Source organism: Arthrobacter rhizophilus, from assembly GCF_026241105.1.
Taxonomy (GTDB): domain Bacteria; phylum Actinomycetota; class Actinomycetes; order Actinomycetales; family Micrococcaceae; genus Arthrobacter.
Genome location: NZ_JAPFFT010000031.1, coordinates 1 through 42,061, shown reverse-complemented (window position 1 = coordinate 42,061; position 42,061 = coordinate 1). Strand labels below are relative to the sequence as shown.

The following is a 42,061-nucleotide window of genomic DNA, read 5'->3' as shown; positions in this document are numbered from 1 at the left end:
TCTACATCTTCCGACCGAAAGAAGGCCTCCTGCCCGGAAACTCAACGAATCCAGACAAGAGGCCGACGTAACTTCGGGCTAGTCGTCCGAATCAGGGTATTCGTCCTGCTCGTACCGGGATTCCTCGGTTTCCGCTTCCAGGATCTTCAGTAACGCCGTGTCCGGATTGAGCATGATGGCTGCCTCGTCGCGCCGGTGGCGCAGCACGGTGTCCAAGTAGGACTGCACGGCTTCGGCCAAGGGGATGTGGCTGTCCTGCTTCTGGCTCATGTACCAGCGGTGCTCAAGGACTTCGTGGACTACTTCTGCCGGTTCCAGCTTGCCTGCGAGGTCGCGCGGGATGGACCGGACTATGGGCTCGAAGATCTGGCTGACCCAGGTGTGGGCGCTGATTTCTTCGTCCATGTCCGGATTGTTGTCCGCCCGGAATGAATCCATGTCATTGAGCAGCCGGCGGGCCTGGTTCTCCTGGGCGTCCAAGCCGGTGAGGCGGAGCAGCCGCCTCTGGTGGTGCCCGGCGTCGACGACCTTGGGTTGAAGCTGGATGGTGGAGCCGTCCGCGGTGGTCTTGATGACATATTCTTCGACGTCGAAGCCGAGTTCGTTGAGGCGGCGGATGCGCGCGCCCACGCGCCAACGTTCGCCGAGCTCAAACGATTCCTTTTCGGTGAGTTCGGCCCATAGCCGGCGGTAGGAGTCCATGATGAGCTCCGACGTCGCTACCGGATCCACCTTCTCCTCGATGAGGCCGCCTTCCAGCAGGTCCATGAGTTCACCGGCAATGTTGACGCGGGCAATCTCGAGATCGTACTCGCGCTGGCCCACCGAAAGATCGGGGTACAGCTCGCCGGTTTCGGCGTCCACCAGGTACGCGGCGAACGCGCCGGCGTCCCGACGGAAGAGGGTATTGGACAAGGAAACGTCGCCCCAATAGAAACCGATCAGGTGCAGGCGCACCAGCAGCAGCGCTTGGGCGTCAATAAGCCTGGTGAGGGTGTCCCGGCGCAGCATCTGTGAGAAGAGCGCGCGGTACGGCATGGAGAACTTGAGGTGCCGGGTGACCAGTACGGGGTTGAGCGGCTTGCCGTCAACGGTGGTCCGGCCGGTGATGACTGCAACCGGCTCGACGCAGGGTACGTCCATCCGGGCCAGCTTGCGGAGCATGTGGTACTCGTGCCGGGCAACGTGCTCGGAGGTTTCCTTGATGGCGATGACCGAACCGCCCAAATGCGCGAAACGCACGATGTGGCGGGAAATACCGCGGGGCAGGGCAGCGAGGTTCTTGGTAGGCCAGTCCTCGAGCGCGATGTGCCACGGCAGGTCCAGGAGCTCGGGATCCGCCGCTGCAGCGGTGATGTTGAGGGAGCCGATCACACCCGCCGGTGGCGCGACGTCATTGGCGCTCGCGGCCTCGGTGCGCGGGAGTTTGCCGATCTGCGCGTAGTCGGTGGGTTCGTCATGCCACTTGGCACCGCTTTGCTCGCTCATGGTGTCAATTCTTCCGTATGGAGGCTGCTGTTAACGACGACGGCGGCCCGTCCACTTCGGAAGGGCCGCCGTCGTTAGTGCGGTGCGGGTGTTAGTCGCCCAGGCGCAGGCCAGTCTTGGTGTCGAACAGGTGCACGTGGCCCGACTGCGGACGAACGAAGATGGACTCGCCCTTCATCGGGGGACGGCGGCCGTCGACACGGGCCACGATGTCGTGGCTCTTGCCATCAAGCGTGGTGTGGCCGTAGACGTAGGCGTCGGCGCCGAGCTCTTCGACAACGTCAACCTCAACTTCAAGGCCTTCGCCGGCACCGACGGTCTCAAGGTCTTCCGGACGGGAACCGAGCGTGACGGTCTTGCCGTGGGCCTCTTCGAGAACGTTGTGCGGAACCGGGTAAACCGTTCCACCGAACTGGACGCCGCCGTCGACGACCGGCAGTTCCAGCAGGTTCATGGCGGGGGAGCCGATGAAGCCGGCCACGAAGACGTTCTTCGGGCGGTCGTACAGGTTGCGCGGGGTGTCTACCTGCTGCAGCAGCCCGTCCTTGAGGACGGCAACCCGGTCACCCATGGTCATGGCCTCGACCTGGTCGTGGGTCACGTAGACCGTGGTGACGCCGAGGCGGCGGGTCAGGGAAGCGATCTGGGTGCGGGTCTGGACACGGAGCTTGGCGTCCAGGTTGGAAAGCGGCTCATCCATGAGGAAGACCTGCGGGTTACGGACGATTGCGCGGCCCATGGCAACGCGCTGACGCTGGCCACCGGAGAGCGCCTTCGGCTTGCGGTCCAGGTAGAGCTCGAGGTCAAGAAGCTTGGCTGCTTCACGGACGCGCTCGGCACGCTCTTCTTTGGAGACGCCGGCGATCTTGAGTGCGAAGCCCATGTTGTCCGCAACGGTCATGTGCGGGTACAGGGCGTAGTTCTGGAAGACCATGGCGATGTCGCGGTCCTTCGGCGGGACGTCCGTGACGTCGCGGTCGCCGATCAGAATGCGGCCGGAGTTCACATCCTCAAGGCCTGCGAGCATGCGCAGCGAGGTGGACTTACCGCAACCGGAGGGTCCAACGAGGACCAGGAATTCGCCATCGGCGATGTCGATGTTGAGCTTATCGACGGCGGGCTTATCTGTGCCCGGGTACAGACGCGTAGCGTTATCAAAAGTAACTGTAGCCACAGTTATCAATCCCTTCACCGGCAGGTACGTGCCGGACGATCCGTTGTGAATGGTTCATGTTTATTCAGTTGGACTCCCCGCCCTGGGCTGAGCCCGGGCAAGGGAGACTGAGTGACGCCGCACGGTAGTTGTGCGTCACATCACAACCAAGAGTATGGCAGTAGCTCGGGGTAATCGCCCAAATGTTACGAATGTCACATGTGAGATGAGTCTCTCGAGACTTCGCGGCGCCGTTCGCGAAGGACCGCTTCCAAGAGTTCGGCGACATGAACCGGGGCTTCGATCCGGAACTCGGCCTGGGTGAAATCCAGCCCGACTTTCACGCCGACATCCCCGGCAACCAGCCTGGCAATCGCGTCTTCATCAGTGACGTCGTCGCCCGCAAAAAGGACACCGGTGGCGCCAGTCACCTGGCGCAGGAAATCGACAGCCTCGCCTTTGGACGAATGCACCACAGACGTTTCGAGGACGCGCTTGCCGTTCTTGAGGAAGACTCCCGGACGGCCTTCAAGGACCGTCCGCGCCGCGGCCACAGCGTCCTCCGCCACGTCGTCTGCTGCACGCCGAGTGTGGAGTACGACGCCGGCCGGTTTGTCTTCGAGGACTGTCCCCGGAGCTTCCTGCGAGATTCCCGCCAAGACCTCGCGGACTTCGGCGAGGAGCTCCCGTTGAGCATCGTCGAGCTGGAGTTCCGCCGAACCGGCGCCCAGCCACGCCTCCGCGCCGTGGCTGCCAATCAGCAGCGTGGCCTCGGGGGGCGAGGCGACCGCCCGCAGGCTGGCCAATGCGCGCCCGGAGATGAGCGCCGTCGTCGTCCTCGGAAGTTCGGCGAGCTCAGCGAAAGCGGTCGCTGACCGCTGGAGCGGGCGCGCGGCGTCGGCGTGGTCCACGATCGGGGAGATGGTGCCGTCAAAGTCCATCGCCACCAAAAGGTGATCTGTTCCGGCGATCCGGCGGACGGCGTCGAGCAATTCAGGGGACAAGCTCAGAGGGGGAGTGCCCGCTGTTTCACGTGTCATCGCGTACCACGGTTTCTGCTAGGGCCGAGAGGAATTCGGCGGACCAATGATCGACGTCGTGGTCGAGGATTTGTTTGCGCATGGACTTCATCCGGCGGCGGGATTCATTCGGGGGCAGGTGCACGGCCCTCATGATGGTGTTCTTGAGCCCGTCGATGTCATGCGGATTCATCAGGAGTGCTTGCTTGAGTTGATCTGCGGCGCCCGTGAATTCGCTGAGGACCAAGGCTCCCGTGTTGTTGGTCCGGGCGGTGACATACTCCTTGGCCACGAGGTTCATGCCGTCGCGCAATGCCGTGACCAGCATGACGTCGGCGGCAAGGTAAAGGGCCACCATTTCCTCGATCGGGTAGCTGTGGTGGAGGTACCGGACGGCGGTGTTCTGCATGGTGTCGTAGCTGCCGTTGATGTGGCCCACGGTGCCTTCGATTTCCTCGCGCAGGAGCCTGTATTGCCGCACGCGCTCGCGGCTGGGGCTCGCCACCTGGATCAGCGTGGCGTCCTCCACTGTGAGCCGACCTTCCTTGAGGAGTTCCTCGAACGCCTTCAAGCGGTGCGGGATGCCCTTTGTGTAGTCCAGGCGGTCTACGCCCAGGAGGATGGTTTTGGGGTTGCCGAGGTCTTGGCGGATCTGCCGGGCGCGTTCGATGATGTCCGGGCGCTCGGCGAGTTCGCTGATCTGGTCCACTGCGATTGAGATCGGGAAGGCCTGTGCGCGGGCAATATGCGAAATCCGGCCGTCCGGACTTTTGACATGGATCTGCTGCTGCTTGACGCTGGCGCCGATGAAGCGGCGCGCCGAGCGCATGAAGTTCGCCGCGTCACTGGGGCGCTGGAAGCCCACCAGGTCAGCGCCCAGCAGTCCTTCGATGATGGCCTGGCGCCACGGTAGCTGGGCGAAGATTTCCGGCGGTGGGAACGGGATGTGGTTAAAGAAACCGATCCGTAGGTCCGGGCGCGCCTGGCGGAGCATGCTCGGCACGAGCTGGAGTTGGTAGTCCTGTACCCACACGGTGGCTCCGTGGTCCGCGTGCTGGATGACGGCGTCGGCGAACCGGCGGTTGACCCGGCGGTAGCTGTCCCACCATGTGCGGTGGAACTCCGGCGGAGCAATGACGTCGTGGTAAAGCGGCCAGAGGGTGGCGTTGGAGAAACCTTCGTAATAGAGCTCAACATCGTCGGTGCTGAGGTCGACGGGAACCAAGTCCATCCCGCTGTGGCTGAAAGGCTCAAGGGGCTCGTCCGGGGCGCCGTGCCAGCCCACCCACGCGCCGTCGGTCTTTGTCATAATCGGGGCGAGGGCCGTAACCAGGCCACCGGGAGAGCGGCGCCATCCCTCGGCCGCGTTATCCCCGCCGTCGCTAGGGAAACGGTCCACCGGAAGGCGGTTGGAGACCACCATGAAATCGTACTTCGTGGACTTTTGCGCCTGTCTGCCCTCGGGTGCGATGTCGATTATTTCGCTTGCCGGTACTTGCATTGCTGCCCCCTGGGGTTGCTTGTGACTCATCTCCCACCCTACCGGCGGGAATCATCAAGGACACTTGCTCGTTCCTCGGACTGGAGTCCAAGACCCCAGCATGGCTGTCAGTCTTCTCCCGTAAACTGGCCCCGTTGCCATAGCTAGACCAACGCCGTCGATCAATCACGAGGAACTGATGAGCCCCGCAAACGAACCACGTCTGTCCAAGGCAGAGCGCACCGCCCAGGCCCGCGAAAAGGCCCGCGAGATCCGCGAAGCTCAGCTGAAGAAGGACAAGCGCAACAAGTTGCTCATCGGGTGGGGCATTGTGGTTGCCGTCGTGGCGATCCTCGCAGTGGTTGCCCTGATAGTCAGCCAGAACATTACCAACAACGCCCCCATCGCCGATCAAGGCCCGACGCCGGCCAACTCCAACGTGCACGGCGGCGTCACCCTCCTCAAGGGCACCGACGTGACGAAGGCCGCGGCAGCCACGGTCGACCTGGCGTCCTTGCCGTCAGCCCCCGCCACCCCGCCCGCCACGGTGACCGCTCCCGGTGCCGAGGCCGAGGCCGGCAAGCCGGTCAAGGTAGTGGCCTACATCGACTTCATCTGCCCGGTCTGCAAGAACTTCGAAGCCACGTACAACCAGCAGCTGACCCAGCTGCGCAACGATGGCAAGATCAGCCTGGAGTACCGTCCGCTCGGCTTCCTTGACGCCAGCTCCAGCACCAACTACTCCTCCCGTGCCGCCAATGCCGCGGCTTGCGTTGTGAACTCTTCGCCGGACAAGTACTCGGCCTTCGTTGACCTGCTGTTCGCACGCCAGCCCGCTGAGGGTAGCGCAGGCCTTTCGGACAACGACCTCAAGAAGATGGCCACCGAAGCAGGCGCAGCCAACATTGACTCCTGCGTGGACAGCAAGACCTACCGCCCGTTCGTCAAGGTTGTCACAAAGGAGGCCGCGGTCATCGGAGTCACCGGTACGCCCACGGTCTTCGTCGAAGGCAAGCAGTGGGACGGCAAGACGGACCTCGTCGCCGACCTGAACGCCGCTGCGGCCGCGAAGAAGTAGATCGTCCTGCGGGAATCTTGACGCCGGCCCGGGCGGTGCTCGCGGCGCGGGACTGAGGGCCCGACGGCGGGTGGGGCCGCCGGGCGCTCGCTTTGGAGCCTCGCCCGCGAGGAATTTCCGTGGGCGGGAGGTCTTGGGCTACCCTTATCTAGCGCTGATGCGCACCAGCTCCGGCTTGCCGGGGCATCTGTCCCGGTCCGCCGGGGCGCGCCTCCTTAGCTCAGTTGGCCAGAGCACCGCTCTTGTAAAGCGGGGGTCGTCGGTTCGAATCCGACAGGGGGCTCTTAGTTTGGCTTTGACGTGCAGGTTTGTTGATTCTGGTCAGAGCTATTTGAACTTTTTGGCGCCGGACTCACCTTTAACTCACCTAGATCAGATTTGGAGACCGGTCTTGCCAGGCGCTCCTGGTCCCCCGTTGGCTGCGTCGAAGGCGCCGAGTACGGCCCGTGTGTCGATCGCTTCTTTGTATTCCTCGACGTAGTGCTTTCGGGTCATTGACACCTTGGAGTGCCCGGCCTGGTACGCGGCCGTTTCGGCGCCCATGGTCCGTGCAATGAGGGTCGCGTTGGCCTTGCGGAACGTTTTGAACGTCACCCACGAGTATCCGATGTCGTCTGCCGCTTTGCGCCAGGTCTTGCCGATATTGTTCGGATCGCACACCGTTCCTGTAGATGAGGGGAAGACCAAGTCCAAGGGATTCGCAGCGGCGCTGGTGCTTTGCCTGAGGTGTCGCCTTCGAAGCGACTCGGCGAGGTTTGGCGGTATGGTCACGTAGCGGAATCCGTGCTCGGATTTTGGGTGGTCTTGAATGGTGACGCTGCCGGTGGAAGTACGGATGACTGTGGCGTGGACATGCACGGTTGGCGGGTCTGCGTCGAGGTCGACGTCGGCCCAGAACAGTGCGAATAGCTCGCCGGGCCGTAAGCCTGTGGTGATGAGGACGTCGGCGATTTGGTGGAGTTCCTGGGATCTCGTGCGGCCAAGCATCGATCCCTGCTCCCAAGCAATGAGCTTGGTCCTCAGATCCAGAAACTGTTCCGGATCCAGGGCTTGAGGCTTTGCCGCCCGACTTCTCGGGATGGAGATTCCTAGGACCGGATTGATGCTCACAGCGTCGTGGCGCAGCGCAATTTTGAACATCGACGACAACACGGCCCCGCATGTGCGGGCCGTAGCGGGGCCGGCCGCGTCGACAACATTTCGGGTGAAGTGATCCACGACGCCTGGCGTGGTCTCTCCAATGCGGACAGAGCCGATTCCAGGCAGAATGTACTTCTTGACGCTGAATGCGTACTTGTCCTTGGTCCGTGATGCCTTGTCCGAGCGTTGCAGTTCTGCCAGGTAGACCTCCGAGAGGTCGCGGATCTGGTCTGTTGCGCTGATGAAGGCGTTGCCTTGGGTCTGCCTTTTTTGCAGTTTGATCTGGAGATTTCGCCGTGCCGCTGCGGCGGACGGCCCTCGGGCTTCGATTTTTCGCGTTTGCCCGTCGAGGTCCCGGTATCTGGCCCGTGCACGCCAGCTTCTTGCTGTTGCCCGGTCGGTGCGGATGAGACCCCATGTTCCGAGGGGCAGTGGGTACCTGCTCATTTATCGCGTGCAGGTTTTGGGCCGGTTACGGTTCTGCGTGCAGCGACAGCCAGGCAACGAAGTCGCTCTGGCGGATGCGCAGGTGCCTGCCGATACGGTATGCGTGTGGCCCGACGTGCTTGGCTCGCCACTGGTAGAAGGTCTGTTCGGGGATCTGTAGCTGTGCGCAGATCTCTTTTGGGGTTAGCCACTGTTGGTCAGCCTCGACGGGCTGGTTGCGATTTGGCGTCGTCGTCATTGGAGTCTCCGTGGTCTTGGTCACCTGACATACGGCCAGGCGCTGTTCCTACTTCATGGGAGACAACGGTGCAGGCGGCATGACCGTGCGGAGGAGCATCGTGATTTTGATGTCAGAGCTGCCAACCGACAGTAATGGGGCTGATCTGTCGGGAGATCGAATCTTCCAGCCGTTGGCCGGGTTGTTGTTGCCGGTTGGCTTGGGACGAAGCCCGGTCAGCAACGCGCTTGAGGTGTTCATACTGCGATGACTGTTCCCAATCATGGTCTGCCGGTGCAGGTCCCAGAGGGAGGGGTGAGTCGTCGATACCCCAGCGGTCCCTGTAGATGGCAACCATGGCGACCAGGCGGGCGGTATTTGTCGCGGTCACGTTCGGCGGGAGGGTTTCGACGAGTTTTCGTTTCCATTCAGCGTCCTCCGTCAAAGCGGCCGACGCGACTTGCTTGGCCCGCTGCCTGATCTCATGGGTTACTTGGTTGATCATGTCAGCAAGGTCGGGCCGGTTGGTATGAATTGGTTCGGGGATGACGGCACGGTCGCTGGCTGGCATGCGGGATGAGAAGGTGACGAGCCGGGCGTGCAGAACGGCTGCGACGTCCTTTGCATCGCCGCTTGTTTCCAAAGCGGCGGTGACAGTCCGCTGAGCCCCGGGCCGGCTGGCCGCGGTCGCTCGGCGCCAGGCTGCGACGGCCGCGCCCCACGAGGGGGATTGCTGCAACACCTCATCAATCTCTAGAGTGCGCGCCTTGATGAACCTTCTCAGGTCTTCGGCGGCAGCAATTTGGGCGAGGTAGTCGTATTCGGCGCTGAGCCGGTCGAGCGTGTCGGCGCTGGACTGTTCGGCGTCGCGGACTTCGTGAGCGGTTCGTTCGGCGCCTTCTGCCGCGAGCACTTCGGCGAGGATCTCCTGCCATTGCGGCTGCAAGGAGGGGTCCAGCGGTTCGTGGTCGATGGGGTCGTTTTCGCTGACGTAGGCGAAGTTACCGCCGCGTCCGCGCGTCATGCTGACGTAGAGAAGCTCACGTGTGAGACGTCCTTGGGTGACGACGGTGTGACCGGTGTCGACCGTGATCCCCTGGGAGCGGTGGGCCGTCGTCGCATATCCCAGCTCCACCGCCGACTCGACATACTCGCGGTGTAGGGTGACGATGGCGCCGGTGTCCCTCCGGACCGCTACCAGGGAGCCGTCGCGCTTGCCGGCACGCACGACGTCGAGCAGAGTGCCGTTGCGGATGAAATCACCGTTGCTGTCGGTAACGGTGCGGTCATTGCGGCGAGCGATGACCGTGTCACCACGGCCGACACGCATCCCGTCGCCCAGAAGGACCGCCTGTTCGGCATCCACAAGACCCTGTATCACGCGGTCTGCCTGCGCTCGTTCGTTGAGCATGCCGACGGTGTCGTTATCCGCGGCGATGAGGATGGACGACCTTCCGGACAGCATGTCGGCTTGCCAATTCAAGTAGGCATGGTCGAGCACGTCCAGATAAGGGCCGTGGCGGAGCCGTTGGTGCGTGTCGTAGGCGGTGATGGCCGCGACGTCCCCGGCGCGAAGCTTCAGAGAGGCATCCCGTTCCCAGGCATGTTCAAACCGCCAGATGGTGCTCAACCGGCTGGTTTTGCCTTGCCGGTCCAACCAGCCCAGGACGCCGCCGGCATCGATGGCATCCAGCTGCCCGGGATCGCCCACCAACAGCACTTTGGCTCCGGCGTCCCGGGCCTGATGCACCAGCGCCGAGAGCTGAAGGGTGGAAACCATCGAGGCTTCATCTAGGACAATTAGCTGGTTCGGGTGGAACCGCCATCTGTTTTGCTCTGCGGCCAGCCGGATGGCTTCCTGCCCCAGACGGGTATTCGCCACAGAGTTGCCCAGGCGCTGCTCGACGGCGAAGAACCGCTCCGCCCGGTGGCCTGCTCCTTGACCGACGGACTCGTACAACCATTTGCTGACGTTCTCGGTGACCATGGCGAGTTCCCGCCCCAGGACCTCGGCGCTCGCCGCCGCGGGTGCGAGCCCGACCACGGTGCCGGGACCGAACTCTGCTTCCCAAGCTGTCTTGATTGCCCCGAGGGTGGTGGTTTTGCCGGTGCCGGCGGGACCAACGACGGCGTCGAGCCGGTTCCCGCTCACGAGCACCTCCGCTGCCGCGGCCCTCTGGTCCTCATGCAGCCCGAATTTGCCGTGATGTTTGTAGCCGACGAGTACCTCCATGGCGACGCCTGGGCGGATAGCCGGGCCGCCGTCGTCGTTCCTTGCCGCCATGACGGCCTCCTCGCAGGCGAGGGTGGTGGCATCGGTGTAGAGGCGGGCGCCGTGGAAGTCGAAGACACTCCGGGTGCCGAGGTGCAGATCGGGCCGCGCGTCCGCGGGGACGCTGTACCGGTAGTCGTTCAGGGGCACCGATTGGGTTTCGGCGGCGGTGGCGACGGCGTCGATCAGGGTGTTGCGGTCTTCCGGTGTGTGGCAGCGGATCGCGGCGCAGACCCGTTCGGCCTCGGCCAGCAGGTTCCAACGGTTCCAAGTGGCGCGCTTGGTGGCGACCCGCTCCCGGGTGAGCGACGCAACGGCGTCCACCCACTCGGCGGTGAAGTCTGACGAGCGGAAGGGAGTGGTCCGTGAACGCCGGATGGTGTTGGCCAGCACGAGTCGGGGGTCGAAGCCCTTGGCTTCGGCGCGTGCCCGCCACTGTTCGGAGAGTTGGTGCAGCGGCGCGATGGTGTTGGCCTTTGCGGTGCGGGTGGAGAGGGTTGCCTGCTGGCGGAGCTTGATGGTGGTTGTTGCCGTTGGAGGAGTGCCGTGGGTTGTGGTCCATGCGGCGACGAGACGGTCGGTTTCCGCCTCGATGAGGCGCGAGCGGTGGGAGAATTCGCGGATCAGGCTGTCATCGACGCCGGTGAGCTGCGCACTCGGGTTATGCGTGGTGGCTGCGGGCTCGCGGATGTCGGTGTCGGTCCCGAGGTGGCGGTGGAGCGCATCGAAGAGCAGTCCGTTGTAGTGTTCGCTCGCGGCAACCGCGGCCTTGTAGAGGGTCCGGGAGTCGAGGGTGACCCAGGCGCCGTCGGTGATCCGTTGGACGCGGTTGGCGATGACCAGGTGGGTGTGCAGCTGCGGGTCCCCGGCGCGCGACTCCCAATGATCAAAGGCGGCGGCGATGGCTCCCGTGGTGCCGATGCGGGCAACGCCATTGCGTCCGGATCTTGTGTGGATGACGGACTCTTCCAACCATTCCAGTGTGGCGGTGACGGCGTCGTGGTGGGTTTGAAGGATCTGGTCTTGGAAGGTCCGCGGGCTCAGCGCCCAGAGCACGGAGACTGATTTGGGGACGCTGAACGTCAGATCGAATCCGGCGACAGCGCGGCGCGTGCTGGCTTGTCCCTGGCTGTTTTGGACGAGTGTGGGTTGGCCGTGCGGGCGGCCCAGGGGAGCGCCGGTGTCCGGATGGACGGTTTCGTCGAAGATGGCTTTGGCGTCGGCTTCGGTGACTGGGTCGCCGCGGGCTCGGGTGATGCCGTCCAGGCCGCTACCGAGCCAGCGCCCCTGCGGTGTCCCGGCCTTCATGTAGTAGCTGGTTGCGTCCGGGGAAGCGGGCGAGACGTCGTCCATCATCGTGGTCTTGAACAGGTACCTCAGGCCCGACTGCGCGGAGAGCCTGGCGATGGACACGGTCATGGCCGTCTCCGTGTCCGCCGTCGACGGTCACGCTGCCTATTGTCACAGCGTGTAGCGCAGAATCTCTGCGAGGTGCGAGACTGTTCGAAGTCTTGACCACATTCACCGCAAGTCTTCCCATTCACGATTCTTCATCGGGGTGGCATGACGTCGCGACATGACGTGCCGTGAGACGGTGCTCACGGCGACGACCTTTGGTGCCAGAGGTGTAAACGGATAGGAAGTTCCTCCGGCGTGCAGAGGGATGAGAATTGTGGTGCCGCTTGGCCGACCTCTCGTTACGTTGGTGCGGGTGAGCCCGCAGGAGTGTATGACGCTGGGCGGAGCACGACGGCCTAGAGAGCTGGATGCTCGCCGCGCCAGATGCGCGGCCCCTTTCGCAGGCAACTCTTAGGGACATTGTGGCCGATTACCTCGCCAGTCACGGTCCTTTCCCAGACGACACACACCAGATGTGCGGGGCCGGGGCGCCGCGGGAACTTCACCTGGGAACGGGCCGCCTTCTCAGGCGCTCAGGGGGCTACCGCCGGGGTCACGGGCGGCGATCACCACCGTCACCACCGGCGGGGTGGTCCAGAATAGAAGCTTGAATTATCGCGCGGGGGACGCGCATGCCGTTCTTGAAAACCATTTCCGCCCGGGTCCGGGCCGCGCATCTGCTCGCACAGTCCGCCGAAGAGTGGAACGCACTGTCCAAGGACCTGTTCCCACAGGCTTCGTGCAATTCTTTTCACTTCCTTGAACGGGCCGAGTTAGGACACTCGAGGGACCCCGTCGCAGTCGCCCACGGTTCTCTCTTGCTCGTCGTTGGATGGCCGTTCCGACCTGCGACCTGTCCGGGGGTCCTTGACTAACGGTGCGTGTCCACGGGCCTGAACAATGATGGATGAGAAGGGAGAGTTCCATCCACGCCCTGGGCCCACAAAGACCTCCCTGCCCTTTCGCTCGCGCAGGCGATCATGCTCACTGCGGGTAAGCGCGAAAGCGCGTCAAGCCTTTCGGGCACATTTCCCAGCGGTATGCCAGCGTAGCTAGCCGAGAACGCCATCATCTTGCCAAGCGAGCGACCACACAGATCGAAGGCCCATATGACAGTCATTGCGTCGATCGTGGGGCTGTGAAGATGCGCCGCAAAGCGCATTGTCGCTTTCCCCAGCGCCCAGGCTGCTCCGTGTACAAACCCAGACAGGCGGCGGTAGGACTCTTCTCCAAGGTCAGGGAATTGAAGCCGCATGAGGTCAATCCCCGAGATTGTTGCCGATACCGGCTTCAGACCATTTGCCGGATCCACCACCCGGGCGCCCTGAATCTCAAAACCAGCACTGGAGACCATCGAATGAATCCTCCGCAGGGTTTCTGCGACCCCTGCGTTCATTTCTTCGAGCGCCTCCGGGTCGGTCCCCGTGGCTGCCTTTGCCATCTTTGATTCCTCTGAATTGCTCCAGAGCATCAGCGCTGCCATGCGCATTAGTCTGGCCTCGGGAGCCACTCCCGGCTCGACTACATAGCGATACAGATACGTGCCATTGCCAGAAATGGCCACGGCAACTGGTTACCCATGATGAGCCGAGGGAGCGATGAAAATGACATCGTGCAGTGACTGAGAAGGACCTCAAGATGGTCGACTCCAGTTGCTAGGAGTGCCGCTCTTGCTTTGCCAAGCTCTGTGGAGCCGAAGTGCGTCATGTCACTTGCCAATCCCCCACTGCCGTTTCGGTAAGGGTTCAAATGGACGCGCTGCCAGGACCAGGCACTCATCAATCGCCTGCTACCGCGTTCTATCTTGCGGGGGTAACTCCACATTGGTGGCTCCAACCTTGTCATTGGTTCTAGCGCAATCTACCAAGGTTCCATCTGCCCAGATGCAAAACATGAACCGGAAGCCGCGGTGGTTCAGTCCAGCCGGGGACCTTCGAGCTGGCACTGGCTGTTCTGTTCCAGGCTGCTGACCCTGATGTATCCGATGTGTGTGGACTTCGGAGTTTTTGGTTGTGTTTTGTTGTCGCTCTTTGTCGTCAGTTGCCGATGACAAGGGTGCTGGCGGCTGCTTCGATGACGTCGTCAGTGATGGTTTCGAGTTCGCTGATCTTCAGGACGCGGACGTTTTTCGGCTGCCGTGTCATTGTTGTCTGGTGATTGCCGGATTTGTGACACTGGCACTATGGAGTTTCCCAATATCAAAGGCAGGACTCCCGCGGCGTTGCCGTTCTCGCCTTTCTGGTGTGCGGACTCGTGCTGACGTTGGCTTATGCCTGGGCAACCACCGTCGTTTCCGAAACACGCAACGATTCTTGGTAGGAAAACCGTTTGGTGTGCACATTTTTCATTCATCTTCAACCGCAGAGAATAGACATGCACCCGCGACTGTCTGGCACATGATCCGGGCCGCCGAGACTGCCATACTCATGGGCAGCGCTACCCAGGCGTTCAAAGTCATGCTGAGTCCCCGGTCGTCATGACCACTGCGCAACGGCAGGCTCTTCGGGCGCATAGCGAAAGCTACATGAAGAAAGTTCGGCATCTGCTCGACAAGCAGTCCGTGCACGACGGGCCCACAGCTTCCAGCGGCGGTTGATCAGCTCCTTAGTTTCCGTTCTTGAGGTACTTGTGGAGGGTTTCGCAGCTGATGCCGAATTCGCGGGCCAGGGCCGTCTTCTGTTCCCCGGCCTGCGCCCGCTCCCGGAGTTCGGCGGCCCGTTCGGGTGAGAGGGCTTTCCGGCGGCCGCGGTAGGCCCAACTCTCATGGTGTTAGGCCAGCCCGGACCAGTAGGCCGCAGGTCAGAAGACAAACGCCTCGGATCGAGGCGAGGATCATTGAGGCTTTCACCAGCAGATGTTTCATCCAGGCAATTTTGCTCATGCCCACCATCTGTTTGGTGATGATAGGAAGCATCTCCGTGTCCCTGATCTTCCTGGGAAGTTCTGCGGCGTCCCAGTACTTCAAGTGTCCGAAGTATATGAAGTTGTCAGGCCATTCCTTCCCGACATGCCGCATTCTGAGGCGGGGTACAACAACCCACATCGCGCAGGAAGCGGCGATAATCAACGAGAAGATTGCCGCATAGTATGTAATGTTCTGCACCGGCCCTGCCAAGATCCCAAAGAGTCGGCCCTTGGCAGATAGCGCGACCAGCGTCGCGAGCCCGGCCGATCAAGGCAAATGCAAACGAAGCCTTGGCATCCACCTTCCCGGTCCAATCGACAAGGGCAGCGTGGATTTTCCACGCTGTCTCAAGGGCTTCCTTGTCCGAGACGGCCGAATTTGATTCAGCTTTCTTTCCACTCCTGATTAGTCCCATGATTCCGGGCTAACCTAAACGCCGCGGTCGTTCCGGTTGCTGATGGCTCATGGCGCCCAGGTGTAAGACGAGCCGTAGTAGGTTACGGACTTGCCGCCATAGGGTTTCACGCCCATCAGCGTCCACATGTTCTTTTCCTTGGAGACCTTGGAAGGCTCGCTTAGTCGGTTATAGACGGCGGAAGAGATGTTGATTGTTTTCGTGCCACGGATCTCGCTGAGTTTCGCGGCAACATTTGGTGCGCTCCCGATCGAGACGATATCGTTCTCACCGTGGACCCCGCCGCGCACGAGCATCGCGGTGCCGGTGTCAATGCCCACCCCATGCCCCATCTTCCAGGTGAAACCGCTCCACTTTGCTTGGAGGGCTGATGTGGCTACGTTGATGGGTTATGCCCGGGTGAGCACGACTGAGCAGTCGGTGGACTTGCAGCTGGATGCTTTGAACGCTGCCGGGTGCTTCCGGATCTGGACGGATTTTGCGTCGGGTGCGACGACTGAGCGACCGCAGTGGCAGGACTGCCTGGATCACCTACAGCCCGGGAACATCCTGGTGGTCAACGATTTGTCCCGGCTCGGGAGGAACACTGCCGACCTTGCCGGCATCGTGAAGACGCTGGCAGACCGGCATGTCGGGCTTCGGTCGTTGACCGAGACGTGGCTGGATACGACCACGTCCCAGGGCGTGCTGATGTTCCATTTCTTCTCGGCGATCGCCGAGTACGAGCGGAACCGGTTGCGCGAGCGGACCATGGCCGGGCTTGCCGCTGCCAAGGCGAGGGGAAGAGTGGGTGGCCGGCCGACCAAGATGACGCCGGACAAGGCAGCCACGGCGCATCGGATGCGCGGCGAAAAGCGGACGGTCCGTGACATCGCCAAGACCATCGACGTCAGTGAGGCCACGGTCGTCCGTGAGCTCGCACGGCAACGGAAGAGTCTCCAGGCCCCGCAGGAATAAGCGTGTGACTGTGAGTCCTCCGGGGCCTTCGCTAGCGTGGAGGCAAACGGAGGGGGAGCGGCGCACATGGCATCGAGGAAATCTAAGAACCACATTGAGGGTCAGCTGAGTCTGGAGTCCTTGTGGGCCGAACCGGGAGAGGTAGTCAATGAACGAGCACGGCAGACACGCCATGGAAACCATGAAGAAGCACGATCCGGAGGCCTTCGCGCAGATCGCGGACCCGGAGACGCACTTTTCGATGTTGGGGGAGGAGATTCAGCAGGCGATCTGGGACCTGAGCGAGGAGCTGACGCCGACCAGGGGTTCGGAGCCGCCGATGGAGTACATCGGGCTGGTGAACATGGCCAAGCTGCGGGCACGGGAGATGGTGTACCAGGAGATGATCTACGCAGGTCTTCCCCCGGAACCGGAGGAAATGGAGCCGGGCTCCGCGCGCCGGGAGGACGGGCAGGACTAGCACCCGAACCGCAGCACCAGGAGACGATCGGGCCGGCGACGGCTGGACGTTTCCGTCCCGCGTCCCAGGCCGACCTTGCCCCTTCGGGACAGAAAGCCAGGTTCGCGGCGAACTTGGAAGCAATCCGCGTCGTGCGGGAGCTGGAGGAGCAGCAGCGCCTGGCCACCGGGGCCGAGCAGCGTTCCCTGGCGCAGTGGTCCGGCTGGGGCGCGGTGCCCCAGCTGTTCGACAAGGATGACTGGGCGGACGAGCGCGCGCAGCTGCGCGAGGTCCTGAGCGGGCGTGAGTACGCCGCGGCATCGCGGACGACGACGAACGCCTACTACACCGACGCTGCCCTGGTGAAGGAGATCTGGTCCGCCGTGGACCGGCTCGGTTTCACCGGGGGAGAGGTGCTGGAACCGGGGTCGGGAGCTGGAACGTTCCTCGGCTTCGCCCCGGAAGGCGCCCGGATGACCGGTGTCGAGCTGGATCCGCTGACGGCCGCCATTTCCCGGGGGCTGTATCCGGACGCGAGCATCCGCAGCGAATCCTTCGCGGACACCCCGATCACGTCCAATTCCTTTGACCTTGCGGTCGGCAATGTCCCGTTCAGCAAGAACGCGCTCTACGACAAGACTCACAACGCCGACTCCCGGCACTCCATGCACAACCACTTCATCCTGAAAAGCCTGGCGGCCGTGAAGCCCGGCGGTTACGTCGCCGTGCTGACCTCCAGCTTCACCATGGACGCAACCAACCCCACCTCGAGGCGGGAGATGAGCGCAATGGCGGACCTGGTAGCCGCCGTGCGCCTGCCCACCGGCGCCCACCGCCGCGCCGCCGGCACCGAAGCGCTCACCGACCTGCTGCTGCTGCGCAAGCGCGAGCCGGGCCGGGAGCCTGCCAACACGGACTGGGAAACCGTCGGGCCCGTAATCGTCGGGGACCGCAACGTGAAGATCAACAACTACTTTGACCTGAACCCCCAAAACGTCCTGGGACAGATCACCGTTGGAAACGGCATGTACGGCGAGGAAACCGTCAGCGTGAGAGCCGAGGACCTCGCCGCCGTCCCGCAGCTGCTCGCCCGGCGGCTCGACGTCATCGTGACCGACGCGCTGGAGGCCGGCCTGGGCCACGCCCCTGCCGAGCCGGCTCCGGGGAAGACCCCGGCGGCGTTGCTGCCGGGGCCCGGACAGGAGTGGGACGGCACCATCACCGCCGGGCCCGACGGAACATTCACCGTGGCTCGGGCAGGGGAACAGGCACCCTTCCCGGTCCCCAAAGCACACGCGGCGGAGCTAGGCGAGCTGCTGGGGTTGCGGGACGGGGCACGGTCCCTGTTGGAGATGGAGGCGTCCGACAGCGAAGACACCCCGGAACTATCGGCCCAACGCACGGCCCTGGCTGAGAAGTACACGGCATACGCCCTCAAGTACGGACCTCTGAACCGCTTCACGGAGACGGTCCGCACGGACAAGGAAACGGGCGAGGACATCATCACCCGCCGTGCGGCACCGGCCGTGCGGATCCTGCGCCAGACGGACCCCTTCGGCGCCCTGCCGCCGGCCCTGGAGAGTTTCAACGAGGAAACCCGGACAGCGACCCCGGCGGCGCTTCTTCAGCACCGCCAGGTGGTGGCCCGCAAACCGCTCCTGGGTGCGGACACCGTTGACGAAGCGTTGGCCATCGCCCTGGACACGTATGGCGCCCCGGAACTGGAGAAGATCGCGGAGCTGTTGGGCGTGACGGAAGAGGAAGCCCTCGACCGGCTGGGCACGCTCGTGTTCGATGATCCGGCAACGGGCAGGCTCGTCACGGCACCTGAATACCTGTCCGGGAACGTGCGGACCAAGCTCGACGCCGCACGGGCAGCGGCGGCAGGGGACGAACGCTGGGGCGTCAACGTCACCGCCCTGGAGGAAGTCCAGCCGCCGAAGGTGGGCATGGAAGACGTCGAGGCGCGTCTGGGCGCGGTCTGGATCTCTTCCGAGGAGCACCAGCTGTTCGTGAAGGACATTCTGGCCGATCCGAACGCCAGCGTGAGCAGCGTCGGCGCCGGCATCTGGCGGGTCAAAGCCAACCGGGGCACGGTCCGGTCCGCGAATGAGTGGGGGACGGTGCGCCGGCCCGCTCCGGACCTGTTGCAAAGCATCCTGGAACAAAAGAGCATCCAGGTCGAGGACAAGGACGAGGAGGGCAAATCCGTCGCCAACCTCGAAGAAACCGAGGCGGCCCAGGAAAAGGCCGAAGCCCTGCAGGAGCGCTTCGCCGAGTGGGTCTGGGAAGACCCCGAACGGGCCGGCCGGCTCCTTGATGAATACAACCGCCGCTTCAACTCCCTGGCCCTGCGCGACTACACGAAGGAAGGGCACCGGCTGAGCCTGCCGGGGTTGGCGAAGTCCTTCACCCCGCACCCGCACCAGCGCACCGCCGTGGCGCGGATCATTTCCGAACCGGCCGTGGGCCTCTTCCATGAGGTCGGGGCGGGCAAGACCGCCGAGATGGTGATGGGTGCGATGGAGCTCAAACGCCTGGGCATGGCCTCCAAACCCATGGTGGTCGTTCCGAACCACATGCTGGAGCAGTTCACCCGTGAATGGCTGGAACTGTACCCGCAGGCCCGGCTGCTCTCGGCAGGGTCCGATGACATCAAGACCAGGAGCGGGGACCTGGCCGGGCGCCGTCAGTTCGTCGCCCGTGCGGCGGCGAACGACTGGGACGGCATCATCATGACCCAGCAGGCCTTCAAGAGCGTCGGCGTGAAGGCAGAGACCATCGAGGCCTATCAGGAATCGCTCATCGCCGACGTCCGGCAGACCATCGTCAACGCCCAGGAAGAGGGTGAAGACCGGACCACGGTGAAGAAGCTGGAGACCAAGCTGCAGGCCGAAGAAGAGCGCATGAAAAGGCTCATGGACACCGCACCGGATCCTGGACTGACGTTCGAGGACACGGGCGTGGATTACCTGTTCGTCGACGAAGCCCACGACTATAAGAACCTGCGCACGGTCACCAACATCAAGGGCGCCGAAATCGCCGGGTCCATCCGGGCCACGGACATGCACCTGAAGCTCGAATACCTCCGCGCCACGCACGGGGAACGCGTCGTCACGATGGCCACCGGCACACCGATCGCCAACTCCATCACCGAAGCGCACGTCATGCAGCGCTACCTGCGCCCGGACCTGCTCCAGGCCGCGGGCGTGGAGAACTTCGACGTCTGGGGTGCGACGTTCGGGGAAACCGTGACCGCGATCGAGATGGGCGCCGGAGGCCGGCTGAAGAACAAGCCGCGCTTCGCGAAGTTCAAGAACGTCCCCGAGATGCTGCGCTCCTTCCACGTCTTCGCGGATGTGAAGCTCTCCGAGGACCTGAACCTGAAAACCCCGGACCTTGCCCGCCGGCCCGGGGACGGGGAGCGGCAAACGGAGCTGGTGCTGATTCCGCAGCCGCCGGAGCTGGCCGAGTACATGAAGGGCCTCGCGGACCGGCTGGACTCCCTCTCCAGATGGGCGGAGAAGGGCGCGGACAACGCCCTGAGCGTCTACAACGACGGCCGCAAGGCCGCCCTGGACCTGCGCATGGTCGGCATCGAACCGGAGTCCGGGACCAAGCTGGATGCGGTTGTCGCCAAGACCCTGAGGGTCTGGGAAGAGAACCGCGAGAACGAGTACGACACGAGCTTCCGCTCCGGCATCCCCTCGGCGAACAAGGGTGCGCTGCAGATCATCTTCTGTGACCTCAGCACGCCGTCCAAGAACACCGGGCCCGACGGGAAGCCGGTCTGGACGGCCTACCAGCAGCTCAAGGACCAGCTCGTCGCCGGCGGGATCCAGGCAGAGCAGATCCGGTTGATCCAGGACTCGCCCAAGCCCGAGCAGAAAGCCCAGCTCTTCGCCCAATGCCGCTCCGGGGAAGTGACCGTGCTGATCGGCTCCACCGCCATGATGGGAACCGGTACGAACGTCCAGCTCCGCGCCAAAGCAATCCACCACGTCACCTGCCCGTGGCGGCCAGCTGACCTGACCCAGCGCGACGGACGCATCATCCGCCAGGGCAACGCCAACGCCGAGGTCCACAACTTCCAGTACGCCACCAGCGGCAGCTACGACAGTGCCGCCTGGGACGGGATCCAGCGCAAGGCCACCATGATCCAGCAGGTCCTTCGCGGGCGCCTGGATATCCGCGAGATCGAGGACGTCGGAGACCTGGCCCTGAACGCGGCACAAATCAAAGCCGCGACCTCCGGGAACCCGCTGGTGATGGAGAAGATCGAGGCCGACGCCGCACGGACCAAACTCGAACGTCTCAAACGTGCCCACGAGAAGGGGCAAAGCACCCTGGCCTGGACCAGGGCCGCCGCCGAAACCAGCATCAAGAAAGCCGAAAGCAAGCTGCCCGCGGTGCAGGCCGCGCTCCGGCGCATCACCCCGACGGCGGGGGAGTCCTTTGCCGCCAGCATCGATGGCAGGGGCTACTCCAAACGCCCGGAGGCCGTGGCCGCCATCTCGGAATGGGTGCGTACGCACACACCCGAATACGGAAACTACTACCGCCAAAAACAGGACTATGGCACCAGGGCTTCCCTGGGCGGCCACGAGCTGCAGGTCCGCAACGCGGCCGAGGACTCCAGGCTCGGCTCCTACCAGGATCTCGCGATCACCCTGAAGGACGTTCCGGCGCCTCCGCTGGTCTTCACCCGCATGGAGCTGCTGGAAGGAAGCGCCGGCATCATCACCCGTCTGGAGAACAAAGTATCCGGGGTACCCGACTACGAGACCCAGCTGCGACAGACCATTATCGAAAAGCAGGCGGTGCTCTCCGAGATCGAGAACCAGGCCGGCAAGCCGTTCAAATACGAAGACAAACTCGTCGCAGCACGTGCGACGTGCGCGGACCTGGATGAGAAACTCAAGGCATCAATCGACCCGACCAAACCACCACCAGCAGCAGAGGTTTCAGCAACGCAGGCGGAGGTGGACCCGGCCCTTGCACGACTGCGCAGACTGCAGGCCGCCAACTTCCCCGCGGCTCCGAAGAACACGCACCCTCCACACACCCACCCGACGCCCCAAGGACGCGCCGGAGCCGCGCACGATAAATCACGTGAGGGTGGCTTCGAGCGCTAACGGATGAGCCGCCGGAATCGCCTGGCGATCAGGACAAATGTGCATCACCTCCGCCATTGAATCGATGGCACGGGCGAACGTCCCGCCGTCGTCGCACCACTCGTGCGTCTCCATCAAGAAGTTGCAAGCGGTGTAGAACCTGAGAGCAAAAGATCCCTTCATAGAGATGGCTGCGAACCGCAAGCGGGAACACATGACGCACGGCGTAAGTGTCTTCACGCTGCTTCTACTGCGGCTTATTCCGAGGGTCGAAGGAGCGTCGGTAGGCGGACAAACATCCGGGCCCCGCACCCTGTGTCGGTGCGGGCCCCGGTTGTTTGTCTCGTGGGTGGTAAATGAGGAACTGGTTCCTGATTAGGTGAGGATCATGCTCGGAGGTTGTGCATGATCGCCGGTCCCGGCGGTGCCGTGCTGGCCGCTGGTGCCCTGGCGGTTGTGTGCAAACGGTCAGGTGGGTCCCGTCGTCCACAGGTGTGCGGGAAAAGCCCGAAGAAATAGCTTTTACCATCATTACCGTGGGCGAGGGGCTGCTACTGCGAAGCGCCCGTCAAGGAAGCTTCTTGGCCGGCGGCCTTCCGGGTGCGTGGGCGGCCGCTGGCTTTCTTGGCCGGGGCGTCGAGGCCGAAGCTGCGCAGGTCGGAGTCGGTCCAGTCGGCGCGGAGGGCTGCCTGGTAGTCCTTGGCGTACTTTTGTTCGGCGGATGCAAGCAGCTGGGCTGCTTCGGCGAGTTCGACGCCGCTGGCGGCGGCCGTTTTCACTGCGTTGACTTTGACGTCGCGGGCGGCGTCGATTTTTGCGGCGGCTTTGGCGGCGATGTCGTTGATGTCCATGCACCGACTCTAACCGTTCCGCTACCCACAGGGCGGGAGTGGTTTTCCGGTGGGTCGCACCCGTGGTTCGAAAACCCTCCAACGCAACCGTCCGGAGCAAGTGTAAGTGGCTTGCCGCGCTCGACTCTGGCGGTCGGGTGCGGCACACTTGTCAGTGTGGTCCCCGGTTCCGGGTTCGCTGCGCTGGGCTTTTAATGGATTGGGGGAACGAGTGGCGGAGGAGAATGCTGCTCGTTCCCGGCTTTCCCGCCGGCGCCGTGAGAACACTCCAGCAGGGAGCAAGAAGCGCCGTGACGTGTGGGTCACTGTGGAGGAAGAGGCCGCCCTCGTTGCCAGGGCTGAGCGCGAGAGAGTTACTGTTCCGAACCTGCTGATTTCGTCGGCACTGTCGGAGCATTCTGATTCACCTACGGAACGCCGGGCCATCGCTGCGGAACTGATGTCTCTGCACAATCTTCTGGCCCGTTCCTCCAATAACATCAACCAGCTCGCACGGCAGGCGAACGCGACCGGCGAGTTCCCCGCCGAAGCCGGCGAAGCGCTGAAGCACATACGTTCCGTGGCCATGCGGATCGACGATGCGATTGAGGGGCTGATGTAGGGATGATTCCGAACATCACTCGCGGTTCGCGTATTGGCGGGCTCCTGGTTTACCTGGCATCGACCGATGCCAACAAGACGAAGAACGCCCACCAGGATCCGCACCTTGTTGCCGGGGATGCTGCCATCATGGCGTGGTACGACGACGGGGTCCTGGACGGCGGCGATGCCCTGGCGATTGCCAAGCATCTGGACCGGCCGCGCAAGATGTTCGGTGTCTCGGTGCGGATCAAAGACCTGCGGTGGGACGCGGCGAAGAAGGAGCGCGTGCACGTCGGGTATAAGGACGCCAGTGTGTGGCACTGTTCCTTGAGCCTGCGCGCTGAAGAGGGAGCACTGACTGACCAGCAGTGGGGCGATATAGCCAACGACTTCGTGGACTCCATGGGCTTTTCCGAAGCCAGCGGCAAGGCACCGTGCCGGTGGGCCGCGGTGAACCACGGCACGTCTGAGAACGGCAACCACCACATTCACCTGGCGGTCTCTCTCGTCCGGGAGGACGGCACCAAAGCCTCCACCCATGGGGACTACAAGCGTGCACAGCAGACCTGTCGGGAGCTGGAGGTCAAGTACGGTCTGGAACAGCTCTCCACGGTGCATTCCACCCGTGGCTACGACCGGGCCGAGAAAGCCACCGCCGTCAGGGACGACCGGGAAATGCACCGGGCGTCACTGGCGCGGAAGGTCCGTGCCAGTGCCAGCGCCTCAGCGACCGAAGCGGAGTTCGTACGCCGGGCCCGGGACACCGGCCTGCTGGTGCGGCCGCGCTACGCGAAGAACACCACGGACGTTATTGTCGGGTACTCCGTAGCTGAACGTCCCAAGCAGGGAGAACGTCCGATCTGGTTCGGCGGCGGGACTCTCGCCTCTGACCTGAAACTCGGCGCCTTGCGTGAAGAGTGGATGGATTCACCGCATCTGGCGACCGATGCTGCAGCGGAATGGAACGCGGCGGCCCGCAACAAGCGCACGGTCTCCAGGACCGGCCCCGAGAACGCAACACCACCGGCCGAAGCATGGGTGGAATACACCCGCAACGCGACCGCACTGGTTGAGCAGCTGCGCGCACTGCCGCGTGATGATCACGCCACGTGGGCGAAGGCTGCGCGGGAAGTGTCCGGGGCGTTCGCGGCATGGTCGTACCGGCTCGAACCGACGCCCGGACCGTTGGCGGCCACCGCCGCCGAACTGTCCCGTACCGCGCAGCTCCGCGCGCCACGACAGCACAGCAAACCTATTGCGTTGCCGTCCATTGCCGGTACCGCGATGTTGTTCATGGCAGCGTCCAGCAAGAATAGGACTGCGGCGCAGACCGCGCTCATGGTGCAGCTGATCAACACCGCCTTCGCGGTGTACGAGATGCACGCCCAGTCCGGGCGGACCCGCGAGGCTCAGCGCATCCGGTCGGTGGTAGAGGAGCAGCTGGCCCCGTTCACCGCGACCATGCCGAAGACGGTTTTGGTTGGTGCCGAACAGCAGGCGGCAGCTGAGGCTGCAGTGGCGCCTAGCGCGATCGACATTGCCCGGCGTGGAATGGTTCCCATCCGTCCGGGATCAGCGGTGCCAGCGACACCAACGCCGGCAACACCGGCCAAGACCCACCAGCCCAGCCGACGCGATTCCGGGTCGGGCCTCGACCGATAAACACCACCACCAACTGCAAGGGGAGCACGATGAGTGAATCAGATGGAATGGACGACGTCCTGGACGGCGGCCTGCGGCAGTCGTTGATGATCGCCTCACGTATTGCCGAGACATTGGTACGTCGGCGTCAGGAGAGTCAGCGGCAACAGGAACACCAGGACGCCCAGGTAGCGCACGAAGCCCAGGCACGCCTCGCTGCCGAACGCAGCGCCGCCCACGCGGCGCTGGCGCCCGTGGAGAAGGAGCAGTGGTGGGACAAAGCCCAGTCCCATGACATTGCCACTGCGCACGCCGTCGCGGAAGGGTGGAGGGACCACGACCCTGCCGCCCTGGCAGCATCGGAGAGAATCCGTCAGGAAGTTCTCACGCGCTACGGCATCGACACCCACGACGTCGGCGCTGACTCCGCCTATCTGGAGTCAGGGAGCCAGACCATCACCACCGAGAAAGCCCGGCAGGACGCCCTGGCTCGCAGCCAGGAAGAGACGCGCAAAGCAGCCGCCGAACACGAGAAGGCCATGCAGCTGCTCGCAGCGGCCCGCGCGGAAGAACTCCGCGCGCAGGCGACGGAACTGGCCCCGGAAATGGAACGGCACCAGGTGCCCGTGGGGTACCTGGCCAACCTCGAGCTGGCCCGGGCCCTGCAGACCGCCCACAGTGCCAAGACGCCCAAAGCAGTGGCGGCAGCGGACGCCACCGTGCAGGAACGCATGTTCCTTATTGGCAAGGACGGCATCAACGGCCCCGATATTGACCAGCTACGGAAAGAAACCACCGCGAACGTCAACGGGGCCGGCGACTCTCACTTCGAAGATCCCGCGTTCGTGAAAGCGGCCCAGGACATGCACGAGGCCAAACTCCTGGCCGAGGGCGGTTTCAAAGGCTCCGAGCAGGTGTCACTGGAACAGCGGTACGAACGCGCCGAGAAGGACCTCTTCGCCCGAATGGAAGGCCTCGGCCGCGAGATCGAAAACCGCGTCACCGGCACCGATAGCAGCCGTTTGAAAGACCAGGGACTCAAAGCAGAGAGTGCGTCGGCCGCCGATTACGGCTCGGCCGAACACCACGAGAAGTTTGCCGAGTCCCTGGCCAACACCGGTGCCAACGAAACACAGATCCGCGGCCGCCTCGCCGCAGCCCGCAGCGAAGGCACACACCCCAGCGCAGCCGTCACCATGGGCAAGGGTGCAACCAAAGCTCGTAAGTCCCGCACAGGGGCAACGGTCGGTGCTCAACGAGGAAAGAACGGGCTGTCCCGATAGGGATCGAAGAACCAGACAAGGGAAGGGGTGCCACGATACGGTGACCCCCTTCCCTTGTTTTCTCCTGCTTTCAGGAGACTTTGAATTGATGCAGATCCAGGCCCTGTGCATACACATTCAGTCCGCTGGGATTGCCGGAAAGATTTAAACCCTTGGTGAAAAGTTCCTCGACGGTCTGGGAGGGCACGAGATAGATCCCATCATGTTCCGGGAATTCCAAGCGGTCTCCGTATAACCGGGACGACTCGTCACGGTTATGTACCACCAGAGCGAGGTAGTCGGCGCGGATTTGGATGCCGGTCTTTCGGCCCATGAAACCGATACCCCGGCCCGGCCATGGGAATCCAGCCTTCACGTCGACGGTGCTTATGGCGCCTTCGACCGTGATTACAACATCCTTGGACCTGTGGTGACCACCGAAATACTCAGGTTCGTAATTTCGGGAGTGGGCAAAGGCAAGAAACTGACCTTCCGCTGCAAGACCGTATTCCTGAGCCGTCCAGTAGTGACCTTCAGTCGTCATGTTGTTTCTCCCCCGCCTATAAACAGTTAGCGCCAGGTTCTCCGGGCACTAGGTGTGATTCTAGATGAGCTTGTCGGTCGCTAGTCTTTTGCCGGCAAGCAGCCTTTCAGTTGGTCTGTCACAGCCCGCGCTTAGAGTTAGGGCATTCAGCAGCTCTTTGATTTCGCTTTTGCGAGATTGCACCACGCCACAGCGAAGCGAAAAGAATTTGGTGAGTCTTGGAAAGACTACATTTCGACCCATCCTTGGGATATCGACGTCCGTAACGTCACGCCAACGTCGTTCGAAATCCTAGCCATCACACGAGAGCAAGCACCGGTACAGATGTCGCTGGCTTTCAGTGATTGGCTGGCAACAATTCGCGCAGCTCTAGATAACGGCCTCTACGCTTGGGTCGCATCAGCCACCGGGCAGAACCCGCCCCCGCTGGCTGAGCGCATCCAGTATCCAATCTGCTCAACACCGAAGGAATACGCGGGTCGCTGGCAGCGATTGCGGAACGAGAGCACGTGGATGAACGCCTTGAGAACGTCGTTGCCGCACGCCGAGGCGACGGCATCGTAGAAGCGTGGCGTTCAGTCGGTGCAGTTCCTGCAACTCACCCTCGCGAGCTCATCGTTCCCCTGCTCGGGTATCGAATCGATCTCTGCGAGATCCGCATCGGTACGGTGAAGCGCGGCTTCCCCGGGTTTAGCCACACGCCTCAGCCGGGCGGGGCCCGCATGACGGCCTGCTTGCGCATTCGCGAAGGCGCCGTGTCCTCGATCATCCGCAGTCCGAGGTCGTCCCGGGGGGGATCGTAAATGCCACTGAACGGGTCGCGTCAAAAGCCATCTCGATCCACTCGGGCTGTCAACGAATTTCGCCTGTCGTTGGTCGGCCACCCCAGCAAATCCGTGAGTATCCGGAGCTAGTGTGCGCTGGAGTTACTGTTAAGTAATGATTGACAACCTTCGGTCCGACTGTGAAGATATAGCAGACATCAACGTCGAACACGGCTGATCGCCACACAGGGCCCTCTCTCGCCGACCGAGTGGCCGTATACGAAGATGTTCCGATCACGGATCCTCGGCACGGGCGACAGCGTTCCGGTTGTGCCCTCATCCTTCTGCTCCACCGCAATCCCCAATAGAAAGCGAGCAAGTGAACTATGAGATTTGCGTCAAGAACGATTGCGACGCTCAGCGTCGTAGCGGTGTCGGCTCTGGCCCTCACGGGGTGCGTCGCCAGCGCCTCTCAGCCGAGCGACTCGGCCAGCAAGGGGAGCTCCGACACGATCCTCCTCGGCGCGGCGATGGCCGAGACGGGTTTCATGTCCGTCGTCGACGCGCCAGCGCTCAACGCAATGAAGATGGCGATCACTCAGCTCAACGAGAAGGGCGGCATCGATGGCAAGCACGTCGAACTTCGCGTGATCGACACCGGCTCAAATCTGGACAAGTACGCACCGGCGAGCCAGCAGCTGATCGATGCCGGCGCCAAGGCAATCATCCTCACCTGTGACTTCGACCTCTCGAGCCCGGGAGCGCTCGCCGCCGGGCAGGCAAACGTCATGAGCATCTCACCATGTATCGGTGATGCGCTCTTCGGGCCGAAGGGCGGACTCAACCTGAGCTTCTCGATGGGCAACTCGACGATCGGCGAGGGCGTCGTCATGGCCGAGTTCGCGCAGAGCAAGGGGTGGAAGAAGGGCGTATTCCTCACGGACACGAGCCTCAAGTATACGCAGAGCCAGTGTGCGATCGCACGTAAGAGGTTTATCGAACTCGGTGGTACCGACGTTGGAAGTTACAACTATGTCCAGGGCGACAGCATCCCGGAGATCGTTTCGAAGATCACAGGCGGAACAGCCCCCGACGTAGTCTTCAACTGTGGCTATAACCCCGGGGGTGCCAAGGCGGCGAAGGATTTGCGTGCCGGCGGGATCGCAGCCCCGATCATTTCGGGCTTCGGCATGGACGGAACGTTCTGGCTCGACGCGATCCCGGGGCTCAGCGACTACTACGTCACCACGTATGTCTCGACCACGGGGGATGATCCGGACCCCGCCGTCAACAAGTTCGCGGACCTCTATGCGTCCACCTACGGGCAACGTCCCGTCACCGGAAGCTTCGTCACAGGCCCGTCGGTCCTCGATGCGCTCGTCAAGGGTCACGAGATCGCGGGGAGCTGGAACGGAGACAAGCTCGCCAAAGCCTTCGAGAACTTTAAGGATGAGAAGTTCCTGGTCGGCGACACGACATTCACGCCGCAACTGCACATCGGGGTCGACCGGTCGCAGAGCGTGCTCGTGGTCAAGGACGGGACGCTCAAGTTCGTCGAGCGGCGCGCACCCGAGAAGATCAACGTCAATGGCTGACGTCCGCACTGTCCCTGGAGCCGGACGCGCGAGTGTCCGGCTCCAGGGCCGCGGGATAACTCGGTCATACCGCGGCGTAAGAGCGCTGCAAGACGTGAACATCGAGATCCCGCGCGGTCGGGTAACCGGCTTGATCGGCGCCAACGGCGCCGGCAAGTCGACGCTCGTCAACATCCTCAGCGGGTTCGACCGACCGGATGAGGGCGCCATCGAGATCGACGGCGAAACGCTTCCACGGGAGTCGGCACAGCGCAGGACGCACCGCGGCATCGCCCGCACCTTCCAACACGGCCACCTCTATCCGCTCCTCACGGTCATGGAGAATGTCGAGGTCACAGCGCTGGCCTGCGGAGTGACCGGTGCCAAGGCGCGCGCTCTCACCTTGGACGTTCTGTCCGAGTTGCAGCTCGAAGAGTGGGCTCTGCACGCCGCGAATCATCTGCCCCACGGAGTCGAGCGACGCCTCGGTGTCGCGCGAGCACTCGCGACGCAACCAAGCTGGGTGCTCTTCGACGAGCCCGCCGCAGGGCTCAACGAGGGCGAGGCGCAGCATTTCCGCGACACGATGCGCGCTCTCGCGGCGCGCGGCATCGGCGTGCTCCTGATCGATCACAACATGCCCCTCGTGTTCGGCAGCTGCGACCACATCTTCGTCCTCGGCGCCGGCCGGAACGTCATCGACGGCTGCCCCGACGAGATCCGCCACGACGAACGTCTGGCCACGTCATACCTGGGCAACGCGGCTCGACAGATCGCTGAAGGAGGCGAAGATGTCGCTGGATAACACCGAACGAGTGCTGATGGTGTCGGGTCTGCGCGTCGCATACGGCGGCATTCCCGCCGTGTCCGACCTGAGCTTCCACGTCAACGCCGGAGAGATGGTCGGCATCATCGGCCCGAACGGCGCGGGGAAGTCCTCGACTCTCCTCGGAGTCGTGAACGCTGTGCGATCCGAGTCCGCGGAGACAAGCTTGCGCGGTGTCGATCTCCGCCGTATGGCTCCGGAGCAGGTCGCACGCGCCGGCTTGGCGCTGGTGACGGAAGGCCATCACATCTTCGGCCGTCTGAGCGTCCGCGACAATCTCCGTCTCGGGTCGACTGCCCGCCGCGACCGCAGAGGGCTCGCCGACGACCTTAGATGGGTGTATGAACTCTTCCCCATTCTCAGTGAGTTCGCCGAGCGCCCCGCCGGGCTCCTGTCCGGCGGCCAGCAGCAGCAGCTCGCGATCGGACGCGCCCTGCTCGCGGCGCCGACCCTTCTCGCCCTCGACGAGCCGTCACTGGGCCTGTCGCCGACAGCGGTGGACACGGTCTTTGCCGCAATCGAGAGCATCTGCGCTCGCGGCACGGCCGTCCTCATCGTCGAACAACGCGCGCAGCAGACCGTGGCTACCGCGACAAGGACCTACGTGCTGACCGAAGGACGCATCACTATGACCCTCTCCCCGAACGACGCGGATGACTCCGCACTTCTCATGAAGGCGTACCTCGGATCATGATCCCTGTCATTCAATCTCTCATCGACGCCACCTCCGCGGGTGCGGTCTACGCGCTCGCTGCGCTGGGCATCGGGCTCGTGTTCGGCGTACTGCGGCTCGCGAACTTCGCTAACGGCGAGATCATCACGGGTGCCGCCTACGCGCTCATCCTCGTATGGCCGCTATCCTGGCCGCTCGCACTCGCCGCATCCGTCGTGGTCGCCATCGCGCTGTCCCTGCTGATGGACCTCGCCGTGTTCCGATGGATGCGGTCGCAATCGGCCGCATCCCTCCTGATCGCCAGCTTCGGCGTGAGTATCTTGCTGCAGCGTGCCTACGAAGGGATCTTCGGTGTGAACGTCCGCACCGGAGCCGTCGCTCCAGCGCTGACACGATCGGTGAACGTCGGCGGATTGCGCCTCAGCATGCTTGCGATCGTGGCGATCATCCTCGCAGCCGTCCTGCTCATTGCGGTCCACTTCTTCCTCACGAAGTCAAGGATGGGACTCCAAGTGCAGGCCGCCGCCGCCAACTTCCGTGAGGCTCGCATCCTCGGCATCCGCTCGGGGGTCATGATCGCGGTCACTCTGGGGATGAGCGGCATCCTGGCAGCCGCTGTCGCGTTCGTCCTCACCACCCAATCGGGCGCCGTCAATCCGACCTTCGGCGTCCAGGCGACACTCTTCGGCCTCATCGGTGCTGTCATCGGCGGACTGAACCGCATTGGGGGCGCGCTGGTCGGCGGGTTCGCTGTTGGATTCGCCCTATCGCTGTTCACGACCTGGCTGCCATCCGGATTCGGCGACTTCCGCGTCGCCTTGGTCTACCTACTCGTCATCGTCGTCCTCCTGATCGCTCCCAACGGAATCTTCGCCGGACGCACAGCCAAGGAGCGCACATGACCTCTTCCCGCACGTCCCGCCTCCCCCTCGTTGGCTGGAGAGTTCCTCACGTCGTGCTCTCGCTGTGGACGCTGATCGTTCCGCTGGTCGTCATCTGGGTTGTCGCCTCTGCGGTGAGCAATCTGTTACCCGCCGCGTCCATCGACCTCGGTTATGCCCTGGCCACTCTGATCATCGTCGTGGCGATGTGGTCGTTCATCGGCAACAGCGGAGTCCTGTCCTTCGGACACCTCGCTTTCGTGGCCGTCGGGGCCTGGACGATGTCGCTGTTGACGATCAACCCGTCGGTGAAGTCCTCGATCATGCCCGAACTCGCGCCTTTCTTGGCGCATGCTTCCGCGAACCCCTATGCCGCTCTGCTCATCGCAGGCGTGGCCGGCGGCGTCACCGCGCTTGTCAGCGGCTTCGCGCTCATGCGCCTGCACGGGCTTGAAGCGGGAATCGCAACGTTTGCCTTGCTCATGCTCGTGCTGCAGGTGCTCACCTACTGGAGTGCGGTCGGGCCGAAGTCGGGCCAGTCGATGACGGGCGTCCCCCGGAGCTTCGACCTGCAGAGCACGCTCGTGATCGCGCTCATCGTCGTCGTTCTCGCATGGGGCTACGGGCAGAGTCGCAGCGCGCGGATGCTTCGGGCGTCGCGGGAGAACGCCCAAGCCGCCCCGGCATCCGGGATCAACATCACCTGGCATCGCATCATCGCCTTCGCCATTTCGGGTGCGCTCGCCGGCGTAGGCGGCGCGATGTGGGCCCAGACGAACCGCGTCGTGCAGGCTTCGCAGTTCGGTCTGGACTTCACCTTCACGACGATCGCCATGCTCGTGGTCGGAGGGATGCTCTCGGTCTGGGGAGCTGTCGTCGGCAGCCTTCTCATCTCAGCGCTGAACCACGTTCTGGGCCTGCTGGAGAACGGCATGCACATCGGAGCGGTCGTCATTTCTCTGCCCTCAGGCAGCCGCCTCGTGGTCGTTGCGGCGTTCATGGTGATCATCCTCATCTTCCGCCCCGCCGGCATCACAGGCGGGCGGGAGGTGACATGGCCGTTCAGGCCGCCGGATCCCTTCCTGAGACGCGGGCCAGCAGACCCGGGTCGTGACGAACAAGAGATGGTGATGTTCCAGACGGACTCAGGCAGGGTCGGCTGACGGGTACGTGGGACCCCAACACGACCGCAACGGGCGCCGCCGTCGTCAAAGCGGCAAAAGACATTAGGGACGGCAAGCCCGACAAGGAGCTCGTGGTCAAGTCTACGTTCTGGACCAAGGCCAACCTTGCCTCATACGTGGCACCGGGCGACCGTTCCTACACGCTTGACCACCTGCCACTGGTCACTCCGTAAGGTGACTGACCGCGAAAGGCCTGTCGGTAACGACGCGACCGTTTATACAAATCAGAAAAGGAGAAGACATGGCGCACAAGCCACTTGAGTCTGTCAACGAGGCCCATGTTAAGGCGAAGAGGCTGCTGCCCAAGGACATATACGATGCGCTTGAGGCGGGTAGCGATTCTGGTGCCACGATGAGCGGTAACCTCGCGGCTTTCACGCAGATCGGTATGATCCCGCGTGTCGGCGTAGCGCTGCCGGCTCGGCTCGACCTGGCGGCGACGTTCATGGGTCAGCCGATCGAGATGCCGGTCGTCATCTCCCCGGCGGCGGCGTTTGCGATGCATCCGGATGGCGAGATCGGTGTCGCCCGTGCCGCCGAGCGCGCCGGCACCGCGATCGGGGTGAGCAACGTTGCCTCCGTTGCGATCGAGGAGGTGGCCAAGGTGAACTCGCGGTCGTTCGCGCAAGTCTACTGGTCCGGAGATCGCGACGTCATTGCGGGGCGGGTAGAGCGCTTCCGGAAAGCCGGGGTGAAGGGATTGATCCTGACCGTCGACCTCTCCGCCAGTCGGGTCGCGTTCAACCCGCGGGACTGGGGCTCGCCGGTGTACCCGGATGGGATCAACTTCGCAACGCTGGTGAAGTATGCGCCGATGGCGGCCAGTCACCCTACGTGGTTCCTGCGCTACGTCAAGCAGCGCTCCTTGCCCGGTCTGAACGCACCCAACATGGGCAAGGCCGGTGAACCGGTCCCCACGCTGGTGGGAGGGCTGATGGAGTGGCTCGGGACGGCGGTCCCGACCTGGGACGATGTCGCGTGGCTCGCTGAACTGTGGGGTGGCCCGATCATGGTCAAGGGCATCGTGGCGGCAGACGATGCGCGGCGTGCGGTGGATGCGGGGGCGACTGCGATCGGAGTGTCCAACCACGGCGGGAACAACCTCGACACGACTCCTTCGCCCTTGCGGTTCCTGCCGTCAGTCGTCAGCGCGGTCGGCGATCAGGCCCAGGTCATCTACGACAGCGGTGTACGCCGTGGTACTGACGTGCTTAAAGCCCTGGCACTAGGTGCCTCGACCGTGATGATCGGGCGACCGTGGTTCTACGCCCTCGCTGCTGACGGAGAGCGAGGCGTGTACGAAGTCCTCGAGGGCTTCCGCGGCACGATCGAACGTGGCCTGGTCTCACTCGGCAAATCATCCATCCGTGACGTGACGATCGATGATCTGGTGCTTCCGGACGGATTCATCATCGACGCCGAACAGCGGCAGAAGCGCAGCACAGCAAGGCAAGGTGGCTGATCCACGACGCGGATCCGCAGCGAAATCTCATCGGACGAAGAACGTGGTTCTCGAATGACAAAAACTGGATTCTGCCTGGCGGACAACAGGGTTCCGTCAGCGGAAATCATCGCTGACCTTGAGTTTGATTTCGTCATGCTCGACCTGGAGCACGGAATGTTCGACGTTGAGACGCTCTCGCGGCATGTGCCGCTACTTCTGGGGCTCGGGCTTGAGGTGTTCGCGAAGGTTCTCGGCCCGGATCGGGAGCCAATTCAGCAAGCTCTCGATTTCGGCTGCACGGGCGTGGTCATTCCTCACGTCGGACGCCTGGCGCACGCCCGGACGGTGACCGAGTACGCGAAGTATCCTCCGTTGGGCACGCGTAGTCTCGCCAGCGGTCGCAACACGACGTGGGGCCCGATGACGGCGGACGCGGTTGCGGCAGCGGACGCCGAAACCTTGAGTTTCCCGCTCATCGAAGAGTCCGATGCACTGGAGGACATCGAGAAGATCGCCGCGCTCAGCACCGTCAACGGACTGATGATCGGTCAGGCGGACCTGTCGATGAGTAGGGGGCGCGGGATGTACACCCGCAGCGAGGCAGATCTCGCGGATATGGATAGGATCGTCAGCGCGATCCAATCAGCGCAGAAGCCGTGGATGTGCGCCGGGTGGGCACCCGAGGAGCTCGACTGGGCCCTCAGTCGCGGTGCGTCTCGCATTATTTTGGGCGTCCAATACGCTTCGTTCGCTGTTGGAGCGCGCGCAGCAAAAGAGGCCTTCGACTCTCGGGTGGACGCACACCGCTGATCCCACGGACGAGAGGCATGGGCCGATATGCATCGACGCATGCCTCTCGTCGGACAAACGAGTATCCGGAGCTTGTGTGCGCTGGAGTTACTGTTAAGTAATGATTGACAACCTTCGGTCCAACTGTGAAGATATAGCAGACATCAACGGCAGGTTCGAGTGGAATCTGAGCCGTTCTTGGTTATTCGGCGAGGGTCCCTCGTCGACCTGACGAGATGAGGGCGTGCTCATGGCACAACTGGGCGAACTGGTCGCAGCAATTTCGAACGGGAAAGTCGAGATCATCGACTTGACCAACAAGTTGACCGAGAACACCCCCAGCATGACTCTTCCCGACCCCTTCCCCAGCCCGGCTCCGTTCGTGCTCGAGGAGATCGCCGCATACGACGAGCGCGGTCCCGTGTGGCGGGCCAACGATATTCATATCAGCGAGCACACGGGCACTCATCTTGATGCGCCGATCCATTGGATCACGGGACGCGACGGCAGAGATGTCTCCGAAACGCCGTTGCCTCGTCTGATCGGTCCGGCGGTCGTCGTGGACTTCACGGCCGAGGCTGCAGCGAATCCGGACTTCGTGGCGACGCCGGATCATTTCAAGGAGTGGCAGACCGAGCATGGGGACTTCCCGCAGAATGGGTGGGTACTCGTTCGGACTGGGTGGTCTGTGCACAGTCAGAACGCCGAGAGGTTCGTCAATGCAGACAGCGAGGGAGCGCACACGCCGGGATTCACCCCGGAATGCGCCCGCTGGCTCGCCGAGGAGACTCATATCTCGGGCGTGGGGGTGGAAACGATGGGGCTCGACGCGGGGCTAGGCCACGCCATGGAGCCCGGTATGCCCATGCACTACTACCTGCTCGGCAACGACAAGTATGGCATCACGTCGTTGCAGAACCTGGATCGGCTCCCGGTGACCGGCGCGGTGATCGTCGTGGCGCCACTTCCGATTGTGGGCGGCACGGGAAGCCCAGCGCGCGTGCTGGCGCTCGTCGAACACGGCTGATCACCACGCAGGGCCCTCTCTCGCCGAGCGAGTGGTCGTATACGAAGATGTTCCGATCAGCCGACCCGGTAGCGTTCAGTATTACTTGGCGGTCCCCACCTACTATGTCATGATTCGTGAACAATCCGATGCCCGGCAGCGAACCGAGGAGTTAACATGCCGACTTCCGTACTGCGACCTGAGATTGCGAAGATCGTAGAGAAGATCGACGCGCTTCGCCCGGATCTTCTCGCTGCCGGGAGAGGGGCAGACGAGAGTCGCCGCATTTCTGATGAGACCTTCAATTCCGTCGTGCAGACCGGGGCGTTCAGCATCTCGGTGCCCACCAAGTTCGGCGGCCTCGCTGCGAACACTCGCGAGGCCCATGCCGTCGCTCGGGGCATCGGACGCGGCGACGGAAGCCTCGCATGGGTGAACGGCATCCTCGACTCGGGGGCGTGGGTTCTGAGCCTGATGGACGAGCGTGCGCAAGCCGATGTGTGGGGCCCGGAGGGTGGACTCCTTCATCTCGATCGTGCTGGCTACGACATCGGATTCCGTGCCGATAGAGGGCGGTTATAGCGTCACGGGGAAGTGGTCGTACGGCACGGGGAGCATGCATGCAGAGTGGTCGTTGCTCGGCATCCCTCTTAAGGATGAACGCGGCGTGGTGGTTGACGCCGGGCTCGCCTTGATTCCCACGTCCGAACTGACCTACGACGACAACTGGTACGTCGCGGGCATGAGGGCGACCGCGAGTGTCACTCAGGTGGCGGAGGATGTTTTCGTCCCCGCGCACCGTGTGTTTCCCCTGACGGCAGCCGTCGCGGGCGAATACCTGTCGGACGGTGACGATGTGTCGTACCGGACGGTCTTCATCCCCTCTCTGTTCATGAAGCTCCTGGGACCGCACCTGGGTATGGGCCGTGCCGCTCTGGACTTCGTCAGAGCCAAGGCGGAAAGCAAGGCTGTCGCCTACACCGGCTACGAGCGTCAATCGGAGTCGGCGGTTTTTCAGTCCTCCATCGCGAAAGCGTCCGTCGAGCTCGAGGCCGCGGAGGCACTCGCGGCCCAGGTCGCCGATGAGATCTTCCAAGGCGCAGAGCGGGATTACTATGCGCCTTACCCGGAGCGCATCGCGATGAGAGCGAAGGCCGGTTGGATCGTGGAGACGATCACGTTGCTCATCAACAATCTGATGTCCGCGCATGGGTCGGCAGGATTCGCGGAGTCCGCGGCTCTGCAGCGGATCTGGCGCGACCAGGCTATCGCCGCGCGCCACGGGCACATCCTGGCTCCAGCCGGATACGAAGCGTATGGAAAGGTGCTGCTCGGGCGAAACGGCGAAGCGCGATTCGTGCTGCCCATCATGTAAGCATCGAACACCGTCAATGCGAAAGGAATGGAGGAAGATGTCGGAGTCGCTTGCCGAACCACATATCTCGGCAGAAGATTTTCGTCACGTGTTCCGTGCACACCCCGCCGGGGTGGCGGTCGTCACCGCCGACGTGGGCGACGGTCCTGTCGCCATGACGGTGAGCTCGGTGGCCTCACTGTCCATCCATCCGCCAACGCTGGTCTTCTCTGCGTCGGCGATGTCGTCGAGCACGCCGACGATCAAGCGGGCGGAAACAGTCATCGTCCATCTCCTCTCCGTCGATCAGATCGATCTGGCGAAGGTAGGCGCGCGCAGCGGGGTCAACCGATTCGGTGATGATGTCCACTGGAGCCGCCTGCTCACAGGCGAGCCCTACTACCCCAGCGCTGACTGGCTTCGAAGGCGAGTGACGCAACGGGTCGAGGTGAACGGCGCGACCCTGATCATCGCCGAGGCGATCGAGGCGAGCGAGCGGCACGACTCGGCTGTGGCTGACCCCACCCCGTTGGTCTATCACAACCGCCGGTGGCACGCGCTCAGTAACCGGTCGGCGCTCGGCGAGCCCGGCCCGGCCTTCTGGGTGGTCTACGGCCGAGACGACTGACGGCGTACGCCGTACCGTCGGGTCGTCACGCTTGCCGTCAACATCATTCGCCACCTGATATTGCAGGAAGTCTAATGCCCCACAGTCGCATCACACGCACGCCGGCACCGGTCATCCCCGGAATCTCCGACAGCGCCGGCGATTTGATCTTCGTCTCCGGTCAGGTCGGCTTCGAAGAAGACGGCACCGTTCCCAGTGACTTCGTGCGCGCGATCGAGCTGACCTACGGCGAAGTCGAGCGCGCGCTGGAAGTGGCCGGCGCAAGTACGAGGACCTCGTACGCGTGAACGTGTATATCGCCGGGCTGGATCAGGAGAAGCTGCACATCTGGCGCGAGACTGCAATGCCATCGTGCAGACTCTGGAGCCGTCAGCCAGCACAGTGATCGGAGCCCAGGCACTCTTCAACGGTGCGTCCATCGAGATCGACGCGATTGCGGCTCTGTGAGCGGCCGGGAGAGTCGGAGGCAAGACATGGCAGCGGCGGGATATCTTGGGCTCGGCCGGATGGGCTCTGCCATCGCGGGACGGATGGTCGATTCGGGCATCGACCTGACAGTGTGGAACCGAAGCCCATCAGCGGCACAGGACGATCTTGTGGCGGCCGGGGCAGGAGTGGCCGAAACGGCAGCACACGCGCTTGCCAAGCCCGTCTCCTTCTCGATGCTCGCGGACGACAGCGCCGCAGACGCCGTGCTAAGCCGCGAGAACATCGGAGCGGCGAATGGTCCCCGGGTTCACGCCAATATGGCGTCCGTGAGCGCGCAGATGAGTGCACTCCTTTCGCGCCGATTCGCGGATGCCGGTGTCGTGTACGTCGCGGCCCCCGTGCTGGGCCGCCCAGAGGTGGCGGCCGCGGGAAAGCTAAACATTCTCCTGGCGGGCCCGTCGGGTGCAGTCGATATCGTCGAAAGCTACCTCGCGCCGTGCAGCGTCAAGCGGTGGCGGTTGGGTGATGAGCCCCAGCAGGCGAATGCGGTCAAGATTTCAATAAACCTGATGATTCTCCATGCGCTGGCCTCAATGAGTGAAGGCATCGCACTCGTCGAGGCGGAAGGAGTTCCGGCCTCGGAGTTCGTGGAACTCTTCACGAGCACCTTTTTCGGAGGAGTCGTTCACTCGGTCTACGGCGGCATAATCGCTGAGCGCCGCTACGCACCGCCGGGCTTCACTGTCGGACTGGGGCTCAAGGACCTGAGTCTCGCGGAGCGCCTCGCGAGGGAGTCACAGACAGAACTCCCGCTTGCCCCCGCAATTCGAGAGCGCTTCGAAGCCGCCCTTGCTGACCCTCAGCTCGCACATCTGGACTGGTCGGCCATCGCGGAACTTGGTCGTCCCAGCGGGAGGCCGAACTGAGCGAGCAGCCGAGGGAGCGGCTTCCCGGCACCGAAATGCGCGTCGGCCGTCAGCAGAACGGTAGGGTTGTGGCGACCGCGCGACACACGGCGACCGCGCGACACACACTGGCTGAGGAGGCGCTCATGTCGACTGCTGGTTCGGTCGGGTCACGCCTGCGACGCGAGCGGCTGGTCCTCGGAATGAGCTTGAGGAAAGTCGCACAGGAGCTGGGTGTCTCGGCGAGCTTGATCTCGCAGGTGGAGACGGGAAAGACGCAGCCGTCGGTAGCTACGCTCTACGCTCTCGCCAGTCTCCTGTCGATCTCGGTGGACGATCTGCTGGGACTCAAGTCGGAGCAAGGACCGTCCGTGGTTCAGCAAAGCCCATCGCTCGCGCTCCAGCACTCGGCGGACAACCCCGTCATCGAGATGGAGAACGGCGTCCGTTGGGAGCGATTGGCGATGGGACCGGACGGACCGGCGGATGCCCTGCTCGTCACATATCAGCCTGAGGGCAGTAGTTCCCTCGAGCGAAAGCTGATGCGCCACGTGGGCGTGGAATATGCATACGTCCTATCCTGCGAGATCACGCTGCAGCTCGAGTTCGACACCTACCTGTTGGGCGTAGGCGACTCCATTTACTTCGATTCATCGCGACCGCACATGTTCGCCAATCACGGCGCGGTACCGGCCGTCGGTGTGTGGTTCGTCGTCGGCAGGCGGGAGCTCAATGGGCAGGGAGGTATAGACATTGAGCGCCGCGTTGCGGTTCGCTCAGCAGTCGAAGTCCTCCAGCGGCTCGATTCCCTCGAATCGGATACCGGACAGCACGGCTAACCGCAAAGTGTAGCCTCAGCGACAATGTTCATCTGTACTGAATATTGTGAGAGCTCAGCCGCCCTCACGCGAGGGAGCAGCATGAAGAGCAACGGCACGACAGGGACCAACGGCGTCGACTGGGAGGCGAGGTTCGATTTCAATCGGCTGCGCGATGAACGCCTCGGCCGCTGGGGCCTTGGACGCCGCCTGTTCCGCCGAAAACGAGTCACGGCGATTCCCGCTCCGTGCCGCATGAACCGCCTTACCGGCGGGCTGGAGTGGACGGGATCCATGTCGCGCTCATGCTCGCACTCACCTTTTCCACGGGAGCGCTCGACCCCGCGGGGTACCTCGGGCTCGATCGCGTGTTCACCGGGAACATGACGGGCAATGTGGGCGATCCTTGGCATGGCCTGGCCGGCGCCGACAATCTTCCCATCCTCGGTCCGATCGTGGCACCGATCGCATTCGTGGCTGGCGCTGCGCTCGCAGGGCGGCTCTCGCGTCACGGTCGTGCCGGCTGGAGCGGCACGACAATTGTGCTCCTGAGCACAGTCGTTCTGCTCCTCCTCCATTAAAGGCGGCCACCGCTGCAAAACTGCACGGCGACCTCTTAGAACGTGACCGTACTGACACGTCTCAGGCGCGGTGATCGCACGCATCCAGTTCTCGGGCCAGCCAGAAAGGCCCCCAGGTCCGGCATATCTCGTTGAAATGTAAGGCCGGTGCTTCCGAGTCACATTGCCCTGGCGCTGGAACGGCCAGGGATGGCCGCTGAGATCCGATCGCCAGGGATGCTAAGGACCGGCACGGGCGCTGGAACTACCGGGGAACCGACAACTTCGATACTTATTCCCTGCGGAACTCTCGCAACCACCACGGAAGGATGCGTTAGTAGCGGAGGTGCACGTCATTCCGGCAGAGGCAGGCTTCGTTGTCCGCGATTTCCACATCGCAAGCAAAGCCTGCTGGAAGCATACCGTTTACAGCGGCCAACCAGCGCCAGTTGTTGGCCAGAGGGTCGCCTTCATGCCCGCAATCTGTGCAGGCGGTCGGTCCGAAGTCCTTTTCACCAATGAGGCGAAGCCACAGGTCAGCTAAGCGGGAAGCCGTCTTTTTGGGCCAGTTCCCGGATGCACTCATTCGAATGTTTCCTGCTGGAGCATCGGCCGGCGCGGAACAGCCGGCTCGCTGGCTTGAAGGGGGCGGAGGAGCACTCCATCCCCATACTCAAAGAGGTGCCGGGTGCCGGTATCGTAGCGGTGAATCCAGACTGCTTTCGAACCCAACGCCTTACTTTCGATTTCGGCTTTGAATAATCCGCCATTCGTATCATCCACGATGACCTGATCGCCGACCTTGCGATGTCTCCAGTCTTGAGGCTCCGCGGGCTGTCGTGCGGGTTGCTTGGCCTTCATCATCGACTCCTTTCCCGGCTTCTGCACGAAAAGATCCGCTCCATCGAATGCTATCGATTGCAACAGTAATCCCGGATCACGGCAGTCCTTCGATGTTTCAATCCGCGGTCATTATCTCGACAGTAGGTGTCGAAGAATGCTCCGCGATTGCTTATATGCAATCGATTGTAGGCCCGTGTGTTAGCGTTCGGAGTGATGTTACGTTGAGCAAAGACGGAAGAGCAGGTTCGCACATGGTAGACAACTCCATGCGGCCACGGCCGTTGGCAAGTCCTGGCCAGATGGGAGTTGACTACGAACAAAGAGTCGATTTCGACCGGCTACGAAACTACAGGCTTGCACGTGCCCAAGCCGCTTTGGATGCCAGCGCCTGCGGATCATTTCTCCTTTTCGACTTCTACAACATTCGATACACGACTTCTTCCTGGGTTGGAGGGGCACTAGGGGACAAAATGATCCGCTATGCCCTACTCACTCGCGGCGGCGAGCCACACCTTTGGGACTTCGGCTCTGCTGTGAATCATCACCAACTCTTCTCGCCGTGGCTGAAGAGTGAAAACAACCGCCCTGGGTTCCTTGGGTTCCGAGGCGCTGTGGCACCTTCGGCGGGTCTTATGGCGGACGCGGTCACGCAGATCAAAGGTATCCTCACCGATCTGGGATTGCAGGATTCGCCTGTAGGAATCGATATTGTTGAGCCTCCCTTCCTCTTTGAGATGCAGCGCCAGGGCTTCACTGTGGTTGATGCTCAGCAACACATGCTGGATGCCCGTGAGATCAAGAACGTGGATGAAATCATGTTGTTGAACCAGGCCGCTGCCATGGTGGACGGCGTTTATACCGACATCGTTGAGGCGCTGAAACCGGGAGTCAGGGAAAGCGAAATGGGACTGCCCCGGGTTTGCTTGACTCCTGACTTGTGAGGATTTACTCCTTGCAGCAAGGATGTTCACATGCCCAAGC

37 protein-coding genes, 1 tRNA gene and 2 pseudogenes are annotated in these 42,061 nt (G+C 63.0%); 25 read left to right on the top strand and 15 right to left on the bottom strand.

Annotation, left to right across the window (positions count from 1 at the left end):
• Positions 1-78: 78 nt before the first annotated feature.
• From OOZ51_RS19205 to OOZ51_RS19190, 4 genes are all read right to left on the bottom strand, one after another.
• Positions 79-1,488 carry a DUF4032 domain-containing protein gene (locus tag OOZ51_RS19205; protein ID WP_265981367.1) on the bottom strand — a complete coding sequence of 470 codons (1,410 nt, stop codon included), beginning with the start codon at positions 1,486-1,488 and terminating at the stop codon, positions 79-81.
• 91 nt (positions 1,489-1,579) lie between these two features.
• Positions 1,580-2,662, bottom strand: a complete 1,083-nt coding sequence (locus OOZ51_RS19200) for an ABC transporter ATP-binding protein (protein WP_265981366.1) — start codon at positions 2,660-2,662, stop codon at positions 1,580-1,582.
• Positions 2,663-2,856: 194 nt separating this feature from the next.
• Entirely contained in the window at positions 2,857-3,681 is an 825-nt protein-coding gene (gene otsB / locus OOZ51_RS19195) for a trehalose-phosphatase (protein ID WP_265981365.1), read from the bottom strand.
• Complete coding sequence (locus tag OOZ51_RS19190; protein WP_265981368.1) at positions 3,671-5,161, bottom strand: alpha,alpha-trehalose-phosphate synthase (UDP-forming); 1,491 nt, start codon at positions 5,159-5,161, stop codon at positions 3,671-3,673. The genes otsB and OOZ51_RS19190 overlap by 11 nt, the downstream gene beginning before the upstream one ends.
• Before the next feature lie 178 nt (positions 5,162-5,339).
• Between OOZ51_RS19190 and OOZ51_RS19185 the strand changes: the two genes are divergently transcribed.
• The gene (locus OOZ51_RS19185) at positions 5,340-6,218 is read left to right on the top strand and encodes a DsbA family protein (protein ID WP_265981364.1); all 879 of its coding nucleotides are present in this window, start codon (positions 5,340-5,342) and stop codon (positions 6,216-6,218) included.
• Positions 6,219-6,427: 209 nt separating this feature from the next.
• Positions 6,428-6,501 (top strand) — tRNA-Thr (locus OOZ51_RS19180).
• Between the two features lie 89 nt (positions 6,502-6,590).
• Here OOZ51_RS19180 and OOZ51_RS19175 read toward each other — a convergent pair.
• From OOZ51_RS19175 to OOZ51_RS19140, 8 genes and pseudogenes are all read right to left on the bottom strand, one after another.
• Positions 6,591-7,805, bottom strand: a complete 1,215-nt coding sequence (locus tag OOZ51_RS19175; protein ID WP_265981363.1) for a site-specific integrase — start codon at positions 7,803-7,805, stop codon at positions 6,591-6,593.
• Positions 7,806-7,830: 25 nt separating this feature from the next.
• Positions 7,831-8,043 carry a helix-turn-helix domain-containing protein gene (locus OOZ51_RS19170; protein ID WP_265981362.1) on the bottom strand — a complete coding sequence of 71 codons (213 nt, stop codon included), beginning with the start codon at positions 8,041-8,043 and terminating at the stop codon, positions 7,831-7,833.
• A gap of 112 nt (positions 8,044-8,155) precedes the next feature.
• Positions 8,156-11,713: a MobF family relaxase gene (gene mobF / locus OOZ51_RS19165; protein WP_265981361.1), complete on the bottom strand. Its 3,558-nt coding sequence runs from the start codon at positions 11,711-11,713 to the stop codon at positions 8,156-8,158.
• A gap of 850 nt (positions 11,714-12,563) precedes the next feature.
• Positions 12,564-13,133: a hypothetical protein gene (locus OOZ51_RS19160; protein ID WP_265981360.1), complete on the bottom strand. Its 570-nt coding sequence runs from the start codon at positions 13,131-13,133 to the stop codon at positions 12,564-12,566.
• Positions 13,134-13,728: 595 nt separating this feature from the next.
• Positions 13,729-13,818 (bottom strand): annotated as a pseudogene (locus OOZ51_RS19155) (AAA family ATPase); the annotation flags it as partial.
• Positions 13,819-14,296: 478 nt separating this feature from the next.
• Positions 14,297-14,425 (bottom strand): annotated as a pseudogene (locus tag OOZ51_RS19150) (helix-turn-helix domain-containing protein); the annotation flags it as partial.
• Positions 14,426-14,453: 28 nt separating this feature from the next.
• Entirely contained in the window at positions 14,454-14,807 is a 354-nt protein-coding gene (locus tag OOZ51_RS19145) for a Pycsar system effector family protein (protein ID WP_489667155.1), read from the bottom strand.
• Between the two features lie 252 nt (positions 14,808-15,059).
• Positions 15,060-15,332, bottom strand: a complete 273-nt coding sequence (locus OOZ51_RS19140) for a hypothetical protein (protein ID WP_265981358.1) — start codon at positions 15,330-15,332, stop codon at positions 15,060-15,062.
• 52 nt (positions 15,333-15,384) lie between these two features.
• On the opposite strand from OOZ51_RS19140, the gene OOZ51_RS19135 reads away from it, so the two are divergent.
• From OOZ51_RS19135 to OOZ51_RS19125, 3 genes are all read left to right on the top strand, one after another.
• Positions 15,385-15,969: a recombinase family protein gene (locus OOZ51_RS19135; RefSeq protein WP_265981357.1), complete on the top strand. Its 585-nt coding sequence runs from the start codon at positions 15,385-15,387 to the stop codon at positions 15,967-15,969.
• A gap of 148 nt (positions 15,970-16,117) precedes the next feature.
• Positions 16,118-16,429 (top strand): hypothetical protein, encoded by a 312-nt coding sequence (locus OOZ51_RS19130; protein WP_265981356.1) that lies wholly within the window; start codon positions 16,118-16,120, stop codon positions 16,427-16,429.
• A 113-nt stretch (positions 16,430-16,542) separates the two neighbouring features.
• On the top strand, positions 16,543-21,543 hold the full coding sequence (locus OOZ51_RS19125) for a helicase-related protein (RefSeq protein WP_265981355.1): 5,001 nt from the start codon (positions 16,543-16,545) through the stop codon (positions 21,541-21,543).
• A 530-nt stretch (positions 21,544-22,073) separates the two neighbouring features.
• On the opposite strand, the gene OOZ51_RS19120 is transcribed toward OOZ51_RS19125, so the two are convergent.
• Positions 22,074-22,373, bottom strand: a complete 300-nt coding sequence (locus OOZ51_RS19120) for a hypothetical protein (protein WP_265981354.1) — start codon at positions 22,371-22,373, stop codon at positions 22,074-22,076.
• 211 nt (positions 22,374-22,584) lie between these two features.
• On the opposite strand from OOZ51_RS19120, the gene mobC reads away from it, so the two are divergent.
• The 3 genes from mobC to OOZ51_RS19105 are packed head-to-tail and all read left to right on the top strand — an operon-like array spanning position 22,585 to position 25,879.
• On the top strand, positions 22,585-22,974 hold the full coding sequence (gene mobC, locus OOZ51_RS19115; protein ID WP_265981353.1) for a plasmid mobilization relaxosome protein MobC: 390 nt from the start codon (positions 22,585-22,587) through the stop codon (positions 22,972-22,974).
• Between the two features lie 2 nt (positions 22,975-22,976).
• Positions 22,977-24,617 (top strand): relaxase/mobilization nuclease domain-containing protein, encoded by a 1,641-nt coding sequence (locus OOZ51_RS19110; protein ID WP_265981352.1) that lies wholly within the window; start codon positions 22,977-22,979, stop codon positions 24,615-24,617.
• Between the two features lie 29 nt (positions 24,618-24,646).
• On the top strand, positions 24,647-25,879 hold the full coding sequence (locus OOZ51_RS19105) for a hypothetical protein (RefSeq protein ID WP_265981351.1): 1,233 nt from the start codon (positions 24,647-24,649) through the stop codon (positions 25,877-25,879).
• A 70-nt stretch (positions 25,880-25,949) separates the two neighbouring features.
• On the opposite strand, the gene OOZ51_RS19100 is transcribed toward OOZ51_RS19105, so the two are convergent.
• Entirely contained in the window at positions 25,950-26,402 is a 453-nt protein-coding gene (locus tag OOZ51_RS19100; protein ID WP_265981350.1) for a hypothetical protein, read from the bottom strand.
• 509 nt (positions 26,403-26,911) lie between these two features.
• On the opposite strand from OOZ51_RS19100, the gene OOZ51_RS19095 reads away from it, so the two are divergent.
• The 16 genes from OOZ51_RS19095 (at position 26,912) to OOZ51_RS19020 (ending at position 40,258) form a co-directional block, all read left to right on the top strand.
• The gene (locus OOZ51_RS19095; RefSeq protein WP_265981349.1) at positions 26,912-27,205 is read left to right on the top strand and encodes a hypothetical protein; all 294 of its coding nucleotides are present in this window, start codon (positions 26,912-26,914) and stop codon (positions 27,203-27,205) included.
• 347 nt (positions 27,206-27,552) lie between these two features.
• Positions 27,553-28,761 (top strand): ABC transporter substrate-binding protein, encoded by a 1,209-nt coding sequence (locus OOZ51_RS19090; protein WP_265981348.1) that lies wholly within the window; start codon positions 27,553-27,555, stop codon positions 28,759-28,761.
• Between the two features lie 94 nt (positions 28,762-28,855).
• Positions 28,856-29,545, top strand: a complete 690-nt coding sequence (locus OOZ51_RS19085; protein WP_265981347.1) for an ABC transporter ATP-binding protein — start codon at positions 28,856-28,858, stop codon at positions 29,543-29,545.
• The gene (locus OOZ51_RS19080) at positions 29,532-30,260 is read left to right on the top strand and encodes an ABC transporter ATP-binding protein (protein WP_265981346.1); all 729 of its coding nucleotides are present in this window, start codon (positions 29,532-29,534) and stop codon (positions 30,258-30,260) included. Before OOZ51_RS19085 ends, OOZ51_RS19080 begins: the two co-directional genes overlap by 14 nt.
• Entirely contained in the window at positions 30,257-31,141 is an 885-nt protein-coding gene (locus OOZ51_RS19075; protein WP_265981345.1) for a branched-chain amino acid ABC transporter permease, read from the top strand. Before OOZ51_RS19080 ends, OOZ51_RS19075 begins: the two co-directional genes overlap by 4 nt.
• Positions 31,138-32,283 (top strand): branched-chain amino acid ABC transporter permease, encoded by a 1,146-nt coding sequence (locus tag OOZ51_RS19070; RefSeq protein ID WP_265981344.1) that lies wholly within the window; start codon positions 31,138-31,140, stop codon positions 32,281-32,283. The genes OOZ51_RS19075 and OOZ51_RS19070 overlap by 4 nt, the downstream gene beginning before the upstream one ends.
• A gap of 262 nt (positions 32,284-32,545) precedes the next feature.
• Positions 32,546-33,766 (top strand): pre-mycofactocin synthase MftD, encoded by a 1,221-nt coding sequence (gene mftD / locus OOZ51_RS19065; RefSeq protein ID WP_265981343.1) that lies wholly within the window; start codon positions 32,546-32,548, stop codon positions 33,764-33,766.
• 54 nt (positions 33,767-33,820) lie between these two features.
• Positions 33,821-34,558, top strand: a complete 738-nt coding sequence (locus OOZ51_RS19060; protein ID WP_265981342.1) for an HpcH/HpaI aldolase family protein — start codon at positions 33,821-33,823, stop codon at positions 34,556-34,558.
• A gap of 229 nt (positions 34,559-34,787) precedes the next feature.
• Entirely contained in the window at positions 34,788-35,564 is a 777-nt protein-coding gene (locus OOZ51_RS19055) for a cyclase family protein (RefSeq protein ID WP_265981341.1), read from the top strand.
• A gap of 156 nt (positions 35,565-35,720) precedes the next feature.
• Positions 35,721-36,125, top strand: coding sequence for an acyl-CoA dehydrogenase family protein (locus OOZ51_RS19050; protein ID WP_265981340.1), 405 nt, complete (start codon positions 35,721-35,723; stop codon positions 36,123-36,125).
• A gap of 34 nt (positions 36,126-36,159) precedes the next feature.
• Positions 36,160-36,918, top strand: coding sequence for an acyl-CoA dehydrogenase family protein (locus tag OOZ51_RS19045; protein ID WP_265981339.1), 759 nt, complete (start codon positions 36,160-36,162; stop codon positions 36,916-36,918).
• A gap of 37 nt (positions 36,919-36,955) precedes the next feature.
• Positions 36,956-37,525 carry a flavin reductase family protein gene (locus OOZ51_RS19040; RefSeq protein WP_265981338.1) on the top strand — a complete coding sequence of 190 codons (570 nt, stop codon included), beginning with the start codon at positions 36,956-36,958 and terminating at the stop codon, positions 37,523-37,525.
• Between the two features lie 74 nt (positions 37,526-37,599).
• The gene (locus OOZ51_RS19035) at positions 37,600-37,812 is read left to right on the top strand and encodes a RidA family protein (RefSeq protein ID WP_265981337.1); all 213 of its coding nucleotides are present in this window, start codon (positions 37,600-37,602) and stop codon (positions 37,810-37,812) included.
• 186 nt (positions 37,813-37,998) lie between these two features.
• Positions 37,999-38,880 (top strand): NAD(P)-dependent oxidoreductase, encoded by an 882-nt coding sequence (locus OOZ51_RS19030; protein ID WP_265981336.1) that lies wholly within the window; start codon positions 37,999-38,001, stop codon positions 38,878-38,880.
• Positions 38,881-39,005: 125 nt separating this feature from the next.
• Positions 39,006-39,698, top strand: a complete 693-nt coding sequence (locus tag OOZ51_RS19025; RefSeq protein WP_265981335.1) for a helix-turn-helix domain-containing protein — start codon at positions 39,006-39,008, stop codon at positions 39,696-39,698.
• A 227-nt stretch (positions 39,699-39,925) separates the two neighbouring features.
• Positions 39,926-40,258, top strand: a complete 333-nt coding sequence (locus tag OOZ51_RS19020) for a DUF1275 family protein (RefSeq protein ID WP_265981334.1) — start codon at positions 39,926-39,928, stop codon at positions 40,256-40,258.
• 561 nt (positions 40,259-40,819) lie between these two features.
• Here the strand turns inward: OOZ51_RS19020 and OOZ51_RS19015 are convergent.
• Positions 40,820-41,098: a hypothetical protein gene (locus tag OOZ51_RS19015; protein WP_265981333.1), complete on the bottom strand. Its 279-nt coding sequence runs from the start codon at positions 41,096-41,098 to the stop codon at positions 40,820-40,822.
• A gap of 233 nt (positions 41,099-41,331) precedes the next feature.
• Between OOZ51_RS19015 and OOZ51_RS19010 the strand changes: the two genes are divergently transcribed.
• Positions 41,332-42,021 (top strand): hypothetical protein, encoded by a 690-nt coding sequence (locus tag OOZ51_RS19010; RefSeq protein WP_265981332.1) that lies wholly within the window; start codon positions 41,332-41,334, stop codon positions 42,019-42,021.
• Positions 42,022-42,061 lie beyond the last annotated feature (40 nt).

What these genes read in the sequence shown, in the direction of transcription:
- mftD (WP_265981343.1), top strand. Translation starts at nt 32,546, where the DNA reads ATGGCGCACAAGCCACTTGAGTCTGTCAACGAGGCCCATGTTAAGGCG.
- OOZ51_RS19105 (WP_265981351.1), top strand. Translation starts at nt 24,647, where the DNA reads ATGAGTGAATCAGATGGAATGGACGACGTCCTGGACGGCGGCCTGCGG.
- OOZ51_RS19045 (WP_265981339.1), top strand. Translation starts at nt 36,160, where the DNA reads ATGCATGCAGAGTGGTCGTTGCTCGGCATCCCTCTTAAGGATGAACGC.
- OOZ51_RS19110 (WP_265981352.1), top strand. Translation starts at nt 22,977, where the DNA reads ATGATTCCGAACATCACTCGCGGTTCGCGTATTGGCGGGCTCCTGGTT.
- OOZ51_RS19080 (WP_265981346.1), top strand. Translation starts at nt 29,532, where the DNA reads ATGTCGCTGGATAACACCGAACGAGTGCTGATGGTGTCGGGTCTGCGC.
- OOZ51_RS19090 (WP_265981348.1), top strand. Translation starts at nt 27,553, where the DNA reads ATGAGATTTGCGTCAAGAACGATTGCGACGCTCAGCGTCGTAGCGGTG.
- OOZ51_RS19185 (WP_265981364.1), top strand. Translation starts at nt 5,340, where the DNA reads ATGAGCCCCGCAAACGAACCACGTCTGTCCAAGGCAGAGCGCACCGCC.
- OOZ51_RS19130 (WP_265981356.1), top strand. Translation starts at nt 16,118, where the DNA reads ATGAACGAGCACGGCAGACACGCCATGGAAACCATGAAGAAGCACGAT.
- OOZ51_RS19040 (WP_265981338.1), top strand. Translation starts at nt 36,956, where the DNA reads ATGTCGGAGTCGCTTGCCGAACCACATATCTCGGCAGAAGATTTTCGT.
- OOZ51_RS19190 (WP_265981368.1), bottom strand. Translation starts at nt 5,161, where the DNA reads ATGCAAGTACCGGCAAGCGAAATAATCGACATCGCACCCGAGGGCAGA.
- OOZ51_RS19205 (WP_265981367.1), bottom strand. Translation starts at nt 1,488, where the DNA reads ATGAGCGAGCAAAGCGGTGCCAAGTGGCATGACGAACCCACCGACTAC.
- OOZ51_RS19050 (WP_265981340.1), top strand. Translation starts at nt 35,721, where the DNA reads ATGCCGACTTCCGTACTGCGACCTGAGATTGCGAAGATCGTAGAGAAG.
- OOZ51_RS19175 (WP_265981363.1), bottom strand. Translation starts at nt 7,805, where the DNA reads ATGAGCAGGTACCCACTGCCCCTCGGAACATGGGGTCTCATCCGCACC.
- OOZ51_RS19100 (WP_265981350.1), bottom strand. Translation starts at nt 26,402, where the DNA reads ATGACGACTGAAGGTCACTACTGGACGGCTCAGGAATACGGTCTTGCA.
- OOZ51_RS19060 (WP_265981342.1), top strand. Translation starts at nt 33,821, where the DNA reads ATGACAAAAACTGGATTCTGCCTGGCGGACAACAGGGTTCCGTCAGCG.
- OOZ51_RS19075 (WP_265981345.1), top strand. Translation starts at nt 30,257, where the DNA reads ATGATCCCTGTCATTCAATCTCTCATCGACGCCACCTCCGCGGGTGCG.
- otsB (WP_265981365.1), bottom strand. Translation starts at nt 3,681, where the DNA reads ATGACACGTGAAACAGCGGGCACTCCCCCTCTGAGCTTGTCCCCTGAA.
- OOZ51_RS19010 (WP_265981332.1), top strand. Translation starts at nt 41,332, where the DNA reads ATGGTAGACAACTCCATGCGGCCACGGCCGTTGGCAAGTCCTGGCCAG.
- OOZ51_RS19025 (WP_265981335.1), top strand. Translation starts at nt 39,006, where the DNA reads ATGTCGACTGCTGGTTCGGTCGGGTCACGCCTGCGACGCGAGCGGCTG.
- mobF (WP_265981361.1), bottom strand. Translation starts at nt 11,713, where the DNA reads ATGACCGTGTCCATCGCCAGGCTCTCCGCGCAGTCGGGCCTGAGGTAC.
- OOZ51_RS19070 (WP_265981344.1), top strand. Translation starts at nt 31,138, where the DNA reads ATGACCTCTTCCCGCACGTCCCGCCTCCCCCTCGTTGGCTGGAGAGTT.
- OOZ51_RS19035 (WP_265981337.1), top strand. Translation starts at nt 37,600, where the DNA reads ATGCCCCACAGTCGCATCACACGCACGCCGGCACCGGTCATCCCCGGA.
- OOZ51_RS19015 (WP_265981333.1), bottom strand. Translation starts at nt 41,098, where the DNA reads ATGAAGGCCAAGCAACCCGCACGACAGCCCGCGGAGCCTCAAGACTGG.
- OOZ51_RS19170 (WP_265981362.1), bottom strand. Translation starts at nt 8,043, where the DNA reads ATGACGACGACGCCAAATCGCAACCAGCCCGTCGAGGCTGACCAACAG.
- OOZ51_RS19055 (WP_265981341.1), top strand. Translation starts at nt 34,788, where the DNA reads ATGGCACAACTGGGCGAACTGGTCGCAGCAATTTCGAACGGGAAAGTC.
- OOZ51_RS19120 (WP_265981354.1), bottom strand. Translation starts at nt 22,373, where the DNA reads ATGGACATCAACGACATCGCCGCCAAAGCCGCCGCAAAAATCGACGCC.
- OOZ51_RS19030 (WP_265981336.1), top strand. Translation starts at nt 37,999, where the DNA reads ATGGCAGCGGCGGGATATCTTGGGCTCGGCCGGATGGGCTCTGCCATC.
- OOZ51_RS19160 (WP_265981360.1), bottom strand. Translation starts at nt 13,133, where the DNA reads ATGGCAAAGGCAGCCACGGGGACCGACCCGGAGGCGCTCGAAGAAATG.